Source organism: Planococcus chinensis, from assembly GCF_042681545.1.
Lineage (GTDB): Bacteria > Bacillota > Bacilli > Bacillales_A > Planococcaceae > Planococcus > Planococcus chinensis.
This window is the reverse complement of the sequence record NZ_JBHUFW010000002.1, coordinates 1-54,855: the sequence shown is the minus strand read 5'-3', so window position 1 is coordinate 54,855 and position 54,855 is coordinate 1. Positions and strand designations below refer to the sequence as shown.

At 52.3% G+C, this 54,855-nt stretch carries 64 protein-coding genes and 1 riboswitch (1 of these 65 only partly in view); of the genes, 14 read left to right on the top strand and 50 right to left on the bottom strand.

All coding sequences use genetic code 11. From position 1 onward, the window contains the following. Positions 1–420: the 3' portion of a thiolase family protein gene (locus tag ACFSDB_RS00340; RefSeq protein WP_204891623.1), read on the top strand. The gene continues 774 nt to the left of window position 1, outside the view; 420 of the gene's 1,194 nt are visible here — the last part of the coding sequence; the start codon falls outside the window, past its left edge; its stop codon occupies positions 418–420. A 309-nt stretch (positions 421–729) separates the two neighbouring features. Here ACFSDB_RS00340 and ACFSDB_RS00335 read toward each other — a convergent pair whose 3' ends face one another. The 12 genes from ACFSDB_RS00335 to ACFSDB_RS00280 all read right to left on the bottom strand — a co-directional run bounded on the left by ACFSDB_RS00335 (position 730) and on the right by ACFSDB_RS00280 (position 9,557). Continuing rightward, positions 730–1,086, bottom strand: coding sequence for an iron chaperone (locus ACFSDB_RS00335; protein WP_204891624.1), 357 nt, complete (start codon positions 1,084–1,086; stop codon positions 730–732). Between the two features lie 136 nt (positions 1,087–1,222). Then, positions 1,223–1,450: a DNA primase gene (locus tag ACFSDB_RS00330; protein WP_204891625.1), complete on the bottom strand. Its 228-nt coding sequence runs from the start codon at positions 1,448–1,450 to the stop codon at positions 1,223–1,225. Positions 1,451–1,642: 192 nt separating this feature from the next. Further along, positions 1,643–1,789, bottom strand: coding sequence for a hypothetical protein (locus ACFSDB_RS00325; protein ID WP_204891626.1), 147 nt, complete (start codon positions 1,787–1,789; stop codon positions 1,643–1,645). A 38-nt stretch (positions 1,790–1,827) separates the two neighbouring features. Beyond that, entirely contained in the window at positions 1,828–2,310 is a 483-nt protein-coding gene (locus ACFSDB_RS00320) for a flavodoxin domain-containing protein (protein ID WP_204891627.1), read from the bottom strand. Continuing rightward, positions 2,291–3,337, bottom strand: a complete 1,047-nt coding sequence (locus tag ACFSDB_RS00315) for a ribonucleotide-diphosphate reductase subunit beta (protein WP_204891628.1) — start codon at positions 3,335–3,337, stop codon at positions 2,291–2,293. Before ACFSDB_RS00315 ends, ACFSDB_RS00320 begins: the two co-directional genes overlap by 20 nt. A gap of 12 nt (positions 3,338–3,349) precedes the next feature. Continuing rightward, positions 3,350–5,632 carry a ribonucleoside-diphosphate reductase subunit alpha gene (locus tag ACFSDB_RS00310; protein ID WP_204891629.1) on the bottom strand — a complete coding sequence of 761 codons (2,283 nt, stop codon included), beginning with the start codon at positions 5,630–5,632 and terminating at the stop codon, positions 3,350–3,352. A 1-nt stretch (position 5,633) separates the two neighbouring features. Further along, positions 5,634–6,119: an acyl-CoA thioesterase gene (locus ACFSDB_RS00305; RefSeq protein ID WP_204891630.1), complete on the bottom strand. Its 486-nt coding sequence runs from the start codon at positions 6,117–6,119 to the stop codon at positions 5,634–5,636. A gap of 154 nt (positions 6,120–6,273) precedes the next feature. Beyond that, positions 6,274–6,451: riboswitch (cobalamin riboswitch) on the bottom strand. Positions 6,452–6,614: 163 nt separating this feature from the next. After that, the gene (locus tag ACFSDB_RS00300) at positions 6,615–7,022 is read right to left on the bottom strand and encodes a GNAT family N-acetyltransferase (RefSeq protein WP_377338705.1); all 408 of its coding nucleotides are present in this window, start codon (positions 7,020–7,022) and stop codon (positions 6,615–6,617) included. A 4-nt stretch (positions 7,023–7,026) separates the two neighbouring features. Beyond that, on the bottom strand, positions 7,027–7,497 hold the full coding sequence (locus ACFSDB_RS00295; protein ID WP_204891631.1) for a GNAT family N-acetyltransferase: 471 nt from the start codon (positions 7,495–7,497) through the stop codon (positions 7,027–7,029). Between the two features lie 10 nt (positions 7,498–7,507). Beyond that, positions 7,508–8,218: an alpha/beta hydrolase gene (locus ACFSDB_RS00290; RefSeq protein ID WP_204891632.1), complete on the bottom strand. Its 711-nt coding sequence runs from the start codon at positions 8,216–8,218 to the stop codon at positions 7,508–7,510. 12 nt (positions 8,219–8,230) lie between these two features. Then, on the bottom strand, positions 8,231–8,971 hold the full coding sequence (locus tag ACFSDB_RS00285; protein ID WP_204891633.1) for a class I SAM-dependent methyltransferase: 741 nt from the start codon (positions 8,969–8,971) through the stop codon (positions 8,231–8,233). Beyond that, positions 8,964–9,557, bottom strand: coding sequence for a cysteine hydrolase family protein (locus tag ACFSDB_RS00280; RefSeq protein WP_204891634.1), 594 nt, complete (start codon positions 9,555–9,557; stop codon positions 8,964–8,966). The genes ACFSDB_RS00285 and ACFSDB_RS00280 overlap by 8 nt, the downstream gene beginning before the upstream one ends. A gap of 163 nt (positions 9,558–9,720) precedes the next feature. Between ACFSDB_RS00280 and ACFSDB_RS00275 the strand changes: the two genes are divergently transcribed. Next, entirely contained in the window at positions 9,721–10,599 is an 879-nt protein-coding gene (locus tag ACFSDB_RS00275) for an alpha/beta fold hydrolase (RefSeq protein ID WP_204891635.1), read from the top strand. A gap of 43 nt (positions 10,600–10,642) precedes the next feature. Here ACFSDB_RS00275 and ACFSDB_RS00270 read toward each other — a convergent pair whose 3' ends face one another. The 13 genes from ACFSDB_RS00270 to ACFSDB_RS00210 all read right to left on the bottom strand — a co-directional run bounded on the left by ACFSDB_RS00270 (position 10,643) and on the right by ACFSDB_RS00210 (position 20,664). Continuing rightward, on the bottom strand, positions 10,643–11,119 hold the full coding sequence (locus ACFSDB_RS00270; protein WP_204891636.1) for a glutathione peroxidase: 477 nt from the start codon (positions 11,117–11,119) through the stop codon (positions 10,643–10,645). Positions 11,120–11,134: 15 nt separating this feature from the next. Further along, positions 11,135–11,575, bottom strand: a complete 441-nt coding sequence (locus ACFSDB_RS00265) for a MarR family winged helix-turn-helix transcriptional regulator (RefSeq protein WP_204891637.1) — start codon at positions 11,573–11,575, stop codon at positions 11,135–11,137. 21 nt (positions 11,576–11,596) lie between these two features. Further along, the gene (locus ACFSDB_RS00260) at positions 11,597–12,016 is read right to left on the bottom strand and encodes an organic hydroperoxide resistance protein (protein ID WP_204891638.1); all 420 of its coding nucleotides are present in this window, start codon (positions 12,014–12,016) and stop codon (positions 11,597–11,599) included. A 148-nt stretch (positions 12,017–12,164) separates the two neighbouring features. Next, positions 12,165–12,353 (bottom strand): DUF3934 family protein, encoded by a 189-nt coding sequence (locus tag ACFSDB_RS00255; protein ID WP_204891639.1) that lies wholly within the window; start codon positions 12,351–12,353, stop codon positions 12,165–12,167. An 89-nt stretch (positions 12,354–12,442) separates the two neighbouring features. Then, positions 12,443–14,731, bottom strand: a complete 2,289-nt coding sequence (locus tag ACFSDB_RS00250; protein ID WP_204891640.1) for a bifunctional diguanylate cyclase/phosphodiesterase — start codon at positions 14,729–14,731, stop codon at positions 12,443–12,445. Between the two features lie 182 nt (positions 14,732–14,913). Further along, entirely contained in the window at positions 14,914–15,441 is a 528-nt protein-coding gene (locus ACFSDB_RS00245) for a DinB family protein (RefSeq protein ID WP_204891641.1), read from the bottom strand. Positions 15,442–15,458: 17 nt separating this feature from the next. Further along, a complete protein-coding gene (locus ACFSDB_RS00240) occupies positions 15,459–15,746 on the bottom strand; it encodes a hypothetical protein (RefSeq protein ID WP_204891642.1) in 288 nt (95 codons plus the stop codon). Then, complete coding sequence (locus tag ACFSDB_RS00235; RefSeq protein ID WP_204891643.1) at positions 15,743–16,231, bottom strand: GNAT family N-acetyltransferase; 489 nt, start codon at positions 16,229–16,231, stop codon at positions 15,743–15,745. Before ACFSDB_RS00235 ends, ACFSDB_RS00240 begins: the two co-directional genes overlap by 4 nt. A 498-nt stretch (positions 16,232–16,729) precedes the next feature. Continuing rightward, on the bottom strand, positions 16,730–17,284 hold the full coding sequence (locus ACFSDB_RS00230; RefSeq protein WP_204891644.1) for a methyltransferase family protein: 555 nt from the start codon (positions 17,282–17,284) through the stop codon (positions 16,730–16,732). Positions 17,285–17,516: 232 nt separating this feature from the next. Beyond that, a complete protein-coding gene (locus ACFSDB_RS00225) occupies positions 17,517–19,169 on the bottom strand; it encodes a b(o/a)3-type cytochrome-c oxidase subunit 1 (RefSeq protein ID WP_204891645.1) in 1,653 nt (550 codons plus the stop codon). A 1-nt stretch (position 19,170) separates the two neighbouring features. Further along, complete coding sequence (locus tag ACFSDB_RS00220; protein ID WP_204891646.1) at positions 19,171–19,638, bottom strand: cytochrome c oxidase subunit II; 468 nt, start codon at positions 19,636–19,638, stop codon at positions 19,171–19,173. Positions 19,639–19,677: 39 nt separating this feature from the next. Next, entirely contained in the window at positions 19,678–19,803 is a 126-nt protein-coding gene (locus tag ACFSDB_RS00215) for a cytochrome C oxidase subunit II (RefSeq protein WP_204891647.1), read from the bottom strand. Positions 19,804–19,962: 159 nt separating this feature from the next. Continuing rightward, entirely contained in the window at positions 19,963–20,664 is a 702-nt protein-coding gene (locus ACFSDB_RS00210; protein WP_377338695.1) for a Crp/Fnr family transcriptional regulator, read from the bottom strand. Between the two features lie 212 nt (positions 20,665–20,876). Between ACFSDB_RS00210 and ACFSDB_RS00205 the strand changes: the two genes are divergently transcribed. Both ACFSDB_RS00205 and ACFSDB_RS00200 read left to right on the top strand, forming a co-directional pair. Beyond that, positions 20,877–21,329 (top strand): universal stress protein, encoded by a 453-nt coding sequence (locus ACFSDB_RS00205; protein ID WP_204891649.1) that lies wholly within the window; start codon positions 20,877–20,879, stop codon positions 21,327–21,329. A gap of 268 nt (positions 21,330–21,597) precedes the next feature. Continuing rightward, a complete protein-coding gene (locus ACFSDB_RS00200; RefSeq protein WP_204891650.1) occupies positions 21,598–22,944 on the top strand; it encodes a murein hydrolase activator EnvC family protein in 1,347 nt (448 codons plus the stop codon). A gap of 96 nt (positions 22,945–23,040) precedes the next feature. Here ACFSDB_RS00200 and panB read toward each other — a convergent pair whose 3' ends face one another. Further along, a complete protein-coding gene (panB, locus tag ACFSDB_RS00195) occupies positions 23,041–23,874 on the bottom strand; it encodes a 3-methyl-2-oxobutanoate hydroxymethyltransferase (RefSeq protein ID WP_204891651.1) in 834 nt (277 codons plus the stop codon). A 442-nt stretch (positions 23,875–24,316) separates the two neighbouring features. On the opposite strand from panB, the gene ACFSDB_RS00190 reads away from it, so the two are divergent. Beyond that, on the top strand, positions 24,317–24,511 hold the full coding sequence (locus ACFSDB_RS00190) for a hypothetical protein (RefSeq protein WP_204891652.1): 195 nt from the start codon (positions 24,317–24,319) through the stop codon (positions 24,509–24,511). 99 nt (positions 24,512–24,610) lie between these two features. On the opposite strand, the gene ACFSDB_RS00185 is transcribed toward ACFSDB_RS00190, so the two are convergent. The 6 genes from ACFSDB_RS00185 to ACFSDB_RS00160 form a co-directional block, all read right to left on the bottom strand. Beyond that, entirely contained in the window at positions 24,611–24,745 is a 135-nt protein-coding gene (locus tag ACFSDB_RS00185; protein WP_377338690.1) for a hypothetical protein, read from the bottom strand. A 64-nt stretch (positions 24,746–24,809) separates the two neighbouring features. After that, on the bottom strand, positions 24,810–25,436 hold the full coding sequence (locus ACFSDB_RS00180; protein WP_204891653.1) for a class I SAM-dependent methyltransferase: 627 nt from the start codon (positions 25,434–25,436) through the stop codon (positions 24,810–24,812). A gap of 24 nt (positions 25,437–25,460) precedes the next feature. Continuing rightward, positions 25,461–25,991, bottom strand: coding sequence for a hypothetical protein (locus ACFSDB_RS00175; RefSeq protein ID WP_204891654.1), 531 nt, complete (start codon positions 25,989–25,991; stop codon positions 25,461–25,463). A gap of 13 nt (positions 25,992–26,004) precedes the next feature. Next, positions 26,005–26,514 (bottom strand): GNAT family N-acetyltransferase, encoded by a 510-nt coding sequence (locus tag ACFSDB_RS00170; RefSeq protein ID WP_204891655.1) that lies wholly within the window; start codon positions 26,512–26,514, stop codon positions 26,005–26,007. A gap of 2 nt (positions 26,515–26,516) precedes the next feature. Beyond that, positions 26,517–27,110: a nucleotidyltransferase family protein gene (locus ACFSDB_RS00165; RefSeq protein WP_204891656.1), complete on the bottom strand. Its 594-nt coding sequence runs from the start codon at positions 27,108–27,110 to the stop codon at positions 26,517–26,519. After that, the gene (locus ACFSDB_RS00160; protein ID WP_204891657.1) at positions 27,107–27,808 is read right to left on the bottom strand and encodes a Type 1 glutamine amidotransferase-like domain-containing protein; all 702 of its coding nucleotides are present in this window, start codon (positions 27,806–27,808) and stop codon (positions 27,107–27,109) included. The genes ACFSDB_RS00165 and ACFSDB_RS00160 overlap by 4 nt, the downstream gene beginning before the upstream one ends. 63 nt (positions 27,809–27,871) lie before the next feature. Here ACFSDB_RS00160 and ACFSDB_RS00155 point away from each other — a divergent pair, with 63 nt between their 5' ends. Next, positions 27,872–28,213: a hypothetical protein gene (locus tag ACFSDB_RS00155; protein WP_204891658.1), complete on the top strand. Its 342-nt coding sequence runs from the start codon at positions 27,872–27,874 to the stop codon at positions 28,211–28,213. Here the strand turns inward: ACFSDB_RS00155 and ACFSDB_RS00150 are convergent. The 11 genes from ACFSDB_RS00150 to gnd form a co-directional block, all read right to left on the bottom strand. Continuing rightward, a complete protein-coding gene (locus ACFSDB_RS00150) occupies positions 28,169–28,717 on the bottom strand; it encodes a GNAT family N-acetyltransferase (RefSeq protein ID WP_204891659.1) in 549 nt (182 codons plus the stop codon). The genes ACFSDB_RS00155 and ACFSDB_RS00150 overlap by 45 nt on opposite strands. Before the next feature lie 110 nt (positions 28,718–28,827). Continuing rightward, the gene (locus ACFSDB_RS00145) at positions 28,828–29,457 is read right to left on the bottom strand and encodes a nitroreductase family protein (protein ID WP_204891660.1); all 630 of its coding nucleotides are present in this window, start codon (positions 29,455–29,457) and stop codon (positions 28,828–28,830) included. 101 nt (positions 29,458–29,558) lie between these two features. After that, positions 29,559–30,095 (bottom strand): GNAT family N-acetyltransferase, encoded by a 537-nt coding sequence (locus ACFSDB_RS00140; protein ID WP_204891661.1) that lies wholly within the window; start codon positions 30,093–30,095, stop codon positions 29,559–29,561. A gap of 47 nt (positions 30,096–30,142) precedes the next feature. Continuing rightward, the gene (locus ACFSDB_RS00135) at positions 30,143–31,057 is read right to left on the bottom strand and encodes a DMT family transporter (protein WP_204891662.1); all 915 of its coding nucleotides are present in this window, start codon (positions 31,055–31,057) and stop codon (positions 30,143–30,145) included. Between the two features lie 111 nt (positions 31,058–31,168). Beyond that, the gene (locus ACFSDB_RS00130) at positions 31,169–31,573 is read right to left on the bottom strand and encodes a GNAT family N-acetyltransferase (protein WP_204891663.1); all 405 of its coding nucleotides are present in this window, start codon (positions 31,571–31,573) and stop codon (positions 31,169–31,171) included. A 188-nt stretch (positions 31,574–31,761) separates the two neighbouring features. Then, on the bottom strand, positions 31,762–32,070 hold the full coding sequence (locus ACFSDB_RS00125; protein ID WP_204891664.1) for a hypothetical protein: 309 nt from the start codon (positions 32,068–32,070) through the stop codon (positions 31,762–31,764). Further along, positions 32,067–33,725 (bottom strand): FAD-binding dehydrogenase, encoded by a 1,659-nt coding sequence (locus ACFSDB_RS00120; protein ID WP_204891711.1) that lies wholly within the window; start codon positions 33,723–33,725, stop codon positions 32,067–32,069. Before ACFSDB_RS00120 ends, ACFSDB_RS00125 begins: the two co-directional genes overlap by 4 nt. 228 nt (positions 33,726–33,953) lie before the next feature. Continuing rightward, positions 33,954–35,360, bottom strand: coding sequence for a tetratricopeptide repeat-containing diguanylate cyclase (locus tag ACFSDB_RS00115; RefSeq protein WP_204891665.1), 1,407 nt, complete (start codon positions 35,358–35,360; stop codon positions 33,954–33,956). 201 nt (positions 35,361–35,561) lie between these two features. After that, a complete protein-coding gene (gene gntK / locus ACFSDB_RS00110) occupies positions 35,562–37,109 on the bottom strand; it encodes a gluconokinase (protein WP_204891666.1) in 1,548 nt (515 codons plus the stop codon). A 67-nt stretch (positions 37,110–37,176) separates the two neighbouring features. Continuing rightward, positions 37,177–38,517, bottom strand: a complete 1,341-nt coding sequence (locus ACFSDB_RS00105) for a GntT/GntP/DsdX family permease (protein ID WP_204891667.1) — start codon at positions 38,515–38,517, stop codon at positions 37,177–37,179. A gap of 248 nt (positions 38,518–38,765) precedes the next feature. Beyond that, positions 38,766–39,650, bottom strand: coding sequence for a phosphogluconate dehydrogenase (NAD(+)-dependent, decarboxylating) (gnd, locus tag ACFSDB_RS00100; RefSeq protein WP_204891668.1), 885 nt, complete (start codon positions 39,648–39,650; stop codon positions 38,766–38,768). A 129-nt stretch (positions 39,651–39,779) separates the two neighbouring features. On the opposite strand from gnd, the gene ACFSDB_RS00095 reads away from it, so the two are divergent. After that, the gene (locus ACFSDB_RS00095; protein WP_204891669.1) at positions 39,780–40,631 is read left to right on the top strand and encodes a MurR/RpiR family transcriptional regulator; all 852 of its coding nucleotides are present in this window, start codon (positions 39,780–39,782) and stop codon (positions 40,629–40,631) included. Positions 40,632–40,672: 41 nt separating this feature from the next. Here ACFSDB_RS00095 and ACFSDB_RS00090 read toward each other — a convergent pair whose 3' ends face one another. Beyond that, positions 40,673–41,878, bottom strand: coding sequence for an MFS transporter (locus tag ACFSDB_RS00090; protein ID WP_204891670.1), 1,206 nt, complete (start codon positions 41,876–41,878; stop codon positions 40,673–40,675). Positions 41,879–42,220: 342 nt separating this feature from the next. Next, positions 42,221–43,096: an effector binding domain-containing protein gene (locus tag ACFSDB_RS00085; RefSeq protein WP_204891671.1), complete on the bottom strand. Its 876-nt coding sequence runs from the start codon at positions 43,094–43,096 to the stop codon at positions 42,221–42,223. Positions 43,097–43,265: 169 nt separating this feature from the next. Between ACFSDB_RS00085 and ACFSDB_RS00080 the strand changes: the two genes are divergently transcribed. Beyond that, positions 43,266–44,105 (top strand): aldo/keto reductase, encoded by an 840-nt coding sequence (locus ACFSDB_RS00080; protein ID WP_204891672.1) that lies wholly within the window; start codon positions 43,266–43,268, stop codon positions 44,103–44,105. Between the two features lie 32 nt (positions 44,106–44,137). Here ACFSDB_RS00080 and ACFSDB_RS00075 read toward each other — a convergent pair whose 3' ends face one another. From ACFSDB_RS00075 to ACFSDB_RS00065, 3 genes are read right to left on the bottom strand one after another with little or no spacing between them, the layout of a single operon-like run. Next, a complete protein-coding gene (locus ACFSDB_RS00075; RefSeq protein ID WP_204891673.1) occupies positions 44,138–44,854 on the bottom strand; it encodes a sulfite exporter TauE/SafE family protein in 717 nt (238 codons plus the stop codon). A gap of 59 nt (positions 44,855–44,913) precedes the next feature. After that, a complete protein-coding gene (locus tag ACFSDB_RS00070) occupies positions 44,914–45,486 on the bottom strand; it encodes a GNAT family N-acetyltransferase (protein ID WP_204891674.1) in 573 nt (190 codons plus the stop codon). A 14-nt stretch (positions 45,487–45,500) separates the two neighbouring features. Next, on the bottom strand, positions 45,501–46,298 hold the full coding sequence (locus tag ACFSDB_RS00065) for a PP2C family serine/threonine-protein phosphatase (protein ID WP_204891675.1): 798 nt from the start codon (positions 46,296–46,298) through the stop codon (positions 45,501–45,503). Positions 46,299–46,695: 397 nt separating this feature from the next. On the opposite strand from ACFSDB_RS00065, the gene ACFSDB_RS00060 reads away from it, so the two are divergent. Both ACFSDB_RS00060 and ACFSDB_RS00055 read left to right on the top strand, forming a co-directional pair. Continuing rightward, complete coding sequence (locus ACFSDB_RS00060) at positions 46,696–47,892, top strand: MFS transporter (RefSeq protein WP_204891676.1); 1,197 nt, start codon at positions 46,696–46,698, stop codon at positions 47,890–47,892. 205 nt (positions 47,893–48,097) lie between these two features. Further along, entirely contained in the window at positions 48,098–48,553 is a 456-nt protein-coding gene (locus tag ACFSDB_RS00055) for a GNAT family N-acetyltransferase (protein ID WP_204891677.1), read from the top strand. A 221-nt stretch (positions 48,554–48,774) separates the two neighbouring features. On the opposite strand, the gene ACFSDB_RS00050 is transcribed toward ACFSDB_RS00055, so the two are convergent. Both ACFSDB_RS00050 and ACFSDB_RS00045 read right to left on the bottom strand, forming a co-directional pair. Next, on the bottom strand, positions 48,775–49,191 hold the full coding sequence (locus ACFSDB_RS00050) for a cupin domain-containing protein (RefSeq protein WP_204891678.1): 417 nt from the start codon (positions 49,189–49,191) through the stop codon (positions 48,775–48,777). 78 nt (positions 49,192–49,269) lie between these two features. Continuing rightward, entirely contained in the window at positions 49,270–50,319 is a 1,050-nt protein-coding gene (locus tag ACFSDB_RS00045; protein WP_204891679.1) for an NAD(P)/FAD-dependent oxidoreductase, read from the bottom strand. Positions 50,320–50,663: 344 nt separating this feature from the next. Here ACFSDB_RS00045 and ACFSDB_RS00040 point away from each other — a divergent pair, with 344 nt between their 5' ends. The 4 genes from ACFSDB_RS00040 to ACFSDB_RS00025 all read left to right on the top strand — a co-directional run bounded on the left by ACFSDB_RS00040 (position 50,664) and on the right by ACFSDB_RS00025 (position 54,742). Beyond that, on the top strand, positions 50,664–51,455 hold the full coding sequence (locus tag ACFSDB_RS00040; protein WP_204891680.1) for an ABC transporter ATP-binding protein: 792 nt from the start codon (positions 50,664–50,666) through the stop codon (positions 51,453–51,455). A gap of 2 nt (positions 51,456–51,457) precedes the next feature. After that, a complete protein-coding gene (locus ACFSDB_RS00035; protein WP_204891681.1) occupies positions 51,458–52,378 on the top strand; it encodes an iron-hydroxamate ABC transporter substrate-binding protein in 921 nt (306 codons plus the stop codon). 361 nt (positions 52,379–52,739) lie between these two features. After that, positions 52,740–53,738 carry a FecCD family ABC transporter permease gene (locus ACFSDB_RS00030; protein WP_204891682.1) on the top strand — a complete coding sequence of 333 codons (999 nt, stop codon included), beginning with the start codon at positions 52,740–52,742 and terminating at the stop codon, positions 53,736–53,738. Beyond that, the gene (locus ACFSDB_RS00025) at positions 53,735–54,742 is read left to right on the top strand and encodes a FecCD family ABC transporter permease (RefSeq protein ID WP_204891683.1); all 1,008 of its coding nucleotides are present in this window, start codon (positions 53,735–53,737) and stop codon (positions 54,740–54,742) included. The genes ACFSDB_RS00030 and ACFSDB_RS00025 overlap by 4 nt, the downstream gene beginning before the upstream one ends. Positions 54,743–54,855: the final 113 nt, after the last annotated feature.

The following is a 54,855-nucleotide window of genomic DNA, read 5'->3' as shown; positions in this document are numbered from 1 at the left end:
TTGCTCGTCATGTCAGAAGACGAAGCATTGAAACGCGGGTTCCAGCCGAAAGCGCGCGTCATTGCGCAGGCCGCAGTCGGCTGCTCCCCGGAACTGATGGGAATGGGCCCGGTGCATGCGACATTTAAAGCGTTGAAGCAAGTGGACTTGAAGATTGAAGACATCGACATCATCGAACTGAACGAAGCGTTCGCTTCCCAGGCGGTTGCCTGCATCAACGAACTTGGTGCCGACCGAAGCCGCGTCAACCCGAACGGCGGCGCCATTGCGATGGGCCACCCGATCGGTGCGACAGGCGCCATCCTGTTGACCAAGCTCGTACATGAACTCGAACGCACCGGCATGAAATACGGCGTTGTAACTTTGTGCATCGCCGGCGGCATGGGCATTGCGTCGGTTGTGGAGAATTTGAGGGTTTAATTATACGGACAGGATCCGCTGGCATTCAGCAGATCCTTTTTTAAGGGAAAAAGGCGGGCAGCCGGCGATATTACGTTTGGTGCAAGTAAATTCCGGTTTGCTGAAAGTAAAGTTGGATATTCTGCAAGTATTTTTGATTTACTGCAAGTAAGGTTCGATTTGTCGCAAGTAAACTCTTGATTGCCGCAAGTAAAGCCCGATTTGCTGCAAGTACCGCCGTCCCGGCAACTAAAAACAGGCCGGACTTGTGCATCCGGCCTGTCCTGCTTTACAGTATCTCTTGATGTTTATTACGGCAGCTGCCTGCCGTTATTTTTTTGCCTTCTCCAGATTTTCCGCAACCCGGTAACGGACGATCCGGCGGACCAAATCATATGGCATTGGCTGATCGAGCGGAAATTGGACCGATCCTTTCCCTTGTTTGTACGGAGCCAACTCGTCCTGAAACGCCGTAATGCCGGTTGGGACCGGATAAAACCCGATGTGGTTCTTGAAGGCGGCAAAATGCACCAGGTTGCCATTCAATACGAATGTCGGCATTTGATAGCTGATCGCTTCCTGGGCATGCGGCGCTTCTTCTCGGATGATATGCCTCAGTGTCTGAAGGATTTCCTGTACATTTTCCGGCGCTTGCCGGATATAGTCATCAATCGTCTGGATTCCCATAAGTTCTCCTTTCTTCGCATCAGATTTCCTGGTTCTTCTTAGTCTCCTTGCTGCTCCTTTATTCCTTAGGTCGGCATTTGTTTATCAGAAAAAGGCAGACTGCCGAAAACCAGCTGCCTGCCTCTGTTCCATGCCATCATCCGCCTGAATCGTCTTTTTCCTTATCATCCGAATCGTCGTCATGAAATTCACTATCCGTATCCGTAATGTCGCCTTCCGGAATGACTTCTTCTTCGCCTTCTTCAGGCGTCACATCGGCGTCGTTGTCCACCGGCGCTTCGTCTTCCGCATCACCGCAAGCTGCAAGCATCCCGATCGACAGAAATGCTGCTGCTCCGACTTTCAGCCATTTCGCCTGTGCCATAAGAATTCCTCCCTTCCGCTTTCTTTCAAAGCCAGGAATTTTCAGTATATTCTTTTTATACCCTTTAAGGAGCCGGATACTCGTATTTTATTGAAGGAGTTCATCCGTCGCTTCCTGTTTCTATTGTGCAGCATAGGATTCCGTAGCCGTTTCCTATAAAAAAAGAAGCCTTCTCGGCTTCTTTCTCTTGAATCAATCGTCTTCTTCTTCGTCTTCATTCTCCATGTTTTCGTGTTCTTCGTCCTCATTCTCTCCGCCGCCATCGCCGCCGCACGCTGAAAGCATGCTGACCGACAGCAGTGCTGCCGCGCTCAGCTTCCACCATTTATGAACCGCCATCCTGGTCCCTCCTTCGGAATTGCGTTGCCTTACTGACATTAATACCCGCTTATCTCCCCAGGAAACACTGCCAACTTGTTCTCGACGCTGGCCACCAGTTTTTCGCAGCGGACAACGTCGGTTTCCTGTGGCGCCAGTTCGATTTTTAACGTAGCTGCAAGGTCAGTCTGCACAAACAGCATATCTCGGAAACGGTCGACGGCGCCGCAGAATTCGGCGAAAAAGCTGTCGCCGGTTCCAAAGACCGCGGTGATGATACGATTGTTCCCCAAGTGCTCGAATGCTTCGAACAAGCCGTGCATTTCTTTCGGAATCTCGCCGCTGCCCCATGTAAACGTGCCGACCAGAACCGCATCGTAACGTGAGAGTTCTGAGAGCGAAAAGGCATTTATTGGCCAAAGCTCCACTTCCAGCCCCTTGGAAAGGCAGATTTCCTGCAATATCTCCGCCACCGCTTCTGTATTCCCAGTGACAGATGCGTAGACGATGGCAATCCGCGGGTCATAGTTCGTCGAAGCCATTCGACTGCGACACTTTCGAATAGGTCCGGGATTTCTGCTCGAAAAAGTCCGATTTGGTTTCATTCATCATGTCATCGCCAAATACCTGAATCCACGGCATCGGGTTGCTCTGTTCAATGTACAGATTGTCGAGACCGAGCTGGCGCAGGCGTTTGTTGGCCAAGTATTCGACATAGCCTTCGAACTCATCTAGATCAAGCCCCTGGATGTCCTTCAGAATGTGGTGTGCCCATTCTTTCTCCAGCCCTACCGCTTTGTCTACAGCGTCGTAGACGTATTGAATGTTTTCCTCAGTATTCAGTTCGGGATTTTCTGTCAGCATGATGCGGATAAACTGGGAAATGAAATACGCGTGCTGCATTTCGTCGCGCTGGATATAGCTGATCATCGTGCTCGTCTTGAGCATTTTCTGCTGGCGCGCCAAATGATAGAAAAAGGCGAAGCCGGCGTAGAAATAAATGCCTTCGAGGTTGATCGAGTTGACACTCAAGCGGAACAAGGTCTGCGGCGTCGGGTTCTGGCGAAATGCTTCGTAGGCATCCAGGATCAAATCATTGCGCTTTCTTACGATCGGATCGCTTTTCGCCTGGTTGAAGCGCGCATTTTGCTCGCTGATTGACACCAGTGAACTCAGGATATACGAATACGACTCGTTGTGCACCGCTTCCTGCTGGGAAATGACCGCGAAAATCGCCTTGAAGCTCGAGTCGGTGACGTAGTCCATCGCCTGGCTCATCGTCGGCGTCTGCAGGCTGTCGAGCGACGCCAGCTGCGTGTTGATGCGCAGAAACACGTCGCGTTCGACGTCCGTCAAATGATCCCATTGCTTGATGTCGTCCTGCATATTGATTTCCTGGGCTTTCCAGAAGTTCGACAGCAGCGTTTGGTACAAATCGTACATTTGCGGATAGGCGATATCGTTCCAGTTCAGTAAACCGGACGACTCCCCGTTTATGATGCCGGTGGATTTATTCGGCTGCTCGGGATTGAGCAACTTGATCTTTTGCAATGGTGCGTGAATGGACATAGTGGTTCCTCCTTAGCTTTGGCAAGCTTCGCATTCTTCGATTTCCGCCTGGGATGTGCTGCGGACATAGTACGTCGTCTTCAAGCCCTGCTCCCATGCTTCAAAATGCAGCCCCAGCAATTCTTTCGCTTTGATCGTGTGCGGCACATAGAAATTGAAGCTGATGGCCTGGTCGATATGGCGCTGGCGGGCCGCGTTCTGGCGGATGCTCCAGTTTTGGTCGAGTACGTGGCGCGCACGGCGGTAATAGTCATAGGTGTTGTGGTCAAGGTCCGGCGCCGTCACTTTGAATTTGAAGTTTTTCTTTTCTTCCGCAAATTCCACTGCATAAAGCGGATCGATGCCGTCCGTTGAGCCGCCGATTTTGGCCGTTGATGAGTTCGGCGCCACCGCCATCATCCAGCCGTTGCGGACGCCGTTTTCCGTAATGGCGCTTTGCAATTCGTTCCAGCGAACGCTTGTATAGCCTTTGCGGTCAAAATACTCGCCGGTCTCCCATTCGGAGCCAGCAAATTCGCGGTATGCGCCTTTTTCCTTGGCGAGTTCCATCGAAGAGCGGATCGTATGGTAGGCGATTTCTTCGTACAATTTATCAGCGAACGCCACGGCTTCTTCCGTTTCCCAGTGGATGCCTTGGAGCGCCAAAAGATGGTGCCATCCGAAAGTTCCTAAACCAACTGCTCTATATTTCTTATTTGTTGCATCGGCTTGGCCGACGGAAATGGTATTCAAATCAATGACGTTATCCAGCATGCGCATCTGAATCGGCACAAGGCGCTCCAGCACGTCTGCTTTCACCGCACGCGGCAAGTTGATCGATGACAAGTTGCAGACGACAAAATCGCCCGGCTTGCGGATCATCACGAGGTTGCCGTCTTCGTCGGTGTATTCTTTAGTGATAGTAGTAGCTGACATATTTTGGGTTATTTCTGTACACAAATTACTGCAGTAAATCGACGTAAGCCCTTTGCCGCGCAGGTGCTTGTTCGGGTTCTGGCGGTTGACTTCGTCGCGGTAGAACATATACGGCGTACCGGTCTCAAGCTGCGATACCATGACGCGCGCCATGATGTCCATCGCCCGGTAAGTTTTCCGCGGCAATAGCGGATTGCCCACCGCTTCTTCGTATTTCTCCGTAAAATGCTTGATGTCCGTTTCATCGTAGAAGTCTTCCAGGCCAAGCGCAGTTCCGGTTTCATCTTTCCAGCCCATGACCGTCTTCACCTGATGCGGGCAGAACGTATGCCATTCGCCTGTGCTGCGGCCGCTGCTATCTGTTTCCTTCAGCTTTTCCATGAACAGGTCCGGAATCGCCACGCCCGTGAAAATGTCGTGCGCTTTCCGACGCTCGTCGCCGTTGTTCGTCTTCAAATCCAGGAAACCGTTCATAATGTCTTTATGGAACACGTCCAGGTAAATCGCGACGGCGCCTTGGCGCTGGCCGAGTTGGTCGACGCTGACCGCCGTGTCGTTGACAAGGCGGATCCACGGAATGACGCCGGACGAGTTGCCTTTGAATTTTTTGATGTCCGATCCCAAAGCGCGCACTTTGCCGTAATAGACGCCGATGCCGCCGCCGTCTTTGCTGAGGCGCGCGATGTCCCAGTTGTTCAAGTAAATGCCGTCAAGCGAATCGTCCACCGTATCGATAAAGCAGGAAGACAGCTGGCCAAAGCTCTTGCCGGCGTTTGACAATGTCGGCGTCGCAACGGTCATATACAGATTGCTCATCGCCCAGTAAGCTTCCTTCACCATGTCCAGCCGCTTTTCCTGCGGTTCGTTCTGCATTAAGGTCATCGCAATGACGAGGAAACGCTCCTGCGGCAATTCATGGACATTCCCTTCGTAATCTTTTGCCAAATAGCGGTCTGCCAGTAAAAACAAGCCGATGTAATTGAACAAAAGATCCCGGTCTGCCTGGATTTCATTGCCCAACGCCCCGATTTCCTCTTTTGAATAACTCTTCAGCAAGTCGCCGGAATAAATGCCGATGCTGCTCAGTTTTTCGACCAGTTCATAAAAATCGCCGTATTTGGCTTCTGTCTGATAGCCCCGGCTTTTCGCCGCACCTTTGTACAACTCGTTCAAATAAAGCTCCGCAGCCACGAATGTCCAATCCGGCTCGGCCATGGAAATGCGGTTGAGCGCATAAATCAAAGACTGCTCGCCTTTTGCTTGCTTTTCCAGGTCTGCCACTTTTTCGAGCAGCGGTGCGGCATCGAGCTTATAGACATCTCTCGCCCGCAGGATCGCTTTTGTCACGGCATCTTTTTCTGTATGGATGATGGTATTCATATCAAACCAGCTCCTTTGCGTGTTCGTTGATTTTCATGCGGCGCTGCTTGCGCTCCTGTGCACTTTGGAACAGCTGCTTCTCGTGTTCGGTTTCCGGCACCACTCCAGGCACCGGCGTCGGTTTTCCGACTTCATCGACGGCGACCATCGTCAAAATGGCGGTCGTCGTCAAGGTTTTCTCGTTGGTCTCGATGCTTTGGCATTCCGCTTTCACGTATACTTCCATCGACGTGCGCCCAGTGGAAATGACGACGCCTTCCAGGAGCAGGACATTGCCGACCCGAGCGGATGACAGGAAGTTCACGGTGTCGATTGATGCGGTCACCACGGCTTTGCCGCTGTGCTTCATGGCCGTGATAGCGGCGATTTCATCGATAAAGCTAAGGACCGTTCCGCCGAAAATGGTGCCCATGTGGTTCGTGTCCGGCGGCAGAACCAATTTGGTCTGGATCGTCCGGGAACGGCTTGCTGCGATTTGCTGTGTCATGTTCAGTCCTCCAGTCGGTATGCGGGCATACAAAAAACCCATCTTCTCAGGGAGAGGATGGGTTGGGTAAACGTAAATAATCCGGCGGAAACCGGCAAAAGCCGCTGCACCGCGCAGAATACCTTCGTTATACCTCCCAGTTCCCGGAGAAGGGCATTAACTTATAACGATGGCAGGTCTCCTGGCTCGTGCGTCCTCCTACACTATGTCCTTCCCGTCCATTGGACAGTGGATTGCCATAGTTCGTCGGCACTTACAGTTGCGGGTACAGCTCCGGTTTTCAACGGATTCCCTATTAAGCCTTTTCAGGCACCATCATTATTGGTCTTACTATATATGGTGTTGTTATGTATACAATTCACTAAATATTGTATTCCTAAACTATAAACTACTTCTTTTTCTTTTTCAAGCACCGTTTTTTAGCAGATTAGCCGGATTTCCAACATGGACGTTTTGTCAGTGTTTCTGCGCCCCCTATGACACAGGAGCTGTTCTTCATTTCTGGCAACGGCACCTGAAGCGCTCCACGCCGGGATATTTTTCTCCTAGGCTCCGGATTTCAAAACCGAGGCTGCGGTAGAAGCCGACCGCTTCGCCGTCCGTTTCTGCAACTATGACGTTTGGGGTAAGTTCTTTCCGGACCGCCTTGACGAGTGCTTTCCCGATTCCCCGGCCTCTTTGGGTTGGAGCGACGGCGATGTGCTTGATTTCGAGCGCCTGCGGATGGAGGCATTCAATGCCGATGCAGCCAGCCAACCGGCCCCCTTCCCACATTCCAAACAGCCGCATGTCCGGCATCTCGATGTAGCGGCTGTATTCCAAGGCCGCTTTTTCGACAGAAGCGGCGTAGGCGAGCAAAACGCCCACCTCCTCGGCCATCTCCGGAGATGTGATTTCCTGCACGCGGTCACTCTCCTTTTTCCATGGTGATAAAGTCTGCAGAATCCGTGCTGAACAGCTGCGCTTCTGCAAAACCGGACTGGCGGTACAAATGAATCGCCCGTTTGTTGAATGCCGCGACCGTCAAGCGTAAGCGCAGGCCTGGATGCTGTTCCTGCACCTTCGCGGCAGCGAAGCTGAAGAACGGCCGGCCGTTTCCTTGCCCGGTCTTTCGGGGATCCATCCCGAGGCCGATATCGATGAACCCGTCCGGATAAGCGCCGGCAAGCCGCCCTTTCGGCACTTGAGCCGCTTTGCCCGCGCACAGAAACCCGAACAGGCTGCCTTCCGCCCACACGGCTTGATAGGTACCGCCGAGCAGTTCAAGGAGCGATTCTTCCGAAACTTCGTTGTTATAGAAATCGTACGGTTCTTCGTATCGCCATCCCAGTATTTCTAAAGCTGTTTCATTGTCCATTGCCTTGAGCGCAAATTGCATGCCAATCCCCCTATTTGATGCCTGCCAGCCAGTCTGCCACTTCCTGTTCCATCTCTCGTGTAAACTGATGGCCGGCGCCTTTAACGATTTTTCTGTCTGTATAGCCTGTATTGCGGGATTCTAAAAGATGCCGGTAATATGCCGCATGTCCTTCGAGCGGCACCGTCCGGTCCTGTTCGCCGTTGATGAGGAGCACGGCGCCTGTGCCCGCTCCCTGCTGCATCGGGTCGAACCCGTTGAGCAGTTCCGCTTCTTCTTTGCGGAGCGGCGACCGGTCCTGCCGTTCGCGGAAAAGCTGTTCGGTCAGCACGAATGCCCCGGAGCCGTTGATGCTTGCGAGCCCTGCGATTTCCGGATAACGCGCAAAGATGCCGGAAGCGATAAAGCCGCCCATCGAACTGCCGACCAGCACAATATCGGATTCCGGAACGCCGAGCGCTTCCCGGAATTCCCCGAACTCTTCGATGCTCTCTATGATGGCTTTCCAGAAATAGATTTGAACCGTCTCCATTTCGAAGGGATTGGCCACCGGATTGCGCGAGTCGTTATAGGCGATCTCCGGCACCACTGCCCGGTGGCCTTGTTTCGCCAGCTCTTCCGCGTATGCCTGCCAGCTTCCAGCAGTCCCGCCCCAGCCATGGTAAAGGAGGACTGTCTTGCCGGTTTTTTCACCCGGCTCTGCCACATGATAAATGAATTTCCCTGCCTGCATTTTTTTCATCAACCTAGCTCCTCACTTGTGTGCGATCAAGAGAAACCGCCTGGAATTGGTCCGTATGCCTTTGGGTGTCCGGTTTTTCCTGATGAATCGATTGAACGCCTCCCGGTCTTCCGGGTACTGCCCAAAATCTGGAATGATCGGCGTGTGCCGGAGCAGGAACAATAAATCCTCCGGCCTTCGGTAATATTCCTGTGCATCATATTCGAAGCATTCGATCCGGTCAAACGCTGCCGCTTCCATCTCTCTTCGGCATTGTGTAAGCAATGAGCCGTCCCGTTCGCCAAATGCCTGCCCGCGGCCGAATGCCGTCTTCAGATTGGCTTTGTCGGTTTCGCCGACTTGCTGGGTCAGGAATATTCCGCCCGGGCGCAGCACCCGTGCCACTTCATGGGCATTGAACGGGCAATGGCGGCTCGTCACCGTGTCAAAAAAGGCGGTTGGAAACTCAAGCCGCTCCGCCTCCATCTGCAAAAAGCAGACATTTTCCCTTGCCACTCTTTGCCGATTGGCATTGGCGGTCTCCACCATCGGACCCGATGAGTCGATTCCGACGATAAAGGCGAACCGGTCCGCGGTGCTGAGCACCTGTTCCCCGCCGCCTGTCCCGATGTCGAGCAGCACACTGCCGGCTGCTGAACGCTCCGCCGCTTCGCTGTAGAAATCCCAGGCGGCACCTTCGACGCTGCATTCCATCCGGCTGAAATCCCATCCGTTAACGGCGCCTATTTGATCGTAGAACGCCCCTTCATCCATTTGCCGCGCGCTCCTGGCCGTCTTCCGCTATGCGGATTTTCCCCAGCAATCCCGAAGTTGTCAGCACTTCTGCAAACTCCCCGTGCAGCGTTGCCAACGTAACATCGTGGACCGTCTCTGCACTGTACTGCCTTCCGTCCGGTCCTGCCAATGCGAAAGCGGCCGCAGCATCCGACACCAGATATGTCTTGAAGCCCAGATTGCCGCTCATGCGGGTGGTGGTCGAAACACAATGGGGTGTCGTCAATCCGACAATGACGACGCTGTCCAGCCCGCGGAGCCGCAGGAACCCTTCAAGGTCCGTGCCGATAAAGGCGCTGTTCACTTTCTTTGTGAATACCGGTTCTTCATCGACCGGCTGCAGCGGCTCGATGATTTCAAAGCTCTCTTTTTCCGGAAAGAACAACGAATCCGGATCTTCCGACCGATGCTGAATGTGGATGACGCAGCCTTCCCGCTGCCGCCAAGCCTCGAGGATGCGTGCCATATTCGCCTCCGCCTGCGGATTGTTCCGCTCGCCCCATGACGGATCGGCGAACGCTTTTTGGGCATCGACGATCACCAATGCCGTTTTCTCCATGTTCAAGTCCATTTCCCCCTAAAACCGTTATAGCCTATTCTTTCTTCGCGCCTCTCTGTAAATCCTTTTTTCTTGTTTCCAGCTTGCGCCTTTGCCACGGGAAAGAGGATTCCTGCGGCAGCTGAAGAATTAAACCTGTAGCCAATCTTTCGAATCGGAGGCGTTACCCATGCAAAAAAAGACAGGCTCCCATCTGGGCATCCCGTTCCAATACTATGAATCCGGCAATCCCGAGAATCCGGTGCTGGTCTGCTTTCACGGACTGGCCGGAAGCAGCATTTATACTTTCAGCGAGCTGGCCCCTTTCCTCGAAGACCGCTTCCGGCTGGTTTTGATCGACAGCCCGGGGCACGGCGGGACGCAAGCATTTGAAGCGGAAAAAGATTACCAGTTCTCCAATTTGGCGGCCTGGTTCCACGGAGCCATCCTTTCCCTGCTTTCAGAGCCTTTCTTTGTTATGGGCCATTCCTGGGGAGCCGACGCAGCACTTCATTTCACCCGCCACTTTCCGGACAATGTCCGCGGGCTGATTTTGCTCGACGGCGGCTTCACATTCCCTCAAAACCAGCCCGGCCTGACCAAAAGCGTTGCGCTTGCCGGTTGGGCGGAGTACATGAAAAACGCAGATTACGCCAATTGGCAAGACGTCGCAGCGGAATACCGGGCCTATACTTCCCGGTGGAATGCAGAAATCGAGCGCGGCATCAGATCGATTTTTCGGAAAAGCGGGGACGGGGGCTATCGACTGATCGCTTCTGAAAAAAGCATTTTGTCGATAATTGAAGCATTTTATGACGAACCCTTCAACGAAGCTTACTCCTATATACAGGTTCCTACGCTTCTGGTCCATGCAGAGCTGCCCAAAGAGCTAGCACCGGCGCGCAGGCTCGGCATGGACCAGATGGAATCGGCCATGAACGACGTTTCCATTGCTGCCATGGACGGCGCAGGCCATATGCTGCCATGGGATGCACCCGGCGCTACTGCCGCTTGCATCAAGGAGTGGATGCAGCAGAAAGCTTTTTTACCGGCCCCAAGCACTTCCTGAAATGAAAAAAGCCGCCGATCCCTAAGGATCAGCGGCCTTTCTGCTATTTATTCAAAACTTTCCGGATGTCCTCTTCGAACGATTCCGGAGCATCTTTCGGCGCAAAGCGTTTGACGATATTGCCTTCCTGGTCGACGAGGAATTTCGTGAAGTTCCACTTGATGCTGCTGCCGAGAAGGCCTTTCGTATTCGCCGTCAGGTATTTGAACAAAGGATGGGCTTCCTTGCCGTTGACCTTGACGATGTCGTGCATCGGGAACGTGACGCCATAGGTCATGCGGCACGACTGTTCCGCTTCCTCCGCATTGCTGACTTCCTGCTTGAACTGGTCGGACGGGAAGCCAAGGACGACGAGCCCTTCTTCTTTGTAATTGCTGTAGAGGTTTTCCAGGCCATCGAACTGGTCCTTCAAACCGCATTTCGTCGCCGTATTGACGATCAGCATCGCTTTGCCTTTGTACTCGGCCAATTGATGGGTCTTGCCGCTCGCATCTTTTACTTCAATATCATAAATCCCCATTGTCCATCGCTCCTCCTAAAGATTCATTTCCTTGAAAAACGCATTCAGTTCCTTCAAGTTTTTCATCAGCGCGATTGCGTTGACATCTTCCATGAAATTGCAGCTGACAAGCTTGTCCGCCACTGCCGCTTCAATCGGATCGTGGCTCCCTTTCGCCTTTTCGGTCAAAGAGATGATCGAGGCGCGTTTGTCCTCGGGCGATTGCTCCTTGCTGAGCCATCCGGCAGCCTCCATGCGGCTGATGATCGGGTTCAACGTCCCGATGCCGAGTCCGAGCCTTGCCCCGATCTCCTTCGCCATCAGGCGGTCGCCTTCCCAGAGCACGAGCAGCACCAAGTACTGCGTGAACGTCAGCTCGAACGGCTCCAGGACCCGGGCATACATTTTCGTAAAATTGCTTGAAGCCTTATAGACTTCAAAACATAATTGCTGATCCAATTTCGAAAGTTTTTCCATTCGCTCACACCTATTACTCGTTTATAGTATGACGATCTCCACATCGATGGAGTTTTTGACCGCTTTGGAATACGGGCAGTAGTCATGCGCTTTTTCTACATACACGTGCTTCTGCTCATCGTCCAGGCCGGTGATGTCCACCTCAAGCCGTGCAGCTAATTTGACGCCGCCGTTTTCTTTGTCCCCAAGCAGGGAAATCGTCGCTTTCACTTCGGTTTTCTCCACTTTCACTTTAGCATGTTCAAGCACCAATTCCAATGCGCTGTTAAAGCATGCGCTGTATCCGGCTGCGAAAAGCTGCTCCGGGTTTGTCGCCGTTGTCGGGCTGCCGCCGAGTGCAGCCGGCTTTGCCACGTCCATGAAGAAGATATTGTCTTCTGAATATACTTCCCCTTGTCTGCCGCCTGTGTTGATAATGGTCGTTTCGTATAATGGTTTCATTTGATTGCCTCCGCTCTTTTATATCGTACACGATGTATATTAAACTATATCGTTTACGATGTAAAATGATAAGGCTCATCATTTTCTGCTGTTTTACGGAAATAAAAAAAGCCGCCCGGCAGGCAGCTTCCATTGGTCTATGGCAGGTTTAGCCGTCAATCCATCCCGGCTCTTCGCTTTTCGGCGCGTTGTCGGTTTTTGGAGGTGCGGCATTCTTGTTTTGTTTGCTCTTGTAAGGCTTGTTGCTCTTGGCTTTGTTGGCGCCTTTTTCCCAGCGTGTCCAGCCTTTCTTGCCTGTACCCCGGCCAGTCCCGCCTTTTCCTTTTGCTTTACTCATATTCTTCACTCCCGTACTTCCCGCAGCAATGCGAGGGAATTCCTCTAATCATAACAGGTTCTTGCCATTTCGGCATCCCCTGCAGTTTATCAGAGCACAGCCCCTTCGAGCGAATCCTGCACTTCCCGCAAACGGTCCAGCGGAAGCGGTTTGCTGAAGTAATACCCCTGCAGATAGGAATCGTTTTTCGCGGTCACAAAATCACGCTGCTCCGCTGTTTCAATCCCCTCGGTGACCAGTTTGATCTCGAGTTCGTCCAAGGTGCTGTAGATGCCTTTCAGCAGCGCGGTGTCTTTTTTGCTCGAAGGCACTTGGCGCAGGAAGCTCCGGTCGATTTTGACAATGTCGACATCGAGTTCAAGCAAGTGGAACAGCGCCGATGTCCCGACCCCGAAATCGTCCAGAGCCACTTGGATGCCGCGCTCTTTCAAGGCGGTGATGAACGCCACGATCTCCTTTTGTTCCGCCACCGTGTCACTTTCCGTAATTTCAATCTGCAGCTTGTCGGCCGGGAAATCATGTTCCCGGAGCACGTCGTCGATCAATGCCAAGAGCTCGTCCTTAAACTTCAACTGCATTTTGGAAACATTCACCGCAAGGCTGAGCGATTGGCCGTATGTGGCATTCCAGTTCTGCACTTCCCCAACGGCCTGGCGAATGACCCATTCGCCGATTTCCCGCATCATCCCGCTTTCTTCGGCGAGCGGGATAAAGCGCAGCGGCGCAACGAGCCCTTCTTTCGGATGGTTCCACCGGATCAGGGCTTCGACCGCCTTGATGCTCCGGCCTTTATTGTCCATGATGGGCTGGTATTCCAGGAAAAACTGGTCCAGCGCGATGGCATCGGACAGGTCCGTTTTCAGGTTCAGCAGGTATTTGTGCAGATGGCGGTCTGTCAGGTCCTCGTAGAAGACGTAGGTGTTTTTGCCGTTCTTCTTTGCCGTGTACATCGCCGTGTCGGCATATTGCAGCAGGTCATCAAGCGTCCCGGCGTTTGCGGGATAAAAACTGACGCCGATGCTCGTGGAAATCGTCGTCTTGACTTTGTCGAGGACAAAGACTTTCTGGATTGCTCCCATGACTTCCTCAATCTGGCCGGTGAGTTCTTCACGGCCGGTTGCCGGGCTCAGCAGGACGAATTCATCCCCGCCGATGCGGTATAGCTGGCTGCCAGTATGAAGAAGGCTTCCCGTCAGCCGCTCCCCAACCTGCCTGAGCATTTCATCGCCGCTGCTGTGGCCATACAGATCGTTGATGCGCTTAAAGCCGTCGAGGTCGAAAAACAGGACGGCAAATGAAGTTTCCGGATCTTCGGCGCGGCTCAGAAACTCTCGATAAAGGCTGAAGCGGTTCGGCAAACCCGTCAATTGGTCGAAGAACGCCAACTTCGATACGTCGATATGGGCTTTTTCGAGGCTGTCGAGCATGTCCTGAATGGACGTCTCCAAGTCCGTGATTTCGTCTGGAATCGCTTGCGATTTGCGCACTGCCAATGAATGCGCTTCATCGAAATTGACGTCTTTCAGCTGCAGGGACAGCGACGAGATCCGTGAAACAATCAGCAAGTCCAGCAGATAATGCACGAGCAGCACAAGCAGCAAGGTGGCAACGGACAATGCGAGGAACAGGTCGTTCATGCTTTTCGCTTTCTGCCCGTAATACTTCCGCTCCCGTTCGACTTCAATATTCAAGCCGTTCCCGATTGCCAATACCCCGCTTATGGTATTGCCGTCCACTTCCCGGATTCCGCCGCTTTCTTCCGCGTTTCCGGCGGTCCGGACATTGATGGCCAGGTCATCCTCCATCTTATCGAAAAACGCATCGTTCAAAATGGCACCGGTGATCAGGCGGCCAGCAACCGGGCCTTTGCCTTCGCTCGTCAAAATCTCTTCGGCCGCCAGCAGCACAGGGCCGTATTTGTCATTCCACAGGACGGAAACGCCGTTTTCTTCGTCGATCCGGCTGAGAAGCGCAGACGTGTCCCCCAAGTCCTCTTCCACGCCGATCAGCGTGCCCATGCCCAGCTCGTAGCCGGCTGAATAAACCGTATCCCCGTTATTGTTGAGATAGAGCTTGAAATTCGTACCGGTTTTCCGGTAGCTTTCCTGGGTCAAATTGGATTCGATGTATTTGGGGCTGCGGTTTTGCATGAATTCATACGTGTCATCCCAGACCGCCCAATCTTTGTTGTGGCGCATTAAATTCGCTTTTTCAGAAGCGATGTATTTTTCGGCGCGTTCCATATCGGTTTTCAGCGATTCTTCGTCCATCCTTTTGGCATCTTCCAGAATCACAGGACGCATCAAAAGGAAAAGCAGAACGATGAACGCAGCCATTGTGATGCCGATCATTCCCGCTGTTTTCATCTTCAGTTTCATAACTTTTCTCCCAAGTCTTCGTCATTTGATTCCCTGCTTGCACTGCACAGCCATTTCCGGTGATCCCAACTGCCTAACACAGCTTCTACAAAAAAAGGGCTTCTCCTTTTTTATCGGCATGTTTTTCCGAATCGTTAGCGGTACCCCATAATTATCTTCGGATTGTGAAAGACTTCCTTCCCTCAGGAAAGACCGCCACCTTCCGAAAGGCGGCGCATGGCAGCGCGGACCTGCCCCCGGTGGCTGATTTCGTCTTCCAGCACATGAAACCATAAGTAATACATATTGTATGCCGTGCCGTTTGGCCAGCTGCGTTCCTCATAAAGCCAGGCATCGTCTTTTTCCTGCAGCTTCTGCAGCGTCGCTTCCCTTACGGCGCTGAGTCCTTCTATGTAATAATCCAACGTGTTGCCCGTAAGTAATGGCTGGCTCCCTTCACCGAGCATCAGCGCCGGCCCCCACTCGGCAAATTCCGCTTCCGTAAAATCGCGGCCTTCGAACGAGATGAGCTGGTGGACTTTTTCGATGGCGGTAATATGGGCAAGCAGCGCGCCGATCGAGTTGCCGTTTCCTGCATCCCTTTTATCCAGCTGAGCTTGCTGCAGACCTTCGATGTCCTTCAACGTCTGCGAGCGGACATGCACGAGCATAAATACAAGTTCCCCGATCTTCTCCGAATAGCCCGAAGCCGGTTTTATGGTGTACTCCATGTTGACCTATCCCTCCATTACTGAATTTGCAATACTGCAAAGCCGGTATAGCCGACCAGCAGCGCCGATAAGATAAATGCCGGAACCGACAACAGGATTCTCAAAGCGAGGTGGATTTCGTTAAAATGGGCACCCAGTCGCTCCAGCGCTTTCCATGCCAAATATTGAAACGGGATGCTCAATGCGCCAAAAAGCACATCCTTCCATGTTAACGGCGGATTGATCAAGGAATCAAATAAATAGATGAAGGGCAGAATCATGGCAAATAGCGCCAATTGCCCCAAAAAGAATTTGAGATACTTCACAGACGCCCCTCCTTCGCAGCAAGCTTTTCGTAATGCACAAGCGTCGCCCGGGAATTGAGCTTTTCCTGCCTGCCGTTTCTTGCATAACCCATCTTCTCGTACAGATGGCAATTGCCCGCTTCTTCCAGCAAGGTGCCCAGATGCCATGAAGCCGCTTCCGGATAGAGTTCTTCTGCAGCCCTAAGAGCAGCCTGGGCAAAGCCGCCTCCTTGGAAGCACGGCGCGATGAACAAAGGCCCGATCCAGAACCGATCGCCTTCTTTCCGGCGAATCCGGATCGCTCCTGCAAGCTCGCCGTCCGCTAGGATTTTGTAAACCCCGCCGTCCGGTTCCAGGATGCGCGCTTCCATCTTCTCCAACGGCTCAATGGCCGGGCTGGTTTCGAAATCACGGTATTTCTCGAGGAGCGGCAAAAAAGCGGCATGCTGCATTTCCAAGAGCCGCAGCGCATCGGTTTCTTGTGATTTTTCCAGCTTTATTGCCATTCCCATTCACCCCTTCGAACCATATTTATCCTTATTATACAATGGAAAATAGGCAAAAAGACATCCGCCTAAAAAATAAAACCCTTTCCGCCGCTCAGGCAAAAAGGGTTTACTGATGGTTCTGTTGTTTGAAATAAATACCTTTCAATAGGCGGAACGTTTCGGGATACGGTGAAGGAGTGAGGAGAATACTAATATGCCGCTTTGGTGCTTAGGGCATGGCTTACGCCATGAGCCGAGAAGACCGCTCGTCTCATAGCTTCGCCTAGCCCATGGGCGCACCAGCGCTGGTATAGTTGTTTGAAAACTAATGACTTACCTAGTTAGCAGTACTATCTAAGATATGGAGCAAAACAGCGCAGACGCCTGCGGGATAGCGAGACGGCTGAGACCCCGCAGGGAGCGAAGCGACTGAGGAGGCTTAGACGCGAGCCCGCGGCAAGCCAGCTGTTTTGCGGAATATCGGCTTCTGTAGATTCTTACTTCACCGTATTCCGATTAGTACACATACGGAATCAGCCGCGCACGTTGCTTCATCCAATGCTCATACTCGGGACCGAACTTTTCAACAAGAAGTTTTTCTTCATAATCGATCCGCTTCAGAAGCGCCCATACCATCAAGGCACCCCCGACAATTGCCGCTATAGGGCTGGTGAAAAACAGCGGCATGCCGATGGCGATGAAAAGAAGGCCTGTATACAAGGGGTGCCGAAGCTTCCGGTACGGCCCTGAGCTGACGATCTCATCGCCTTCACGGACGGTGACGTGCCGCGTGAATTGGGCCTTCAGGTGCAGGATGCCCCAAAGCCGGAGAAAGACTCCGGCTGCAAATAGAAGCGTCCCCGCCACGCGAAGAACCGGCGCCGCTGCCTCCGAACGCATTTCCTGCAGCAAAAACGCCGCCAGGATCGTCCCGAACAACACCGCAAATATCCGGTAGAACGAGCCTCTTTCCACCGGATCGCTCGCCGAAGAGCTCCGGTTCCGAAAAAACAAAAACTCCGCGATCCAAGCCAAGCCGACCGCGCTAAATACCCAATCAATCCATGTCATAGCCACGCCTCATTTTCCTGTCACTTTCCTAAAATATAGAGAACATCCCCTCCGATTACAACTTTAAGCCCATCTGCCCAAAACAAAGCAGGCTCTCTCCCCGACGGTTGCGGAGAGAAAGCCTGCTGGTGTTTTATTCTTCTTCTGTAGTGGACAGTTCAACCAGCATCGCGGTGAACACGATGAAGATCGCCATTAAGGCCAAGACCATTGTGAACATTGTCATCAACTCCTACCAAGTTTTGAATCCTGCTGAACCAGGAGGTGCGTTCTGGATCATGTCGCCGATCGGGATGGCGTAGGCGATGAAGATAAGCGCGAATGCGATGCCGATCCAGATGGTCCATTGTTCCAGGAATTTCGGTGTGTTTTCTTTGTCGCTGTCCGCAAGCGGGAACTCGACAAAGTCTTCCGGACGTTCCGCTTTCGGCGACAGGAACATCGTCATGATGACGATGTAGATCAAGATCATCGCTGACAGGAACAGGATGCTGCCGCCGACAGCCATGGTGACGTGGTTGGTCAGCAGGCCGTCAAACCATTCCATTGCAGCCGGATGGTCGTTGTAGCCGGAATAAGCTGTACGCCGCGGTGCGCCGAGAAGCCCGAGAATGTGCTGCGCTGTCGACATCAGCAGCATGCCGATCGACCAGGTGATGATCTGGACAAATCCGAGGCGCTGCATCGTCTTCGTAAATTTGCGGCCGGTCAGATACGGGATCAGCCAGAAGGTAAGGCCCATGAACGTCATCGCCACCGGCGTACCGACGGTGATGTGGAAGTGGCCGACAATCCAAAGCGTGTTGTGGACGACTTCATTCAGCTGGAAGCTGGCATTGATGATGCCGCCTGCGCCGCCGGGAATGAAGAACGCCATAGCGATGAAGATCGATGTAAAGCGGACATCTTTCCAAGGCAGCAGGCGGAACCAGCCGAACAAGCCGGTAGCCCCTTTTTTGCGGCCTGAGATTTCAAACGTTGCGAACATGGAGAACGCGGTCATAAGCGACGGCACGATAACCATGAACGTCAGAACTACCTGAAGGAATTTCCAGAAATTCGAGATGCCGGGCTCCGTCAATTGGTGGTGGAAGCCGACAGGAATTGAAAAGAGAATGAAAAGGACGAATGAAAGACGTGCGAGTGAATCGCTGAATACTTTCACGCCGAGCAGTTTCGGTACGATCAAATACCAGGCCATGTATGCCGGCAGCAGCCAGAAGTACACAAGCGGGTGGCCGAAATACCAGAACAGCGAGCGGCTGAGTTCAACGTTGATCGTATCCGTGAAGCCGAATGCCCAAGGGATGTATTGGAAAAGAACCGTTGCGACTACGCCGAGGCATGAAATGATCCACATGATGATCGTCGTGATTGTCATGAAAGCAAACAGCGGGCTGTGCTCACCTTTATGCTTTCTGCGCCATACCATGTAATGGCCGATCAGCGCGAAACTGCTGATCCACGTTCCTACGACCCAAAGCGCAAGGCCGACATAGAACCAGCCGCTCGCTTTCAAAGGCGCATAAAACGTGTAGAGTACCGATGCCTGGCCCGAAACGATCATGACCGTTGCAAGAATGGTGCCAAGCAGGGTGACTGCGAAGCCGATCCAGGAAAACAACCGGACTTTCGGCCCGAATGTGCCGATGCTTTTGCTCATGCCGGTGATGAAAAAGCCGAAAATGAAAAATGTCGTAAAAACAAGTGCAAGCAGAACGCCGTGTGCGGTAAGAATTTGGTAGTAGTCCAGCCAAGCGGGCAATTGCAGGGCGTCATTGCGGATAAAGACTTGCAGCAAACCGGCGAGTGTGCCGATCAAGAACGCCGTATAGGCGACTCCGATATTCCATAATGCGATTTTGCGGTCTTGTGCAGCGATCATCTTAAAACACCTCTATTTCAGTAAACATCATGTGGTGCCCGGTTCCGCAGTATTCATTGCAGAGAATCAGGTATTTGCCGGGTTTTTCAAATGTGTAGGACTTTGTGGTAATCTGGCCAGGAACGACCATCATATTGACTTTCGTGTCATCGATCGTGAAACTGTGGACCACGTCTGTGCTCGTCGCTTTGAAAATGACTTCCTTGCCTGCCGGCACTTTCAGATCCGGCGCATTGTAGCCGAATGCCATCGCGATCAATGTGACCTGGTACGTATCGTCGTCAAGCTGGCTGACGCCGGGCTTGTCGAACGGCGCCGTTTCGTTCACCTTCTTCGGATCGATGGTGTCCATCCCGCCTGAAGGCGTATGGTCGTGCGAGAATGCGCTGACGCCGACGACGCTTAGAAAAACAATTAGTGAGGCGATCCCGAAGATCAGCCAGATTTTTTCAAATTTATGCAGATGCATGTGTATCTTCTCCTTTTTTCTCCTGTTTCATTCCAGTGGTTATCTTGCTACATACATCAGATAGACGATGACCCACATCGCGATAATGACGGCACCGACGAAAAACACGCTCACCAGCGTCCCTTTTAAATCCATGTCCTGATGTTCATCGTATTTTTTGCTCATTTTCTTCACCTCGTATATTCTTCTCTTGACTACAGATTAATCGCTGCCCAAAGCCGGCACTGTGAGAAATATCACACCTGACAACTTTATTTTGAAGGCGCGCCATATTTTTGACATAAAAAAAGAAGCTCCTTGTTAAGGGAGCTTCATCATATGGCATCAATCAATTTTACAGAACGAGATGGGGCAGTTTTCGCAATTGATTTCGTGCTTTAAATAGGAAAGATCGTGAATGGCGATTTTCCCTTCTATATAAGAGATCTTTTTCACTTTTTTCAGATCGTTGAGCATGCGGTTGACTACTTCCCGCGTCATGCCGCAGAAGTTCGCCAGTTCCTGGTTGGTGAGGACCATGTCGATCAGCACCCCTTCGCCATGCGGCACCCCATAGCTGTTGCTCAAGCGGATCAATGTGGAATACAAAGCGCCTTTTTTGCCGTGCAGCATCAAATCCCGGAACTTGGTCTGGGTTTTTTGCTGGTCGATCCCCATCCATTTCATGAATGCGACTGCCAGCCGGCTGTTATCAAGCAACGCTTCCTCCAAGTCTTCGATGTGGATCTTCATGCACACCACGTCTTCGATTGCTTTTGCATCGAGCATGTAGGCCGACTGGTTTGAAAAGACCGTGACTTCCCCGACCAATTGCTGCGGCCCACAGATGCGCAAGGTCAGCTCGCGGCCATTCGGCGTGATTTTGCCGATTTGCACTTTTCCGGCCTGCACAATATAAACGCCTTTGATCGGGTCGCCTTCTTGAAACAAATAAGCCCCTTTTTGATATTCTTTTATGCTGTGGCGAATCGATCGAAGCTCTTCCAGTTCAGATGATAAATCTTGATCAGACAATTGTTTTCTCAAAATCAACCCTCCTCCGGCACCGATGGATTGCGGCATCCTTTTAAGTCAATTTTAACACACTGGCTTTTCCCCGGCTGAAGGAATTTCCGCTTTTTTACTTTTTTACCCCGTCACAGGTTCGACGAATCTTTATTGCCCTGCTTTCTGCAAAGCAGGAACTGAGTGATTCTTTATCGAAATGTAACAGGGAGACGGAGAAGGAGGAATTTATCATGACATTAGAATACAACCAAATATTAGTGGCGATCGACGGATCGAAAGAAGCGGAGCTTGCTTTTAAGAAATCGGTGGCTATTGCTTCTCGGAACAATGCGGCACTGCACTTGGTGAGCATCATCGATATTTCATTCGGATCACTAGAAGCCTACGCCCGTGAATATGCAAAGGAAACACAGAAATCCACGGAAGAATTGCTGCAGCGCTATAAGCAGGAAGCAACGGACGCCGGCATCACTTTCGTCAACGTCATTATCGAACTTGGTTCGCCGAAGACGAAAATTACAGAAGAAGTGGCGCCGCGTGTAAATGCCGACCTCATCATTTGCGGTGCTACCGGGCAAAATGCGGCAGAACGCATCTTTTTAGGCAGTGTGTCAGAACGGATTGTGCGTGCAGCGGCATGCGATGTGCTCGTTGTGAGAAACCAAGATACAATTTCACAATAATGATAGAAAATTTAAAAAACTCCTCATTCCTTTTACAAGGATGAGGAGTTTTTCTGTGTCCGAATGCAGAAACCGCAACTAAAGCCCTTACCCATATTACAGGATTCTAAACTTTTGATATGAAACTGTAATAAAAAAATAGGTTTCTTGATGTTACAATACTTTTGCCGGCTTTTTTAAGACGGATTTTATAGCGTATTTTATTTTCTTAATATAGATGAATCATTATACAGACAGAAACAACGAAAGCAGAGAGGGGAAACAAATCGTGAATTTATTATCGAAATGGACCGCAGCAGCAACCGCGGCGGTACTCGCTTTATCGATTTTCATGCCTTCAGTGAGCGCTGACACGTTAGGCGACCTTAAAGGCAAGCAGCAGGAAGCACAACAGAAACAAAGCGAATTGAACTCCGGCATCCAGCAAAAAGCAAGCGAAATTTCCAAAAATGAGACAAAGCTTGAATCGATCATGAGCAAAATCATGGAGCTTGACGGCAAAATCCAGGAAACTCAAGAAAAAATCGCAGATGTCCAAGCACAGATCGAAGTGACAAAAGCGGAGATTGAAGCATTACAGGCTTCCATCGCAGAACTTCAGCGCAAGATCGACGAACGGACAGCCTTGTTGCAGGAACGTGCGCGTGCCATCCAATTGAGCGGCGGATCTGTAGATTACATAGATGTATTGCTTGGCGCAAACAGCTTTGTAGACTTTATCGACCGGTTCTCAGCAGTGAACACGCTGATTGAAGCGGACCGCGAGATCATGCGTGAACAAGCCGAAGACAAAAAGCTTCTGGCTGAACAGAAAGCACAAGTGGAGACAAAACTTGCAGAACAAGAACAGCGCAAAGCAGAACTTGTGAATCTGAAAGCTGATCTTGATGGAAAGAAAAAGAAGCAGGCACAACTTGAAAAAGAATTGAAAGCGGAACAAGACCGCTTGTCTAAAGAAAAATCAGCACTTGAAAAAGAACACCAGAAACAAATGAATATCAGTTCGAACCTTGAAGCGAAAATCGCTAAAGAACAGGCCCGCCTTGCAAAACTTGCAAGAGAAGCGGAACTGAAGCGCCAGCGCGAAGCAGCAGCGGCGCGCAAAGCGGCTGCTGCCAAAGCAGCTAAAGCGGCTGCTAGTGCAGCTGCCTCAAGCGCACCGGCTGTCACTTATGCATCAGCTCCGGCAGCAGCACCTGCAGCCGGCAGCGCAAACTTCATCAGACCGGCAGCAGGAAGATATACATCCGGATTCGGCGGGCGTGACATCGGTGCCGGGCATGAATCACACCTTGGCCAAGACATCGCAAACGTACCAGGCACACCAGTCAGCGCTTCAGCAGGCGGCTACGTATCATACGCCGGCTCAATGGGCGGATACGGAAATGTCATCATCATCAACCACTCGATCAACGGCCGTGCATATGCAACTGCTTATGCGCACCTAAATTCAATCGGCGTTTCTGTCGGACAGCAAGTTTCTCAAGGGCAGTATATCGGCGGCATGGGCAACACAGGACGCTCTACCGGTCCTCACCTCCACTTCGAGATCCACATCGGCTCTTGGAACGGCGCACGCTCGAATGCAGTCAACCCTGCACCATATCTCCAATAATAAATCTAAAGGGCAGTCCCGGTTTCATCCGGGACTGCCCTTTTTCAATTCTTTCAAGCGGGTTGGCACTGTTTTCAGCGATGCGTTCCCCGCAGGTTATTTGCCTCCGTATAATTGTTCAAGCTCTTCTTCTTTCATCGTGAAGCGGTGCTCTTCTGCCGGGAATGCCCCCGATTTCACTTCCGTTACGTATGCCGCGATGCCGCTTCTCATGTCTTCACCGGTCTCTGCATAAGAGCGGACGAATTTCGGCAGATGATGCGAACCGTATTTAAGTGTGTCGTGGTAAACAAGCACCTGTCCGTCCGTTTCCGAACCTGCCCCGATGCCGATGACCGGAATCGAAACCGCAGCTGTCACTTCACGCGCAAGCTGGTACGGAATGCATTCCAACACGAGCATACAGGCGCCGGCCGCTTGAGTTGCTATTGCATCTTCAATGAGCTTCTGTGCAGCATCAGCCGTTTTGCCCTGTACTTTGAAGCCGCCGAGAACGCCTGCTGTCTGCGGCAAGAGCCCGAGGTGTCCGACGACCGGGATGCCGGTGCGCGTCAACAAGCGAATGACATCGAGCACTTCATCAGCGCCCTCCAGCTTCATTGCTTCCGCTCCGGTCTCCTGAAAGATCCGGATGGCATTTTGCAATGTCCGGTCGAGGTTGCCATGGAACGAACCGAACGGCATATCAACCACGAGGAAGGTATTTTTTGCGCCGCGGCGCGCGGCTTTGCCGTGGTGCACCATGTCCTCAATGGTCACGTTGACTGTCGAGTCATAGCCGAGGACGACCATGCCAAGCGAATCGCCGACCAGGATGACGTCCACCCCTGCTTCTTCGGCGAGCTTGGCAGACGGATAATCATAAGCCGTCAGCATGGCGATCTTCTCGCCTTGTGTTTTCATTTTCATCAATGATGCTGTGTTCTTCATATTTTTCTCTCCTTCCGGGGAGAAAACCGGTAAAAAACCCTCCTGTAGATGAAACAAGACAGGAGGGCAGGATTTTGATAGCTGGTTTTCTCCGTCCCTGTCGTTTTCAGATCAAGGCGAACTTATTCAGTTGGCGCTTTAGGAATTGCCGGTACAGTTCGGTTAGGATACTGTCCTCTCTTCTACTATATCAGACGGCTTTGCACTGCAGCAATATTCCGTCTTTTCTTCCGGAAAAGTTTAAGATGCAAAAAAAGTTGGGTAAATTGATACTACCCGGCGAACATTTGCGTTGCCGGTAGAAGCAGTAAGTAAACCTTAATTTCATACCATTGCTGGCAGGATGGGACAGACAGTAGCGCTGTACACAACGCTGGAGGAATTCACTGAATTCTTCCGGCTTTTTGGCGTCTTCAAAAATTCAGGAAAGAAGGGAAAATCAATGAAGTACCTAATCGACCACAACAGCAAATTCGTCCATGAAATCCAATATGCCACCGACCGCTGCAAAACTCATACAACCCTTGAAGGCCCGAAAGAATATACCGACTCGTCCGACTACATCAGCCAGCTCGAAAGTGGAAAATCGTACATGAAGTGCCCGAACTGCCATGAAGTGCCGCTCCTTATGGACTGAGGTCTGTCCCCAACCAATAAACAGGAAGCCCCCGCATCTGCTTGAGCTTCCTGTTTATTTATTTCCCGGAAAAATCTGTTCGCTGCGTTTCCATTAGCATTACTTCTTCCGTGCGGTTGCCGCCCTCCAAAGGAGCGAGCCGATTGCAGCAATTGCGGCCGCCGTCAGCAGCGGCCGCTTTGCTGCTTGGTGCTTCATTTGCGCTTTACGGGTATCGGATGGCTTTGCATTCAACAGAATCCCCCTCCCCTTAACTTCTCGCTTTACTTATGGAAAAAGCAGCTGCATAATCGTTGATTTACCTTGAAATCACAATCACTCCGCCGCAATGCGAAACGGGATGGAACTTGCATTGGCAGATTCCGTTCAATGCAGCTTTCAATTCATCGAAAACGAAATAGAATTCGTCGCCGTCCCAATAGTCGATGCTGTCCAGCCGGCACTGCTCCAACTCTGCCCGTGTCCCGAAAGCGATATCGCCGATGAACAGCTTCCCGTCCGGCGCAAGCCGCTGCAGCAAGCTTCCGATGAACGGCGTCTTCTCTTCGTCATTCAAATGGTGAAGGGCATACGTGCTGATGATGGCGTCATATACCTTCCCGTCCATCGCCGGCGGCAAGCCTTCTGTAATGTCCCATTCCACCAAGTTCGCAGACGGCATCTTCTCCTCCGCAATCGCGATCATTTCCGGCGAGAAGTCTACTCCGTCCACCGCATATCCGTTCTCGTATAATTTGGCTGCCAGAATTCCGGTCCCAAAGCCGATATCCAATACACGGGACCCTTCTTTTCGCATCACTTCATTGAAAATCCGGTTCAGGATTTCCTTGTAGCCGGCAAACGGGTATAAATTGCTTTCCTCGCTCACTTGGACCGTCCGGTCATACTCGTTTGCCCATAAATCGAAACCTTGCTTGCTTAACATAATTGATATTCCTCCTGGCTTAGCTTAAAAATCCTTGAAATACATGTATCCTTCCCTCGAGAAGTTGAAGCCTTGTCCGTCCTCTGCATCCATCGGAATAAAAGACAGATAGCGTTCATTGCCTGAAGTGAAAACGGTTTTATAGTACCATGCTTCACTTATTTTATTCCCTTGTTGATAAACCTGGGTTTTATGCTTTGATCGGACATCTGCATTTCGGCCGACCAGCCTTTTCCCAAGTTCTCCTTTTTCATTTTCCGTCAGTCTTTCTCCTGCTTTGATCAGGACATATTGATCCGCATATGCCTTGCCTTCGCCGAGCTGCTGCTCAACTATCGCTATTGTATAATCATTGAAAAAGCCCCAGTTTTCGGGTGTATACAGCAGGGATCCTTCCACCGGGCCAAATTCTTCGAGATCGTATACATGAGTAAGTGCCTCTGCCTCCCTCTTGCTCGGCTCCGGTTCATATGCCATAAATAAACCAAAAATCCTGAAGCCCAGGAAACTGATGGCCAATAGCGCACCAAATGAGATCAACAGCCTTTTCGCCATATCCGCCCTCCTGCTATTCCACTTTCAGTGCATACACACAGACATCTTTTCCGCCCATGGCAATCTCCTTTTCCAAGGACATGCCGACAGATTGGGCGACTTTCTTCGAAGCCTCGTTTCCCGGCTGGATCAACGAGACCAGCCGTTTTTTGCCCAGCTTGCCAATAGCGTAATCGCGGATGCCTGACGCCGCTTCCTTCGCATAGCCTTGCCCCCAATACTCCGGAGCGATCCAGTAGCCGATTTCGAGTTCTTCGGTGCCATCCACCAGCTGGCTTACCAACCCGGCATGGCCGATCCGCTGGTTGTCCGCTTCCCGGACCATCACCCGGAGGCCGATATCCGGCGTTTCCCGGTAAGAGCGGTATATCCAATAAAGGAACTCCAACGCTTCGTCACGGTTTCGGGTGTTGCCGTTCCCGATAAAGCGCACTACCTCGGGATTGGCCAAAAGAGACTGCAGGAATTCAAAATCTCCGTCCCTGTAGCGGCGGAAACTTAGCCGTTCTGTCTCTATCTCCATCCTTAGACCCTCCTTTCCACCTGCTCGATTCGGACTTTCGGCCATTTGGCAGTCCATCTTTTTTGCTCCTGCCGCCTCCGGTATACCTTCATCAATTCAACATTGCTGCTGAACGCCGGAGTTGGCTTGACCCGCATCGCCAACACATCCTCTAATTCGCAAGGTGCAGCCAAGATCAGCTGTCCCCCTTCGTCCAACCGGACGCCGAGCGCGGTTGCCGTCTCCGGAAATTTGGAGATGGCGTCAACTGAACTTTGATAAGGCGGATTGCCATTAACCACATGCATCCTTGCCTGGTTTTTCACAGACCATGGGAGTCCGGACATGATCTGATGGAGCCGATTTTCCCGTAGCTTTTCAGTCTCTTCGTTTATATTGCCGGCATCAAAATAAATCACATCGATATCGCCAAGCGGCGTCCGTTCTTCAAAGCCGTGAAGGGTGTCCCAGATTTTCGTCCGGACAAACCCTGCACAGATCCACCAGTCAGGAAGCTCCAAGCTTGCGGCTGCTCCCAGAATATTCATCATCCATCTGTCCGACTCAACAAGAGCCAGTATCTCCCGCTCCCCTTTTAATGCCGTCTGACGTTTCATTGCTGCGGTCCCAAAAATTCTGCCCGAAGTCCCGTCTCATTGATGTTTCCATCCAGCTTCACACGATAAGCCATAGCTTGCGGACGCGAGCTGACGATGCGGCTGAGTTCCGTCCCGATGTAATGGAGGGCCACGCCATCGTCTGCGGCAATGCCGCTTTGGACAGCACCCGTTTCGATCAGCTTTTGGTACGCCGGCCTTCTGTTCGCTTCGCCGTCGTAATGCGGACAATTGCTGCCTCCCAGAAAGCCGAGCGCCTGGATCGGTTCGAGCCCATCTCCGTAGGAATCCGTCACACCGTCTTCAAACCAGCACAGCGAACCGGCGCTGATCCCTGCCAGCACTACCCCCTGCTCCCATGCTTTCCGGAAAACGGCATCCAATCCCCATTCCCGCCAGAGCGCAAGCAGGTTTTTCGTATTGCCGCCTCCGACGTAGATGATGTCTTTCTCGAGCACAAAGGCCTCCAAATCCCGAGCCGGCGGCTTGAACAGCGAAAGGTGTGAAGGCTCGCAGTCCTGTTTTCCGAAAAAGTCATAGAAGGCGGTGATCATTTTTGCTGAATCCCCGCTCGCTGTCGGCACAAAACAGATCTTCGGCCTCCTCTTTCCGGCTTGCTCCAAAATGTATGTATCCAATAACGGATTCTCCGGCTCCATCAGGAAACCGCCTCCGCCCAGTGCAATTATCTGTTTCATAGGTGCATCCCTCTTTTCAAATAGCTGAATCCCATTATACTGAACAATAAAAGGACTGATTGCATGTACGTCAAAGTGTATGAATACCAGATCCAAGAATCCAAAACCGCCGACTTCCTCGCGTATAACCGGCTGTCCCAGGCCCTTTACGAAAAATACCTGCCTGTGGAAATGCTTCTTCTGAAAAAAGAAGGCACTGATACGGAATGGCACGAACTGAACGCTTTTGCTTCAAAAGAGCAATTCGACAGCAGCAGCCCGCTGATTGAAACGGACCCCAGCCACGCAGAACTGTTCCAGCGGTTTAGCGACTGCATCGTTCCTGGCACGCCGCTGACCGAAAGCAGCTATACGGCGGCTTCAGGACTTCCCTTGCCATTCCGGTTTCAACAGGGAGAACATTAACGCATCGTGAGATTTTCCACCTTGGTACAAGAACGCGCGCAGCAGCCCTTCTTCCTTGAACCCCATGCCTTTCAGCATGCCGCTCGATACCGTATTTGCCGGATAGACGACGGCGCCCATGCGGTAGAGGTCCAATTCGTTGAAGGCATGGGTCAGCACTGCAGCAACCGCTTCTTTGGCCAGTCCCTTCCCCCAATAATCGGGATGCAGTTCATAGCCGATTTCCGCCTTTTTCGCCCGCTTGTTCCAATTGTGGATGCCGATGGTGCCGATAAGCCTGCCGTTTTCTTTCAGCATGATGCCCCAGCGGACCGCCCGGCCTTCCATCAAGCCTTCGCGGAAGGAATCGATGAGCGTGCCTGCCTGTTCCGGTTCTGTGAAGGCATCGGTTCCGTAATACTGCATCACGTCTTCACGGGATAAAATCGCGTAGACCGCTTCTTTGTGCTGCTGTCCGATTTCGCCCAGATGCAGCCTTTTAGTTTCCAATGCTGTCAATTCCATGATGATTCCCCCTTTTTGCCATCTATCCCTTTTCGCCATCTCCCCTGCGATTTCCTGTTAATGGATTTAAAAAAGCCCGGCATGCAGAAGCATACCGGGCTGAAAATCCTTTAGATAAAACGTGTCACTTCTTCAATTGGCAGACGGGAAGTTCCGAAAGCCGGAGCTGCCGCTTTGCCGATGGCAATCAGCACGATCGGGAAAAGGTGTTCCGGCAAGTCGAACCGTTCGGCGAATTTCGCTTTGTCGAATCCGCCCATCGGGATGGTATCATAGCCGCGTTCTTTCGCGAGCAGCAGCAATTGCATGGAAACAAGCCCGGCATCGTATGCGGCAATGTTCATGCGCGCTTCGACCGGAGCGTTCGGATACACTTTGTACGTATTGGCAATCGTGCGTTCTTTGATCGCTTCGTCCATGTAGCCTTCTTCGACATTCTGCGTGTAGATTTTCTCTACATTCTTATAGGCATCGATATTGCCGAGAACCGCGATGATGGCCGATGAGTCTTCGACCTGTGCCTGGTTGTTGGCAATGGCACGCAGTTCTTTCTTCACGTCCTGGTCCTGGATGACGATGAAGTTCCAAGCTTGCAGGTTGCTTGATGAAGGCGCACTTGTTGCCATTGTCAGCAGTTCTTCAATTTCTTCTTTCGGGATCTTGAAGTTCGGATCATAGATGCGCACCGATTTGCGTTCTTTCATTACTTTATATAGTCCTGATTCTGTTGTTGTCGTCATGGTAGGTCCCCCTCGAATTCCGCTTACTTTTAGTAAGTTTATAATCATAACTTATCACTAGGGAATCCGGGTGTCAAAGAAGTTGCTTCCTTCGCAAATCATCAATCTTCAGGATTGATGATTGCGAGCATCTGATGGTCCTGCCACTCGCCGTTGATCTGCACATTTTTCCTTCTGATGCCTTCTTTGTGAAAGCCGGCTTTTTCCAAAACGCGGATCGAAGCCCCGTGATGCGGCATAACGCCCGCTTCAATCCGGTGGAGCAGCAATTCCTGGAACGCATAATCCACAAGCAGCTTGACCGCTTCCGTGGCATAGCCCCGCCCGTTATACGCCTGGTCGATCGTGTAGCCCATGATGGCGCTTTGCACCGGCCCGCGCATCACTTGGACAAGATTGATGCTGCCGATCAGCTTGTCTTCCTCTTTATGGAAAACGCCGAAATTGTATTCTTTGCCCCCCAGCCGGTTTTCTTCCTGCCGCTGCAACCGTTTTTCCTGGCCTTGGAGCGTATAGAAGTCCGGCTGCCGGGTGACGGAGAACTCTTCGAACAATTCCTTGTTCTGGATTTCCATCTCTACCAAGCGCGGCAAATCATCACTTGTCAGGCTCCGCAAATAAATCGCTGTGCTTTCCATTTTTCATTCTCCTTTACGTGCTGAAGGTTTCACGTGAAACAAGCGTTTCACCGTTTTGCTTCCTGGATCCTTTTCCGCCACAACTCTTCCGCAGCACCTGAACCGAGCAGGACGCCTAGGACGATGACGACAAAGCCGAGCATGTGGTAAAGCGTAATCGTCTCTCCTAAGAACCAAGCGGAGCCGAGAAGAGCGAAAAACGTATTCAAATTGATGAAGATGGCCGCTTTCGGCGGTCCGACTTGGCCAAGCGCATGGTTATAGAGCATATGGCCGAGGGCAGTGGCGATGATGCCGGATCCAATCAGTATGCTCCAGAACAGAGGCTCCATTTCCGCAAAACGGCGCCATTCGCCCGGCTCCAGGAATAGGCTGATGAGGAAGATTCCGAAGGAGCCGAAGATGAACATATACGCCGTCAGGAGGCGGGGGTCCAAGGTTTTTGAAGCTTTGCTGATAATCATGAAGCTCATCACCTGGGCAACAATCGCCAACAGTATGTATAGATCGCCGATCGAACCGGAGCTCGTTTCTGCATTACCAGCCAGCACCGTAGCGGCGACGCCGGTAAATCCCAGTATAAAGCCGAGCCATTGCCATTTTGTCGGGCTGAGCTTCAGCAGCAGCAAGCTGAAGACGGCGGTCATAATCGGGCTTGTCCCGATGATCAGCCCGGAATTGGTCCCGCTGGTCAAAGAAATGCCGACCGCAATCAAGTAATGGTGGACCACCACATTCAGTAAGGCAGCCGCAGCCACATACGGCCATTCTGCCCGGGTCGGCCAGCGGATCAGCTTAAAGGCAGCCAGTATGGCGAATACCGTCACGCCTGCCAGGAAAATCCGGAGCGACGTCATCGTCACCGGACCCATTTCAGCGGTGAGGTATTTCATGGCTGGCACGTTCATGCCCCAAGCAAACATGATGAAGACGAGCAATATGTAAAGTTTCAGATGGTTCATGTGCATCCCCCGGTTTCCGCTTTTCTGCATTATACCCCCTTTCTCCGGCAATAAAAACGGACCGGCGAATGAGTTTTGGGCTCTGCCAGTCCTTTTCCATGCGGATGCGGATTATTCGCTGAAGGTTTTCCGGAAGCCGTAAAAAGGCCGGTAGCCCTGCGATTCGTAATACGTGCGGGATGTGCTGCTTGCAAGCATCTCGATGCGGGTGTTGGGATACAGGGCATGGGCATGCGCAAGGAGCTCCTTGCCGATCCCTTTCCCGCGCAGTTCCTTGTCGATGAGCAGCTCCGCTATGTACAAGGTCACGGCGCCATCCGTCAGCCCGCGCAGGCACCCGGCAATCTTGCCGTCCAGTTCAGCGACAAACGCCAAATTGGAGTGGCTCCATGCCGCTTTGGTGTCTTCCTGCTTCTCCACCAGGTTTGTCCAGCCCTCCGCTGCGTTCAGGCGGTTGATGTCCGGAAAATCCGTTTCCCGGTAAGGGCGTATGGCCAATGTTTCATTCGTCGTCATTTTTTCACCTCGTTAAAGTCAGCACTTTGCTGTCGCGCAGCCACTTTCCTGTCAGCCCATTTGCTGATTGCGTTCTTGAAGGTTTCATTGAAAAAGCCTTTTGAAGTCAAATAGATAAGCGCCATATTCAACTGCCTTTCTTCTGATTTCCCAGCCCTGCCGAAGAACAGCAATTCGGAGATAAAGGCCTATACATCCACTTGCCCGGCCGGGCCTGGACTTTCCTTTTTCCCTAACATCAAATACAGGAAATAAATGCCGAGCGCAGACAATAATCCTCCTGCAAAAAGGATGCTGCCCAATGCGGCGAACATGGCCATATTGTTTTCTATGACTGCGGCATAGAGCGACGCATCGGCCATTCCACTATCTTGGTTCTGCAGCCAAGATTCGGCTTTTTTAGCGCCAAGCGAAGGGCTCGAAAAACAGAGGACGAGTCCCCCGACCATCAGCAGTGCCGCTATCCAACCCGTTGCATAGATCTGGTTTCCCGTCACTTTCCTTCTCCTCCTTCCGCTACTGCCCTGCCTGCGACACGGCCTGAAAACAGGCAGCCGCCGAGGAACGTCCCTTCAAGCGAACGGTAGCCATGGACGCCGCCTCCGCCGAAGCCGGCCACTTCCCCAGCCGCGTACAATCCCGGCACCGGCTGCCCGGCCTCGTTGAGCACACGCGCCGATAAATCTGTCTGCAGGCCGCCGAGCGTTTTCCGGCTGACGATATTCAGGCGGACCGCAATCAGCGGGCCGTTGGCAGGATCGAGAATTTTATGCGGCTTCGCGACGCGGATCAGCTTGTCGCCGATGTATTTGCGGGCGCCTCGCATGGCCGTAACCTGCAAGTCTTTTCCGAAAGGATTGTCGAGCTGGCTGTCGCGCGCGGCAATCTGCTGCCTGACGAGCGATGCATCCAGCAGTTCTTCCCCTGTGAGCCGGTTCATCCCGGCAACCAGTTCATCAAGCGTGTCTGCAATGATGAAATCCTCGCCTTTGTCCATAAAGGCCTGGACCGGCGCCGTCGCTCCCGGCCTTACGCGCGCCAGCACTTGGCGGATGCTTTTGCCGGTGAGATCCGGATTCTGTTCGGAGCCCGACAGCGCAAATTCTTTCTCGATGATCTTCTGCGTCAGGATGAACCAGGAATAGCTATAGCCGGTTTTCTGGATCGCTTCAAGCGTCCCCAGCGTGTCAAAGCCCGGAAAATTCGGCGCTCCAAAGCGCTCACCCCGGGCATCCAGCCAAATCGACGAAGGGCCGGGAAGGATGCGGATGCCGTGCCGGCTCCAGACCGGATTCCAGTTTTTAATGCCTTCGGTGTAATGCCACATGCGGTCGCGGTTGACGATGCGGCCGCCGGCACTTTCCGCAATGGCCAGCATCCGTCCGTCGACATGCGCGGGCACGCCTGACAGCATTTCATCCGGAGCCGTTCCGAGACGGCTCGGCCAGTTTTTGCGGATCAGGTCATGGTTGCCTCCGATGCCGCCGCTCGTCACGACGACCGCTTCCCCTTCAAAACGGAATTCCCCGACCGCTTCGCGTGAACTCGCTTCTCCTCGCTCGGCTGGGCTTGGCGCAAGAATCGATCCGAAGACGCCCGTTACAGCTTCACCGTCGGCAGATAGCCCGTCCACCCGGTGGCGCGGCCGGTAATCGATCCCGCCGCTGGCGATATGGGCGCGCACCCGCCTCTCGAAAGGCTCGACAATTCCAGGTCCTGTTCCCCAGACGATATGAAAACGCGGAACGGTATTGCCATGTCCTTCCGCTAAGGAGCCGCCGCGCTCCGCCCAGCCGACAACCGGAAAGAATTTGACTCCGAGCCCTGAAAGCCAGGCCCGTTTTTCACCAGCCGCGAAATCGACATACGCTTCCGCCCATTTCCTGCCCCAGTAATCCTCGTCCTGCCGGTCAAAGCCGGCCGCGCCCATCCAATCCTGCCACGCCAGTTCTTTTGAATCGTTGATGCCGAGGCGACGCTGTTCAGGCGAATCCACTAAAAACAGCCCGCCGAACGACCACCAGGCCTGCCCGCCGAGCGAAGCTTCGGGCTCCTGATCCAGTAACAGGACCTTTTTGCCGCTGTCCGCTATTTCCGCAGCCGCTACCAATCCCGCAAGCCCTGCCCCTACCACGATTGCCTTGTACTCCATCATTCCATCCCCTTCGGTGATAAGTCAGTCTCTTTCTTTCATCGTAGCAGAAGCGTTTGGGAAATTATAGATATTTTTTCTTTGTTTTCTGACAACTATCTTGCGCAATTCGGTCCCTTTTTTATTTGCCTGATTTCTATGAGCGGTCATCCAAAATGCTGCATCTCCAAAAGAAAAAGGCATCACGCCAATTGCACGTAATGCCTGGAAAAGAGGGCAGCCAGCCGCTCAGGAAACGATGATGCGGTTCTTGCCGCTCTGTTTCGCTTTGTACAATTGGGTATCCGCCAAGTGGAACAATTCCTTGAAAGTTTTGACCGCGCCTGCACCATTGTCTGAAATGCCGATGCTGATTGTCAGGGTAAATGCTCCCCCTTCTTTCTCCAGCTGGACTTCTTGGAGCGCTTCGGCCAGCTGCTCCGCCTTTTTCCGGCCGATTTCGAGTGAGGCCCCTTTTAAAATAATGACGAATTCGTCCCCGCCGAATCGTCCGACCAGGTCTTCCTCGCGGAAGATTTCCGAACATGCCTGGCTGACAAGCTTGATGGCCTCATCCCCAAACAGGTGGCCGTTCTCGTCATTGATCGCCTTGAAATCGTCTATGTCGAAAACGATGCACACAAGGTTTTCACGGATCACTGCGGCTTTTCGGAGCCACTCATCTGCCGTCGTCTCGATATAGCTGCGGTTGTAAAGCCCGGTCAGGAAATCGGTGTTAGCCCGCCGTTCGTACTCGGCGATGTTGTGCTGGATCTCCATTTTCACTGCCGCCTTCGCCAACTCGTTATGATGGATTTCCGTCAGCAATGCGATGTATTCCTTCTGCACGCTGAACCCGAGCTTGCTGTCGCCGATCAGTTCGCACAGCCGGCACCGTTCTTCCTGGATCCGTTTGAGCTGCTCCAAATCCTTCGAGCTTTCTGCCATCTCTTTCGCTATCGTATAGGCATCAAAAGCCTCTTCATATTTCTTTTGTTTGGCGAACCATGCTCCCCGAAGCTCATAGAAACGTGTTTTTTCATTGAAGAGCCTGTCCAGTGCTGCAGTGGTTTTCACTTCTTCGAACAGCAGCTCCGAATCCGAAAAGTTCCAAAGGCCAATTTGGGCTTCCGCCTTGTCCAGTTTCCCTCTTACTTTCAGGATTTCGCTTTGCCGCTCATGCAGCTCTGCTTGCTGCAGCGCTTTGTCTGCCGCTTCCAGCGCAGCATTGTGGTCCCCTTCCTCTAAAAGGATGTGGCTCAACTGCAAATAAGCGTCTCCAACTATATTGTGCTTCTCCATTTTTTCGCCTAGCTTCATAATTGCTTCGAGCGTTCCCATTACTTTAGTACCATTATTTGTAAATTGATAAAGTTCGAAATGCGCCTGGTGGTAGCGGAGCCAATCCATGTCCCCGCCGGATTTTGCACATAATTCCCGGTAAGCGCTCATATGCCGAAAGGCTTCTTCCACCTCGCCTGCCCGCAAAAAAATCCTTCCCATATAAAGGTAGGCAGCCATAATCGCTTGGGAATCCTCAGCTTTCAACGCATCTTCGAGCATTTGATATGCATTGTCAACTAAAGGCCGCTTGCTTCCTTTTACCCGGTTTAAGACCGCTTGTTTATGAAAGTAAATTAGATTCCCTTCCGACATAGACCACACCTCCTATTAAGGAATTTTAAAAATAGATAAATTTAACTATTTTTTATTCTATATCAGTTTACCCTCAAAAACCACCTTATAAAAGCCCTTTGGAAGATAAATACGAGAAAATTTTCTGGTCCGGCCTGAACCTGAAAAGCCTGAAAACCGGGAGCCGGTTTTCAGGCTTTTTTTATAATGCAGCACTTATTTTCAGGATTCCAAATGCTTCCGCTGGAAATTCGAGATGCTCTCGTATTCTTCTTTCAGAAGCCGCGACAGGCGGATGTAGATCGGCAGCAGCTCCCGGTAGATTTCGGCGGTTTCTTCATGAGGCGAATGGGTGTGTGTCGCACCGATCATTTCGGATACGATGCTGAAATCTTCGATTTCTCCGATGGCATACATGCCCAAAACGACCGCACCGAGGCAGGAGCTTTCAAAGCTCTCCGGGATGATGACCGGCTTGTCGAAGACATCGGCCATCAACTGCCGCCACATTCCGGAACGGGCAAAACCGCCGGACGCTTGGATGCGCACCGGATCGCCCGTCAGTTCTTCAACCGCCAGCAGCACCGTGTACAGGTTGAAGACAATGCCTTCGAGCACTGCACGGATCATGTGCTGCTTTTTATGGTGGATGCTCAGCCCGAAGAACGAACCGCGGGCATTGGCGTCCCAAAGCGGCGCACGTTCCCCTGTCATGTACGGATGAAACAGCAGGCCGTCTGCTCCCGGATTGACGTTTTCAGCGATTTTCGTCAGCACGTCGTAAGGGTCGATGCCGAGCCGTTTTGCGGTCTCCACTTCCGAAGTTGCGAATTCATCGCGCAGCCAGCGCAGCACGATGCCGCCGTTGTTGACCGGGCCGCCGACCACCCAATGGCCTTCCGTCAGCACATAACAGAACGTGCGCCCTTTTGGATCCGTCTTCGGTACAGGCGAAACGGTGCGGATGGCGCCGCTCGTGCCGATCGTCACAGCGATGACGCCGGGGTCGATGGCATTGACGCCAAGGTTTGACAAGACGCCGTCGCTTGCCCCGACGATGAACGGCACATCGGTCCCGATGCCCATGAACGCTGCGTATTCCGCAGATAATCCGGCCATCTGATGCGTCGTCGGCACGAGGCGCGACAGCCTCCCTGCTGTTATTCCGGCTACGCGGAGCGCCCCTTCGTCCCAGTCCAGCCCCTCCAGATTGAACAGGCCGGTTGCCGAGGCGAGCGAGTGGTCGATGACATATTCACCGAACAGCTTATGGAAAATAAATTCCTTGATGCCGATGAACTTTTCGGCTCCTTCAAAAGTTGCCGGTTCGTCCTCTTTCAGCCACAGAAGTTTCGCTAACGGCGACATCGCATGGATCGGCGTTCCTGTCCGCAAGTAGATGGCATGTCCGTCCAGATCCTCCTTGATGCGCTTCGCGTGCTTGGCGCTCCGGGTATCCGCCCAGGTGATGCTTTGCGTCAAGGGCTTTCCATCTTTGCCGATGGCGATCAAACTGTGCATCGCCGAGCTGAACGACACCAGTTTCAGCGCATCCGCCGGGATGCCGCTTTTTCGGACGGTTTCCCTGACAGAAGTGAGCACTGCGCGGAAAATTTCTTCCGGATCCTGTTCTGCGACCAATTGGTTCGGCGTGTGGAGCGGGTAGAAGACGGTCTCGCATTCCACGACGCCCCCTTGTTTATCGAATAAAACCGCTTTGGTCGAAGTGGTTCCGACGTCCACGCCCAGGTAATATGATTTCTCAGGCATGCTAGCCCTCCTTTGGAGAATATAAGAAAAAGAAAAAGGAACTTCTCCTTTTTCTTTTCCCGTTTTATTAGATGAAGAAGCTTATGATGAGCACGACGACGAAACCGGTGAGGCCGATGATGGTTTCCATGACGGTCCACGATCTCAGCGTGTCTTTGACGTCCATGCCGAAGTAGCGGTTGACCAGCCAGAAGCCGGAGTCGTTGACGTGCGAAAGCACGGTCGCACCGGATGCGATGGCGATAACAATCAAGCCGAGTGCCGGGCCCGTCATGCCGACCATTTCAAGCAGCGGTGTAATCAGGCCGGCAGCTGTGACCATGGCAACAGTCGCGGAACCTTGCGCCACACGAACAGCGGTCGCGATCAGGAATGCCAGAACGATCGGCGGCAATGCCGAGTCGCCCATCATGTCGCCCAATACTTCACCGACGCCAGAGTCGATCAACACTTGCTTGAAGACGCCGCCGGCGCCTGTTACAAGAATGATGATCCCGGCAGGTTCAAGCGATTTCGTTGCAATGTCCTGGACTTCCTGGCGCGTATAGCCGCGTTTTGTCCCCAACAGGTAGAACGTCAGCAAAGTCGCAATCGTCAATGCGACGAATGGATGGCCAAGGAAGGTGAAGATGTTGCGGATGGTGTTCCCTTCTTCGAGCAGCACCCCTGTTACGGTGTTCAAAAGGATCAGAACAAGCGGAATAAGGATCAGCGCTGTGACCATGCCGAAGCTTGGCAGCTCCTTGTCGTACTCGCGCTCTTCCATTTCCATGTAATCCGGAATCTCCAAATGGATTTTCTTGCCTATGTACCGGCCGAAAACAGGACCTGCGAGAATCATTGCAGGAATCCCGGCAATCGCACCGAACAAAATGACCCAGCCAAGTTCAGCATTGACCAACTGCGCGACCGCAATCGGCCCCGGTGTCGGCGGGATGAAGCTGTGCGTTACCGCAAGGCCCGCTAAAAGCGGAATTCCGTAATGCAGAAGTGATTTGCCGGTCTTGCGCGCCAATCCGTAGACGATCGGAACAAGAATGATGAAACCGACATCGAAAAATACCGGGATGGCAACGATGAAGCCGGTGATGCCGAGCGCCCATGTCGCTTTGTCTTCCCCGAATTTATTGATCATTGTAGCGGCAAGGCGTTCTGCCCCGCCTGAAACTTCGAGCATCTTTCCGAACATGGCACCAAGGCCGACTACGACTGCGACAAAGCCGAGCGTGCCGCCCATGCCGTTCTGGATCGATGTGATGACTTCGTTAAGCGGCATGCCCGCTGCGATACCCACCAGCAAACTGACGAGCAAAAGTGCGACGAATGCATGCAATTTCGTGCGGATAACTAAAAACAATAATAGAAAAATCCCTGCAAGTGCGACCAAAATCAACGTTGAACCTGACAAATTGTCTCCTCCTCTTTGTGCAACCCCATTGTGTAAAATATATTGAATTAATGATTTCCGATTCTTGATATTCCGCAAACCAGCTTCGTAAAACCGCTTGCTCCATATCGAGGTGCCTCTTAGTGCTGGCGCGCCTCAGGGGTAGCGGTAGCACTAAGACTGGCGTCATTCCAGCCAGGCTTATTGCGGGAGCATCCCCAAAGCGCCGAAGTGGCTTTTGGTAGCGATTCTTTTTTCAACTTATATGGTTATTTCTTTTCGACTGCGTGCCCGCCGAACTCATTGCGCAGCGCCGCAACCACTTTCCCCGTGAACGTATCGTCTTCGAGCGAGCGGTAGCGCATCATCAGCGAAAGCGTGATGACCGGTGCCGGCACATTCAGATCCAGCGCCGTTTCGACCGTCCATTTCCCTTCGCCGGATGAATGCATGACGCCGCGGATGCCGTCGAGCTTCTCATCTTTTGAAAAGGCATTTTGCGTCAGCCCCATCAAGTACGAGCGAATGATGCTTCCGTTGTTCCAGACGCCTGCCACTTTTTCGTAATCGAAATCGAAATTGCTTTTGTTGAGGATTTCAAATCCTTCTGCGATGGATTGCATCATGCCGTACTCGATGCCGTTGTGGACCATCTTCAGGAAATGTCCGCTTCCGGCTTCGCCGGTGAACAGATAGCCGTTTTCCACCGAAATGTCCTTGAACAATGGTTCGATGTCCTTGAACTTCTCTGCGTCTCCGCCGATCATCGAGCAGATGCCGTGGCGTGCGCCTTCGGTTCCGCCGCTTGTCCCGCAATCGAACAGGTAGATGCCCTGCTCCTTCAGCTCTGCCGCACGGCGGATGCTGTCCTTGAAATTCGAATTGCCGCCGTCGATGATGGCGTCGCCCGTTTCGAGAAGCCCAGCCACTTGGGCCATCACCGTTTCCGTCACTTCGCCGGCAGGCACCATCAGCCAGACCGTGCGCGGAGCCGATAGCTTGCTGATCAGCTCTTCTATAGAAGAAGTTTTGGTGAAACCGCTTTCTTCAACAGCCGCATGGCTGTCATAGCCGAACACTTCATGGCCGTGGTCGTTCAAGTTCAGCGCCAGGTTCAAACCCATCTTTCCTAAACCGATCACTCCGATTTGCATAATAAAACCTCCTGTGGAATAAAAGAATATTTTTCCGTATTGGTTTTATTATATCGAATATTTTTTCTTTCGCAACATGTTATTCTAAAGGAAAGTGAAATAATCGATACAGAAATGAGGCAGACCCTTATGAAAGAGCAGCAATTTGCGCTGGCAGCGGTGCGCGGCAGCTACCGCATTTTCAGTGATAAAGAGAAAAAGATAGCAGATTTCGTTCTGAATGACCCGAAAAACATCATCCACCTGACCATCAGCCAGATTGCCGACGAGCTCGGATTGGCGGAGTCAACGATTTTCCGCTTCTGCCAGCGGATCGGCTTCAAGGGGTTCCAGGCGTTTAAAATTTCGCTCGCTGCGGAAGTCGTCACGCCGCTGAAGGATATCCATGAACAGATTGAAGAAGGCGACAGTGTAGGCAGCGTCACTGAAAAAGTGTTCCGCTCGAACATCAAGACGCTTGAAGACACGCTGCAGATTGCGGACGCCAATGCGATGGAGGGGGCAACCCAGGCTGTCCTGAAAGCACGGAAAACCGAGTTTTTCGGCAACGGCGGCTCGGCGATGATCGCCATGGACGGCTACCATAAATTCATCCGGCTCGGACTGTCCGTATCGATGAACCTCGATTCCCATATGCAGCTCATGGCGGCTTCCCAGCTGCAGGCCGAAGACGTCGCCATCGTCATTTCCCATTCCGGCTCCACGACCGATGTTCTGGATGTCCTTCGCATCCTGAAAGACAAAGGCGTCACCATCATCTGTGTTACGAATTTCGCAAAATCGCCGCTTTCCAAGGACGCCGACATTGCCCTCTATACCGTTTCGGAAGAAACCGATTTCCGTTCGGAGGCCCTTTCTTCCCGCATCGCACAGCTCAGCCTGATTGATGCGCTGTACACCAATTTGATGATCGCCCGCGGCGACGAAGGCAAAAAGGCGCTGCAGGACATGCGCGAAGCGATGTCGCACAAGCGGCTTTGATGCAGAAAAACCGGCACAGGAGATTCTCCTGTGCCGGTTTTCTAATTTTGGATCGCTCGGTCTTTTTGAACCGAGCTGAGCATGCCCATTGCAGCAGCGATGCCGAGCATGCACAACGAGCCGACAATTACGGTCGTCTGAACCGAGAAGAAATGTGCCGCAGCGGCAAGAGCTGCTGTTGCCGCCAGAATCCCGAGAGCTTCAACGAGGGCCAAGAGGCTGATGAACCTTCCCATGATGGCAGCCGGGATTTCTTCCTGGCAAAATGTCTGGAATCCGGTATTGGCGAAGCCCAAAGCAAACGCCAGGATGAAAAATCCGGAAGCGGCTGCGGCAAATGTGCCGGAAAATGCATAAAGAAGATAGCCGAGCGCCGTTCCGAAAGTTCCGGCACCCAGCAGGAATGGGACGGCAAGCCGTTCGGCGACTGCCGCATTCAGCAGCGCACCCGCGAGGATTCCGGCTCCCGCTGTACTGACCAGAACGCCGTACTGGCTGTCTGACAGCCCCAATACGAGCGTGGCAAACGACACTTCAAGCGAGTCCAAAGCCGTGGCCATCACCATGAACGCGGTGAAAACCACATACACTCCCGTTACGTAGCTGTTGCTTCGGCTGAAGCGCTGAACCGTCTGCCAATCTCTTTTGATTGTCTCAAGCGACATTTTTTCGCTGCCGCCGCTTGGCCCGTCCTTTTCAAGGTCCGGAAGACATATTGCCAAAATCCCGGCAAACGCAAGTGCTGCTGCGTTGATCCAGATGGCAAATTCCGGCGGCCCGATGGCGAGCAGCAGACCGGCAGCGGCCGGCCCCACCAAAAAAGCACCGGACGTGGCCAGGCTGCGGAGCGCATTGAACCGCTTCCGCTGTTCCGGCGCCAGCAGCATCGTGACATACGCCATCGCAGCCGGCTCGAATATCGCTCCGGCAATGCCCAGGATAAAAACAGCCAAGTAGATCACCAGCAGCGACTCGGCAAAAGGCAGCAGCACGATCATGGCTGCCCGGAGCACATCCAAAACAACGAGCAGCCTCCGCTTGTTTCTGCGGTCAATCAAACTGCCCGACCAGAAGCCAGTCACCAAGACAGCAGCAGGCCCGATCATGTACAACACCGCCACCGCAAGAGGCGATCCGCCTGCAAGCTCCAGCACGGTTAGATTAAGCGCGATCAGATAGATCCATGCGCCAACGTTCGAAATGCCGACGGCCAAAAGCAATATGGCCGGGTCCTTCCATTTCTCCATTTCCAGCCCTCCCCATTTTCGGTTGTTGAACACAAAAAAATCCCACCCCCAAGACAATTGTCTTGGAGGCGGGATTTGAAATCGCGGTGCCACTCCAGTTGTGCCGCCATGTCGCCATGGAAGCCTCATCAAGTACGGCGGCCTGAACCGCTTATACTTTTGCTCTGTAACAGGAGCGCCTGTTGCGCCATCCTCGCTTCGGATTCCGGCGCACTGCTCGGAGGCTTGGTTCAATGGGGCGTCCCTGCCCCTTCCCATCCTTCGGGGCTTTCTTGGAGAAACGCGGCCATCTACTCTTCTCGTCATCGCATTTGATTTTATTTACAATAGCACTTCAGGGATTTATTGTAAATGGCTTTTTTGCTTCGCTTTCAGCGGAATCCAGATTTCCGAATAGGAATCCGGCTGGTAGGCGTCTTCCTGAGGATACACTTCAAGCTCCGGAGTCCCGGCATATTCATACGGGTTGGACGGGAACCATTCTGAGAAGATTTTCTTCCAGGCGTCCTGCATGGCATCGGGCATCGGCCCGTGTACTTCAAATACGCCCCATTTCGAAGCCGGGATTTCCATCGCCTTAAAGCCTTCCGGCGCTTCCTGGCCGGTTTCTGCCGCAATCCAGTAATCCATCAAGCCGCCTTCCTTGCCGATGCAGACGCCGAGAACGCCTTCGATTTGTCCGTCATTCAGACGGAACAGCCGTTCATCCGTCCCGTCCGCGAGCGCTTTTTGCCACATGGCCGGAATCCCTTTCAAATTGCCGTCGTCCTCTGTCGAAAATTCCTGCTTTACCCCTGCCACTTTAAAGCCGGCCCGTTCCACAATTTTGTACTTCATCGGTTCTGCCCCTTTCAGACTCACCTGGATCACCAGGCGGTTGTATGATTTCAGGCTGCCCAAATACTTCCGCGCGTCGGTCGGCGCCATGCCGTGCTGGCGGCGGAAAGCTTTGGCAAAAGCCTCCGGAGTGTCATAGCCGTATTTCAAGGCGATGTCGATGATTTTCGAGTCGGTGCTGACCAATTCATGTGCGGCAAGCGTCAAACGCCGGCCCCGGAGATATTCGCCAACCGACATATCCGTCAAAATGGCGAACGTCCGCTGGAAGTGGAAGACCGATGAATTGGCCTGTGCAGCAATTTCATCGATGCCGATCGGCTCGTCCAGATGCGCTTCCATAAAATCGATTGCCTCTTGCAGTGATTCCACCCATCCCATACCGCTCACTCCCTGACTTCAGTTTATTCCCATGAAGGCTTGCGTTCCTGTCCGTAAATGCTCTCTTCGGACAGGTCCACGTATTATTTGCAGATTTCTTCCGCCTCATCCATACTTTTATCATAATGTTTGATTGTTCGAAATACTATTTGAACTGGAGGTTTTTCTAATGGAACATCTGCAGGATACAATCACTTTGCACAATGGCGTCAAAATGCCGTGGTTCGGTCTCGGGCTGTCCGGGGCAGAGGACGGTCCCGAAGCGGCAAATGCGGTCAAAACCGCGATTGTCCATGGCTATCGGAGTTTCGATACGGCTGCGCTTTACGGCAATGAAACCGGTGTCGGCCAGGGGATCCGCGAAGGGCTCAATGAAACCGGCCTGGCGCGTGAAGACTTGTTCATCACTTCAAAGGTCTGGAATTCCGACCTCGGCTATGAATCAGCGCTGGCTGCTTTTGAAAAGAGCCTCAAGAAACTCGGCCTCGATTATCTCGACCTGTACTTGATCCACTGGCCGGTCGAAGGCAAATTCAAAGATGCCTGGCGCGCGCTGGAAACCTTGTACAAGGAAGGCCGCGTCAAAGCGATCGGCGTCAGCAATTTCCATATCCATCATTTGGAGGAATTGCTGAAAGACGCAGAAATCAAGCCGATGGTCGACCAGGTCGAATACCATCCGTTCCTGACACAAAAAGACCTCCATGAATTCTGTAAATCCCAAGGCATCCAATTGGAAGCCTGGTCGCCGCTTATGCAAGGCGAACTGCTCGAGGAGCCGCTGCTTGTGGAGATCGCCTCCAAACTTGAAAAGACCGTCGCGCAAGTCATCCTTCGCTGGGATTTGCAAAACGGCGTCGTGACCATCCCGAAATCGACCAAGGAGTTCCGCATCATCCAGAATTCCCAAATCTTCGATTTCGAGCTCACTGACGATGACATGGAGCGCATTTCCGCATTGAATGAAAACCGCCGCGTCGGGCCCGACCCGGATAATTTCGATTTTTGACAAAAAACCGCTGCCCAAAAGGCAGCGGTTTTCTATTTTATTTGATTGATAAGCAGGTAGAATCCGGTAAACAGCAAAATCGCATACGTGGCAAAGCGGAATGTCCGTTGGTCGATCTTTGTGAACAAGCGCTGGCCCAGATACAGTCCCGCCAATACGAGCGGAAGCGCCAAGCCGCTGGAAATCCAAACGGTTTTATTGGTGCCGGCAAAGAAGATCTGCAGGGCCAAGCTAACCGAGTAGATGACCAAGTAAAAAGCGAGTGTCGTGCCGCGCAGCTTTTCCTTCCTGGTATCCGTCCCTGAAAAATACAGCAATAGCGGCGGCCCCGGCATGCCGATGCTGGTGGTTAAACTTCCGGACAGGCCGCCAAACACGAAATCCCGCCGGTCTGTCTGACGGATGCGGAAAGATAAAATCAGCAATGCAGTCAGCAGTAGAATGACGATGCTGACCGCCAGTTTCAGCGCTTCCAAGTCCGCCCACAGGAAAACCGCAATCCCGGCCGGCATGCCGGCGATGCTCCCGGCAATCAACCTTTTCAGGACCGCTCCGTCGATGTCAGTACGGATTTTTAATATCAGCGCTCCTGAAATGACAAGCGATAAGATCAGGTTGATCTGGATGGCGTCCCCGACACTGAACAGCAGCAGCAGGAACGGCGTCGCCAGTATCGAAAAGCCGAAACCGGTGCTGGTCTGCAGAACCGAAGCTATTAGAATGATGACAATGAACAAAAATACTTCCATTTAAACACCCGCTTACATAAAAGACCTATTCCCGATTCTAGCACAGTCCGGCACCCCTTTTAATGGCGCTTCGCTGAAAACTCCCTTTCCAGTATGGAATACATCGCCAGGTCGACAAATTCGCCCTTGATGACCATATGGTCGCGCGCCACGCCCTCGAGTTTCATGCCGAGCTTCTCGGCAAGCCGGCGGGATTGGGTATTTTCCAGCATGATTGGAGCTTCGATTTTGTTCAGCCCCATCTCTTTGAAGCCAAATGCCAGCAGTCCGTCGGCCGCTTCTTTCATCAGTCCCTGTCCCCAGTATTCTTGTGAAAGTGTATAGGCTATTTCCGCTTTGGATCGCTTGGGCTGCCAGCTTACGTAGTCGATGGTGCCGATCATCTTCCCAGTCTGTTTCAGTTGGATCGCCCATGTCAGTTTTTGGTGCTGGTCGTATGCGTCGAGTATGAACGCCAGAAACCCTTTCGTCTCTTCAATCGTTTTATGTACATCCCACGGCATGAAACGGGAGACGGACGGTTCGGACGCATACTTGAACCCTTCTTCCGCATCTTCCATCACCAGTTTCCGCAGGAGCAGCCGCTCAGTTTCGATTGCTGGAACGGTTCGGTAAATTTCTTCTCTTTCCACGATACTTCTCTCCTTTATTGATCGCTCGGCATTGCTGCCGGATCCTGGATCGTTATTTCCCAGGAAATAACCGTCGTGCTGTCACGGACTCCGCATTGCTGGATCGATTGCAGCATTTCTCCGATGCCGCCTTTCCTCTCCATTGACCGGGAAATGCTAGCCGGTTCGCTATAGGGGTTGCCGGGGCATTCCACCAGCCCGTGAGTAGTCAGGAAGAGGCGGCTAACGCCTTGGCGCAACTCTCTCGTACCGGAAGAGTAGCACGGAATGGCCCCTTCAAACGTGTTCACCTGGCCGATCCATTCATAGAACTGGCGCTGGTTCAGCTGATGCTGCCCGAGCGCTGCCAGCTCCGGATGGAATAAGTACAGGAGGCAGTCGCCGACCGAGAACCACCAGATGTATTTCCCTTTCCGTACTGCGAGGAGGCAAGCGGTTTCCCCTTGCAGATTCCTGCAGTGGGCGAGGAAAGATTCTTCCTGGAATATGTTCAGTACCGCATCTTCGAGGTTCCGGAAAAACGCCTTTTGCAGCGGCCGGCTTAGCAGCGCTTTAATTTTTCCCTTATGCGCATCCACCTGCTCCAGCACGGCTTCCGCACTTTCCGCCGTTTGATGGGCATCCAGCAGCATAGCGAATTCCCAATCCGCCGCTTCGCTTTGCCACACCAGGCAGGCGTCTTCGTTTTTGGACTGGCCGGCGGAGGAATTGCCGCCAAAGCGGCCGATTTCGATTTCCCCTATCTTCGTAATGAAGGGCTGATCGACGAAATGTTCTTTGCTTCCTATCCACTGGAAGTCCGTTTTTTCCATTAATGGCCACCGCCTTTTTAGATTCTTAAAATTATAAGCTATTCCGCTTTTAAATGGAACATTTTACCTGAAAAATCTCTTTAGCAAAGTCAGCCCAGAATTTAATCGACACTTTCTGAGATTTAATCGTCACTTCACGAAGTTTAATCGACATTAATGAGATTTTAATCGACACAACGCCCCTATCGGCGTTAGCAGCACCTTCAACCCGTGTTTCCAAGCTCCCTATCTACGTTTCTGCCATTTTTATCGATGTTTCTCACTTCCCTATCGGCGTTTCGCCTCAATCCCGCGACTCCTGCAAACACCCGATAAATGGACGGCTGTCTCCATTTCGTTTACCATATTATTGAGTATTCATTAGATTAACGAAATAAAAACCCAAGGAGCAGCCAATTTGAATAAAACCAAACCCCCATTGTGGACCAAGGACTTCATCCTTACCTCTTCCGTCAACTTCTTTCTGGTTCTGATCTTTTACCTATTGATGGTGACCATCGCCGTCTATGCCGTCGACGCTTACGATGCCTCGACGAGCGAGGCCGGCCTGGTGACCGGCATTTTCATTATCGGCGTTCTAGCCGGCCGCCTCCTCATCGGACGCTTTCTTGACCGCATCGGGCGCAAGCGGACGATGGTGGTCGGCCTCATCTTGTTTACGCTGACAACATTCTTTTACTTTTTGGATTTCGGGCTGCCGTTCCTGATGTTCAACCGCTTTCTGCACGGCATGATGCTCGGGTTTGCGGCAACCGCAGCCGGCACAATCGTCGCGCAGATCATCCCGATGTCGCGAAAAGGCGAAGGGATCGGCTATTACAGCCTGAGCAACACTTTGGCGACCGCCATCGGCCCGTTCATCGGCCTGTACATGAACCAGAACTCGAGCTATGAAATGATTTTTGCATTGTGCCTGGCCTGCGGAGTGGCAAGCTTGTCCATTTCCTTGTTCGTCACTGTGCCGACCATCGAAGCGCCGCCTGCCGGAGAAGAAATGAAAGGCTTCAAACTCGCGCAGTACGTGGAACCAAAAGCGGTGCCGATCACGTTGGTGATCTTTATTGCGGCGTTCTGCTATGCAAGTGTCCTGTCATTCATCAGCTTCTATGCCGTCGAACGCGACTTGGTGCAGGCCGCGAGTTTCTTCTTCATCGTTTATTCGATTGCGATCCTTATCTCCAGGCCGTTCACGGGACGCCTCATGGACGTCAAAGGCGCAAATTACGTCATGTATCCGGCATTCTTCATTTTCGCTGCCGGCCTCTTGCTGCTGAGCACCGCGGAAAGCACATCCATGTTTCTGCTGGCTGGTTTCCTGATTGGCCTTGGCTTCGGCAATATGCAGTCTACGACACAGGCGGTGGCCATCAAAATGACCCCGCCGCACCGGATGGGCCTCGCAACGTCGACGTTCTTCATCTTTATGGATGCCGGACTCGGCTTCGGCCCTTACCTTCTCGGCTTTATCATTTCGTTTACCGGCTACAGCCTGCTGTATGCCATTCTCGGAGGCGTCGTGGCTGCCGCTTCCATCCTGTACTATTTCCTTCACGGGCGAAAAGAACGCCGGGACAACCGGCTTGCTTCGGCTTAGCCAACTAAAGAAGGGCATCCTCACATGGAGGATGCCCTTTTTCGATGAAACGAAAGATGGATTTTTGACTCAGTCTGATTTAATCCTACTAACAAGCAAATAAATCCTTGCGGAACATTATGATAATATGAATTCAAAGAAATGGTTAATTGAATAGCAACTTTACTCAAAAATCAGCTAGCTCATAATAGGAGGGCGAATTATCATGGTCAGATTGGACAAAATGAATTCCAGTGAATTTGAAGAGTACCTAAAGTACGCAATTAAAAATTATGCTGGTGAACACGTTAAAGCAGGAAATTGGAATGAGCAGGAGGCCATAAGCAAGTCGACTAAAGCGTACGAAGAGCTATTGCCAGAAGGAGAAAAAACTGCCGATAATGAGCTATTCATGATTCGGGATGGAGAAGAAGAAGTAGGGATCATATGGCTGGCACAGGGCGCAAACGATAAAGGGTTTATTTACGACCTCGAAATTCAGGAAGACAGCCGCGGTCGCGGCTATGGCAAACAGGCCATGAAAGAGATAGAAAAAGTAGCAAGAAACTTAAATTTGAAAAGTATAGGTCTGCACGTATTTGCCCACAATCAAATCGCACGAGATTTATACAAAAACCTCGGATATGCAGAAACAAATATTAAAATGGAAAAAAAGATTTAACATTGCGGTTCTAAAGGAGAAGGGCATGCAGTTCGATGAATCATTTTCAAATGTTCTTCTTGCAAGGTCTATTGAACCCTGCTGCTCTTAGCCTTTTGAAGAGATAGAGTGCATATAAAAGAGGCAGAATGAGAAGGGTTCCCCCGCCATTCTGCCTCTCTTGCGTCTCCTATTGACTTAAGAGCATCCTCACATGAAGGATGCTCTTTTCATATACTCTTTTATTCTTCTTCCGCTTCCGCAGCGTCCGCTTCGGCTTTTGTCTTGTGGACAGTGCCCGGTTCGTGCTCCGGCGGCGCGTAGATGGAGTAGACTTTCAATGGCTCATCGCCTTTATTGGTAACGTTATGGTATTTGCCGGCCGGGATCATGATCGCGTCGTCATCTTTGGCGTTCTGTTCGAACGTCAAATTGTCTTCGCTGTCGCCCATCTGGACAAATCCGCTGCCGCCTTCGATGCGAAGGAACTGGTCGCCTTCATGCTTTTCGAGTCCGATGTCATCGCCCGGCTCGACGCTCATGACCGTTACCTGCAAGTTTTCGCCGGTCCAGATCGTCGTACGGAAATTCTCATTTTTCACTGTCGCTTCTTCGATATTCACCACATAAGGTTCTTTTCCATGATCTTTGAAATCCATTCAGAATTCCTCCTTTGAATTAACTAGACATTCCTTCTATACCTTTGAATGCCCTAATTCAAACAAGGGATTCCGAACTCAGTTGACCAATTGCTTCACTAGTTCCTTGTTGCGCTTCTTGAAAACTTCATTATGAGAGGAGACCATGGCAATTTCGTTGGCGCTCGGTTGGATGAATTGCTTGGCTTTATTGACGGCGTTCGCCGCGTCATGGAACGTTCCGGCAATCAGGTTCAGCTTGCCCGGATGCTTCAGGATATCGCCAGCTGCAAAAAGGCCCGGAACGGATGATTCACTGGCGGAGCTGCCGGAAATATAGAAGCCGTCCACCATCTCGATATCGAGGCCGCTTTGCTGAAGCAAGGTGGCATCCTGTTCGTAGCCATGGTTGATGATGACTTCGTCGACCGCTTCGAAGAATGTGTGGCCGGTCTCCTGGTGGGTCAACTCGACGTATTCGATGGCATCCCGCTCGTCCGATGCAATCAACTTGGTGATGGTGGTGTTCAGGAAGCATTGGACCGAGCTGTTCATCAGCTGGGACACCTGCGCTTCATGTCCGGCCAGTTCGCCTTTGCGGTACGTGACCGAAACTTTAGCGGCAATCGGCTCAAGTTCGTTCGCCCAGTCGATCGCGGAATTTCCGCCGCCTGAGATCAGGACGTTCTTTCCTTTAAAGCGCCCAAGTGATTTGACGGTGTAGTTCAAGTTCGACAATTCGAACCGTTCGGCCCCTTCGATCGCAAGTTTCTGCGGATTCAGGATGCCCCCGCCGACTGCGACGATGATGGTCTTGGACAAATGGACTTCACCCGACGAACCCGTCAATTCGAAAATGCCGGCACTGTTGCGGTCGATCGATTCCACTTTCTCATTGAGCACAACTTCCGGATTGAACGTCAGGCCTTGCGTGACCAGCTGCTCAATCAGTTTGGCGCCCTGAATCGGCGGCTGCCCTCCGACGTCCCAAATCATCTTTTCCGGATAGACATGCAGCTTACCGCCCAGCTGCGGCTGAAATTCGATCAGTTTCGTTTTCATTTCCCGAAGGCCGCTGTAAAAGGCCGAATAAAGGCCTGCCGGACCGCCGCCGATAATTGTCACGTCGAATATTTCCGAATTCGCCATTTTGCTCCACTCCTGCTTCTATTTTTATAAGTATAAGAAAGTATAACTTTTAGACTCTTTGTTTCGTGTCCAGCCTCCAGCGCTTGTCAGGGCTGAACGGCCGCTTCCGCTTTTCTTTGTCCAGACTCCAGCGGCCAGGTTCTCGGGTCATAAGCCTGCCTGGCTATGCGGTTGAAAACACACCGCTTCGCCAGGCCGTCTTATGCCGGTCGAACCTAAACGGCCGCTTCCGCTTTTCTTATTGACATCGATTCTCATTCGCTTTATAGTAGTCATTGTAACGGAATTGAGAATCATTATCAACTTCTATATACATATTTATTTTCAGCAAAGGAGGCTCATCCATGGTTCGACTGTCCGCCGAAAATCTCGACATCAGCTACGGGGAACGGAAAATCGTCAAAAACCTGTCACTCGAAATCCCCGATAAAAAAATCACCACGATCATCGGCTCCAACGGCTGCGGCAAGTCGACCTTGCTGAAGGCATTGACCCGTGTCATTCCGCATCAGGCCGGTTCGATTATCCTCGATGGCGGTGAAATCGCCAAGGAAAACACCAAGCTGCTCGCGCGCAAGATGGCCATCCTGCCGCAGACGCCTGAAAGCTCGCCCGGACTGACGGTCGGCGAGCTGGTTTCCTACGGTCGCTTCCCTTATCAGAAAGGGTTTGGCCGCCTGTCCGCCCGCGATTATGAAATCATCAATTGGGCGATGGATGTCACGGGAACCCAGTTTTTCAAGTACCACCCCGTCGACGCCTTGTCCGGCGGCCAGCGCCAGCGCGTCTGGATTGCGATGGCGCTGGCCCAGGAAACCGAAATGATTTTCCTGGATGAGCCGACGACCTACCTCGACATGGCCCATCAGCTCGAGATCCTCGAGCTGCTGCAGAAGCTGAATGAAGAACAGGAGCGCACGATCGTCATGGTGCTCCACGACCTCAATCAGGCTTCCCGCTTCGCCGATCACCTGATCGCCATGAAAAGCGGCGAAATCATCAAATCCGGCACGAGCCACGAAGTGATCACACCGGAAGTTTTGAAAACCGTGTTCCGCATCGACGCCGACATCGGCATCGACCCCCGGACGCAAAAACCCATCTGCATCACTTACAATTTAATCAAAGGAGCTTAACCATGAAAAAATTATCATTCATCCTTATTTTATTGGCAGCTATGCTGCTTGCTGCTTGCGGCAGCGATTCCGCATCACCGAGCAAAGAAGAAGGCGGCGCAGCTGATTCGCCTGAAACCATCACATACGAATCCGAAAACGGACCGGTCGAAGTGCCTGCTGATCCGCAGCGCGTCCTTGTCCTCTCCACTTATGCAGGAAATGTCATGGCGCTTGACGTGCCGCTAGTCGGCGTCGACTCATGGTCGAAATCGAACCCCCGCTTCCAGGAACAATTGGAAGGCGTGGAAGAAGTGACGGAAGACAACCTTGAAAAGATCATCGAACTTGATCCGGACTTGATCATCGGCTTGTCGACGATCAAAAATATCGACAAGTTGAATGAAATCGCACCGACCGTTACGTACACTTACGGAAAAGTCGATTACTTGACGCAGCACCTCGAAATTGGAAAGCTGTTGAACAAAGAAGAAGAAGCTCAGACATGGATCGATGATTTCAAAACTCGCGCTGGGGAAGCCGGCGAAGAAATCCGTGCTGAAATCGGCGAAGATGCAACGGTTTCTGTCATCGAGAACTTTGACAAGCAATTGTACGTCTTCGGCGACAACTGGGGACGCGGAACAGAAATCCTTTACCAGGAAATGAAACTGAAGATGCCAGCGAAAGTGGAAGAAATGGCATTGAAAGACGGCTTCTATGCATTGTCGCAGGAAGTGCTTCCTGAATTCATGGGCGATTACGTGATCTTCAGCAAAGACAGCGAACAGGACAACTCGTTCCAGGAAACGGATGTCTACAAGAACACACCGGCTGTCAAGAACGGCCAAGTCTTTGAAGCCAACGCCAAAGAATTCTACTTTAACGATCCAATCTCATTGGACTACCAGCTTGAGTTCTTCAAAGAACATTTCTTGAAATAAAAAGAGAAGAGGAATTCCTGGATACAGGGATTCCTCTTTAGTCTGTTATGTATTGTTATAGTAGGTATACACTTTTCCTGCTTGCCGATATTCCGCAAAACAGCTACGCTTGCCGCGGGCGTCTGCGCTGTTTTGCTACATATCTCAGATAACACAGCAAAAAAGATAGAGTTACCCCTTCCCAATGTGCTAAACTAGCGCCGGCGCGTTCAGGGCTAGGCGGAGCTATGAGACGAGTGTTTTTCTCGGCTCATGGCGGAAGCCCAGCCCAAAGCGGCCGAAGCGGTATAGAATAATATCTTTAATTTAGAAAGATGTAACGACCTAAGAGCCTTAATCCATAGAGAAAAGATGATGCCTTATGCCAATCAAAACTTCATTCTTCCTTAAATTCATCGCCGGGCTTGCCGCGTTTCTCGCGATGTTCGTCATCTCCATCGCATTCGGAGCTGCCGACATCAGTGTGAAGGACACGTGGCTTGCGCTGTTTTCGTCCGCTTCGAATGATGCCATTTCCATCATCCGGGAAATCCGGCTGCCGCGCGAGCTCGCTGCGGTATTGGTCGGCGCCGCTTTGTCGGTGTCCGGCGCCATCATGCAGGGCATGACGCGCAATCCGCTTGCGGATCCGGGTTTGCTCGGGCTCACTGCCGGCGCGAACGCGGCGCTTGCCATTACGCTTGCGTTCATTCCCGGAGCCAATTACTTCAATATCATGATTGCCTGCTTTATCGGAGCCGCTGCAGGCGCGGCATTGGTGTTCGGGATAGGAGCTTCCAAAAAAGGCGGCTTTTCGCCGTTCCGCATCGTGCTGGCCGGCGCAGCCATTTCGGCGTTCCTGACGGCGCTCGCTGAAGGGATCGCTTTGTATTTCAAGATTTCAAAAGACGTCTCTATGTGGACTGCCGGTGGATTGATCGGTACGACCTGGGGCCAGCTGCAGGTCATCTTCCCGTTCATCCTGGTGTCGCTGATCATTGCGCTGCTGCTGTCCCGCCAATTGTCGATTCTCAGCTTGAGCGAAGAAGCGGCGATCGGCCTTGGACAGAAGACCGGGCAGACGAAAGCGCTGCTGTTCCTCGTCGTCACCTTGCTTGCCGGTGCTGCCGTGGCGCTCGCCGGAAACATGGCGTTTGTCGGGCTCCTGGTGCCGCATATCGTCCGCATGATCGTCGGCATCGATTACCGACATGTAATTCCGATGTCCGCAGTGGTCGGAGCGATTTTCATGCTGTTTGCCAATCTGCTCGGCCGCACGCTCAATGCACCGTTCGAGACACCGGTCGCTGCGATCGTCGCGATGCTCGGCTTGCCGTTCTTCCTGCTCATCGTCCGTAAAGGAGGAGGCGCATTCACATGATCCAAACCGCTTTGCTGAAAAAACAGCGCATTTTCTTTTATTCGCTCCTCGGGCTGATCCTGGCCACCATCACCATCAGTTTGGGGACAGGGTATTCCTCCCTTTCCTACGACCGCCTGTTTGCGGCATTTGCCGGACAAGGCACGTTCAAGGAGGAATTTGTCCTCTATTCCATCCGGCTGCCGCGCATCTTGATCACGCTGCTTGCGGGAATGGCGCTTGCACTTGCCGGCGCCATCCTGCAGAGCATCACGCGGAACGACTTGGCGGACCCGGGCATTATCGGCATCAATTCGGGCGCCGGCGTCGCAATTGCTGTGTTCTTCCTGTACGTCCCGGTCGATGCGGGCTCATTCGTCTATGTGCTCCCTGCTGTCGCATTCGCAGGGGCTATGGTGACCGCGCTCTTGATCTATGCATTTTCCTATAATAAACGGACCGGCCTGCAGCCGGTGCGGCTCGTCCTGATCGGCATCGGGTTCTCGATGGCGCTGTCCGGCATCATGATCGTGCTGATTTCTTCCGCCGAGCGGGAGAAAGTCGACTTTATCGCCAATTGGCTCGCCGGCAATATCTGGGGGACGGATTGGCCGTTCATCCTGGCGATCCTGCCTTGGCTGCTTGTGCTCATCCCATTCACACTGTATAAAGCGAACCGCTTGAACATGCTGAACCTGAGCGAGCCGGTAGCGGTCGGCCTCGGCGTCTCGATCGAACGGGAGCGCCTGGTCCTATTGATGACCGCTGTCGCCCTTGCGGCGGCCGCTGTCTCCGTCACAGGCGGCATCGCCTTTATCGGACTCATGGCGCCGCATATTGCCAAATCGCTTGTCGGGCCAAGGCACCAGATGTTCCTGCCGCTTGCCATTCTGATCGGTGGCTGGCTGCTGCTGATTGCCGACACGTTCGGCCGCAATTTGCTTGAACCGTCAGGCATCCCGGCCGGCATCATGGCAGCGCTCATCGGCGCACCTTATTTCATCTTTTTGCTGCTGAAAAAATAAAAAATAAACCCCTGATTGAGAAAGGTTCTTCTGAACTGAGCCCCATTTTCTAGACAGTTTAATAAAAGCACCCTGCAGCTTACGCTGCGATCAGATGACTCCGGTATTGTGCC

Bases quoted from the DNA above. Each gene is read 5' to 3' on its own strand.
- ACFSDB_RS00055 (WP_204891677.1), top strand. From the start codon at position 48,098: ATGGTCAGATTGGACAAAATGAATTCCAGTGAATTTGAAGAGTACCTA.
- ACFSDB_RS00265 (WP_204891637.1), bottom strand. From the start codon at position 11,575: ATGGAAAAACTTTCGAAATTGGATCAGCAATTATGTTTTGAAGTCTAT.
- ACFSDB_RS00315 (WP_204891628.1), bottom strand. From the start codon at position 3,337: ATGTCCATTCACGCACCATTGCAAAAGATCAAGTTGCTCAATCCCGAG.
- ACFSDB_RS00075 (WP_204891673.1), bottom strand. From the start codon at position 44,854: ATGGAAGTATTTTTGTTCATTGTCATCATTCTAATAGCTTCGGTTCTG.
- ACFSDB_RS00335 (WP_204891624.1), bottom strand. From the start codon at position 1,086: ATGGGAATCCAGACGATTGATGACTATATCCGGCAAGCGCCGGAAAAT.
- ACFSDB_RS00115 (WP_204891665.1), bottom strand. From the start codon at position 35,360: ATGTCGGAAGGGAATCTAATTTACTTTCATAAACAAGCGGTCTTAAAC.
- panB (WP_204891651.1), bottom strand. From the start codon at position 23,874: ATGAAGAACACAGCATCATTGATGAAAATGAAAACACAAGGCGAGAAG.
- ACFSDB_RS00135 (WP_204891662.1), bottom strand. From the start codon at position 31,057: ATGAACCATCTGAAACTTTACATATTGCTCGTCTTCATCATGTTTGCT.
- ACFSDB_RS00130 (WP_204891663.1), bottom strand. From the start codon at position 31,573: ATGACGACGAATGAAACATTGGCCATACGCCCTTACCGGGAAACGGAT.
- ACFSDB_RS00040 (WP_204891680.1), top strand. From the start codon at position 50,664: ATGGTTCGACTGTCCGCCGAAAATCTCGACATCAGCTACGGGGAACGG.
- ACFSDB_RS00120 (WP_204891711.1), bottom strand. From the start codon at position 33,725: ATGGAGTACAAGGCAATCGTGGTAGGGGCAGGGCTTGCGGGATTGGTA.
- ACFSDB_RS00250 (WP_204891640.1), bottom strand. From the start codon at position 14,731: ATGAAACTGAAGATGAAAACAGCGGGAATGATCGGCATCACAATGGCT.
- ACFSDB_RS00165 (WP_204891656.1), bottom strand. From the start codon at position 27,110: ATGAAACGTCAGACGGCATTAAAAGGGGAGCGGGAGATACTGGCTCTT.
- ACFSDB_RS00255 (WP_204891639.1), bottom strand. From the start codon at position 12,353: ATGAGTAAAGCAAAAGGAAAAGGCGGGACTGGCCGGGGTACAGGCAAG.
- ACFSDB_RS00305 (WP_204891630.1), bottom strand. From the start codon at position 6,119: ATGACACAGCAAATCGCAGCAAGCCGTTCCCGGACGATCCAGACCAAA.
- ACFSDB_RS00225 (WP_204891645.1), bottom strand. From the start codon at position 19,169: ATGATCGCTGCACAAGACCGCAAAATCGCATTATGGAATATCGGAGTC.
- ACFSDB_RS00035 (WP_204891681.1), top strand. From the start codon at position 51,458: ATGAAAAAATTATCATTCATCCTTATTTTATTGGCAGCTATGCTGCTT.
- gnd (WP_204891668.1), bottom strand. From the start codon at position 39,650: ATGCAAATCGGAGTGATCGGTTTAGGAAAGATGGGTTTGAACCTGGCG.
- ACFSDB_RS00155 (WP_204891658.1), top strand. From the start codon at position 27,872: ATGTACGTCAAAGTGTATGAATACCAGATCCAAGAATCCAAAACCGCC.
- ACFSDB_RS00145 (WP_204891660.1), bottom strand. From the start codon at position 29,457: ATGACGACAACAACAGAATCAGGACTATATAAAGTAATGAAAGAACGC.
- ACFSDB_RS00150 (WP_204891659.1), bottom strand. From the start codon at position 28,717: ATGGAATTGACAGCATTGGAAACTAAAAGGCTGCATCTGGGCGAAATC.
- ACFSDB_RS00030 (WP_204891682.1), top strand. From the start codon at position 52,740: ATGCCAATCAAAACTTCATTCTTCCTTAAATTCATCGCCGGGCTTGCC.
- ACFSDB_RS00090 (WP_204891670.1), bottom strand. From the start codon at position 41,878: ATGGAGAAATGGAAGGACCCGGCCATATTGCTTTTGGCCGTCGGCATT.
- ACFSDB_RS00260 (WP_204891638.1), bottom strand. From the start codon at position 12,016: ATGAAACCATTATACGAAACGACCATTATCAACACAGGCGGCAGACAA.
- ACFSDB_RS00245 (WP_204891641.1), bottom strand. From the start codon at position 15,441: ATGGAGTACACCATAAAACCGGCTTCGGGCTATTCGGAGAAGATCGGG.
- ACFSDB_RS00275 (WP_204891635.1), top strand. From the start codon at position 9,721: ATGCAAAAAAAGACAGGCTCCCATCTGGGCATCCCGTTCCAATACTAT.
- ACFSDB_RS00330 (WP_204891625.1), bottom strand. From the start codon at position 1,450: ATGGCACAGGCGAAATGGCTGAAAGTCGGAGCAGCAGCATTTCTGTCG.
- ACFSDB_RS00325 (WP_204891626.1), bottom strand. From the start codon at position 1,789: ATGGCGGTTCATAAATGGTGGAAGCTGAGCGCGGCAGCACTGCTGTCG.
- ACFSDB_RS00205 (WP_204891649.1), top strand. From the start codon at position 20,877: ATGACATTAGAATACAACCAAATATTAGTGGCGATCGACGGATCGAAA.
- ACFSDB_RS00025 (WP_204891683.1), top strand. From the start codon at position 53,735: ATGATCCAAACCGCTTTGCTGAAAAAACAGCGCATTTTCTTTTATTCG.
- ACFSDB_RS00160 (WP_204891657.1), bottom strand. From the start codon at position 27,808: ATGAAACAGATAATTGCACTGGGCGGAGGCGGTTTCCTGATGGAGCCG.
- ACFSDB_RS00285 (WP_204891633.1), bottom strand. From the start codon at position 8,971: ATGGATGAAGGGGCGTTCTACGATCAAATAGGCGCCGTTAACGGATGG.
- ACFSDB_RS00180 (WP_204891653.1), bottom strand. From the start codon at position 25,436: ATGTTAAGCAAGCAAGGTTTCGATTTATGGGCAAACGAGTATGACCGG.
- ACFSDB_RS00270 (WP_204891636.1), bottom strand. From the start codon at position 11,119: ATGGGGATTTATGATATTGAAGTAAAAGATGCGAGCGGCAAGACCCAT.
- ACFSDB_RS00290 (WP_204891632.1), bottom strand. From the start codon at position 8,218: ATGAAAAAAATGCAGGCAGGGAAATTCATTTATCATGTGGCAGAGCCG.
- ACFSDB_RS00230 (WP_204891644.1), bottom strand. From the start codon at position 17,284: ATGACATGGATTGATTGGGTATTTAGCGCGGTCGGCTTGGCTTGGATC.
- ACFSDB_RS00215 (WP_204891647.1), bottom strand. From the start codon at position 19,803: ATGAGCAAAAAATACGATGAACATCAGGACATGGATTTAAAAGGGACG.
- ACFSDB_RS00190 (WP_204891652.1), top strand. From the start codon at position 24,317: ATGAAGTACCTAATCGACCACAACAGCAAATTCGTCCATGAAATCCAA.
- gntK (WP_204891666.1), bottom strand. From the start codon at position 37,109: ATGCCTGAGAAATCATATTACCTGGGCGTGGACGTCGGAACCACTTCG.
- ACFSDB_RS00310 (WP_204891629.1), bottom strand. From the start codon at position 5,632: ATGAATACCATCATCCATACAGAAAAAGATGCCGTGACAAAAGCGATC.
- ACFSDB_RS00320 (WP_204891627.1), bottom strand. From the start codon at position 2,310: ATGGCTTCGACGAACTATGACCCGCGGATTGCCATCGTCTACGCATCT.
- ACFSDB_RS00175 (WP_204891654.1), bottom strand. From the start codon at position 25,991: ATGGCGAAAAGGCTGTTGATCTCATTTGGTGCGCTATTGGCCATCAGT.
- ACFSDB_RS00295 (WP_204891631.1), bottom strand. From the start codon at position 7,497: ATGCAATTTGCGCTCAAGGCAATGGACAATGAAACAGCTTTAGAAATA.
- ACFSDB_RS00045 (WP_204891679.1), bottom strand. From the start codon at position 50,319: ATGGCGAATTCGGAAATATTCGACGTGACAATTATCGGCGGCGGTCCG.
- ACFSDB_RS00085 (WP_204891671.1), bottom strand. From the start codon at position 43,096: ATGGGATGGGTGGAATCACTGCAAGAGGCAATCGATTTTATGGAAGCG.
- ACFSDB_RS00065 (WP_204891675.1), bottom strand. From the start codon at position 46,298: ATGGAAAAAACGGACTTCCAGTGGATAGGAAGCAAAGAACATTTCGTC.
- ACFSDB_RS00235 (WP_204891643.1), bottom strand. From the start codon at position 16,231: ATGGCAATAAAGCTGGAAAAATCACAAGAAACCGATGCGCTGCGGCTC.
- ACFSDB_RS00095 (WP_204891669.1), top strand. From the start codon at position 39,780: ATGAAAGAGCAGCAATTTGCGCTGGCAGCGGTGCGCGGCAGCTACCGC.
- ACFSDB_RS00050 (WP_204891678.1), bottom strand. From the start codon at position 49,191: ATGGATTTCAAAGATCATGGAAAAGAACCTTATGTGGTGAATATCGAA.
- ACFSDB_RS00220 (WP_204891646.1), bottom strand. From the start codon at position 19,638: ATGCATCTGCATAAATTTGAAAAAATCTGGCTGATCTTCGGGATCGCC.
- ACFSDB_RS00080 (WP_204891672.1), top strand. From the start codon at position 43,266: ATGGAACATCTGCAGGATACAATCACTTTGCACAATGGCGTCAAAATG.
- ACFSDB_RS00170 (WP_204891655.1), bottom strand. From the start codon at position 26,514: ATGGAGATAGAGACAGAACGGCTAAGTTTCCGCCGCTACAGGGACGGA.
- ACFSDB_RS00140 (WP_204891661.1), bottom strand. From the start codon at position 30,095: ATGGAAAGCACAGCGATTTATTTGCGGAGCCTGACAAGTGATGATTTG.